Source organism: Microcoleus sp. N3A4 (genome assembly GCF_036701805.1).
Lineage (GTDB): Bacteria > Cyanobacteriota > Cyanobacteriia > Cyanobacteriales > Microcoleaceae > Microcoleus.
This window is the reverse complement of the sequence record NZ_JAUBRJ010000010.1, coordinates 71,085-128,755: the sequence shown is the minus strand read 5'-3', so window position 1 is coordinate 128,755 and position 57,671 is coordinate 71,085. Positions and strand designations below refer to the sequence as shown.

General features: G+C 46.9%; 50 protein-coding genes and 1 tRNA gene (1 of these 51 only partly in view). 28 read left to right on the top strand and 23 right to left on the bottom strand.

Going from position 1 to position 57,671, the window contains the following annotated elements; all coding sequences use genetic code 11:
* The 3 genes from QUA56_RS08670 to QUA56_RS08660 form a co-directional block, all read right to left on the bottom strand.
* Positions 1 to 1,389, bottom strand: partial view of an ABC-F family ATP-binding cassette domain-containing protein gene (locus QUA56_RS08670; protein ID WP_333355873.1) — the 5' portion only. The gene continues 534 nt to the left of window position 1, outside the view; only the first 1,389 of its 1,923 coding nucleotides appear in the window; its start codon is at positions 1,387 to 1,389; its stop codon lies beyond the left edge, outside the window.
* Between the two features lie 246 nt (positions 1,390 to 1,635).
* A complete protein-coding gene (locus QUA56_RS08665; RefSeq protein WP_333355871.1) occupies positions 1,636 to 2,745 on the bottom strand; it encodes a reverse transcriptase domain-containing protein in 1,110 nt (369 codons plus the stop codon).
* 238 nt (positions 2,746 to 2,983) lie between these two features.
* Complete coding sequence (locus tag QUA56_RS08660) at positions 2,984 to 4,060, bottom strand: RNA-binding domain-containing protein (RefSeq protein WP_333355868.1); 1,077 nt, start codon at positions 4,058 to 4,060, stop codon at positions 2,984 to 2,986.
* A gap of 55 nt (positions 4,061 to 4,115) precedes the next feature.
* On the opposite strand from QUA56_RS08660, the gene QUA56_RS08655 reads away from it, so the two are divergent.
* From QUA56_RS08655 to QUA56_RS08630, 6 genes are all read left to right on the top strand, one after another.
* Positions 4,116 to 4,499, top strand: coding sequence for a hypothetical protein (locus QUA56_RS08655; RefSeq protein WP_333355865.1), 384 nt, complete (start codon positions 4,116 to 4,118; stop codon positions 4,497 to 4,499).
* Entirely contained in the window at positions 4,477 to 4,836 is a 360-nt protein-coding gene (locus tag QUA56_RS08650; protein ID WP_333355862.1) for a DUF5615 family PIN-like protein, read from the top strand. Before QUA56_RS08655 ends, QUA56_RS08650 begins: the two co-directional genes overlap by 23 nt.
* 158 nt (positions 4,837 to 4,994) lie before the next feature.
* Positions 4,995 to 5,114 carry a nucleotidyltransferase domain-containing protein gene (locus QUA56_RS08645; protein ID WP_333355897.1) on the top strand — a complete coding sequence of 40 codons (120 nt, stop codon included), beginning with the start codon at positions 4,995 to 4,997 and terminating at the stop codon, positions 5,112 to 5,114.
* Positions 5,115 to 5,246 (top strand): hypothetical protein, encoded by a 132-nt coding sequence (locus QUA56_RS08640; protein WP_333355859.1) that lies wholly within the window; start codon positions 5,115 to 5,117, stop codon positions 5,244 to 5,246. It begins immediately after the preceding gene.
* Between the two features lie 192 nt (positions 5,247 to 5,438).
* A complete protein-coding gene (locus QUA56_RS08635; RefSeq protein ID WP_333355857.1) occupies positions 5,439 to 6,128 on the top strand; it encodes a TMEM175 family protein in 690 nt (229 codons plus the stop codon).
* 73 nt (positions 6,129 to 6,201) lie between these two features.
* The gene (locus tag QUA56_RS08630; protein WP_333355854.1) at positions 6,202 to 6,690 is read left to right on the top strand and encodes a cupin domain-containing protein; all 489 of its coding nucleotides are present in this window, start codon (positions 6,202 to 6,204) and stop codon (positions 6,688 to 6,690) included.
* A gap of 337 nt (positions 6,691 to 7,027) precedes the next feature.
* Here the strand turns inward: QUA56_RS08630 and QUA56_RS08625 are convergent, their stop codons facing one another.
* Positions 7,028 to 7,798, bottom strand: a complete 771-nt coding sequence (locus QUA56_RS08625; RefSeq protein WP_333355851.1) for a TerC family protein — start codon at positions 7,796 to 7,798, stop codon at positions 7,028 to 7,030.
* 353 nt (positions 7,799 to 8,151) lie between these two features.
* Between QUA56_RS08625 and psaM the strand changes: the two genes are divergently transcribed.
* On the top strand, positions 8,152 to 8,247 hold the full coding sequence (gene psaM / locus QUA56_RS08620) for a photosystem I reaction center subunit XII (RefSeq protein WP_015174804.1): 96 nt from the start codon (positions 8,152 to 8,154) through the stop codon (positions 8,245 to 8,247).
* Positions 8,248 to 8,526: 279 nt separating this feature from the next.
* Positions 8,527 to 8,940, top strand: a complete 414-nt coding sequence (locus QUA56_RS08615; protein ID WP_333355848.1) for a slr1601 family putative cell division protein — start codon at positions 8,527 to 8,529, stop codon at positions 8,938 to 8,940.
* Between the two features lie 66 nt (positions 8,941 to 9,006).
* Here QUA56_RS08615 and ctpA read toward each other — a convergent pair whose 3' ends face one another.
* Positions 9,007 to 10,257 (bottom strand): carboxyl-terminal processing protease CtpA, encoded by a 1,251-nt coding sequence (gene ctpA / locus QUA56_RS08610; RefSeq protein WP_333355845.1) that lies wholly within the window; start codon positions 10,255 to 10,257, stop codon positions 9,007 to 9,009.
* Between the two features lie 588 nt (positions 10,258 to 10,845).
* Here ctpA and petB point away from each other — a divergent pair.
* Together petB and petD are read left to right on the top strand one after the other, a co-directional pair.
* A complete protein-coding gene (gene petB, locus QUA56_RS08605) occupies positions 10,846 to 11,514 on the top strand; it encodes a cytochrome b6 (protein ID WP_015174799.1) in 669 nt (222 codons plus the stop codon).
* 571 nt (positions 11,515 to 12,085) lie between these two features.
* Positions 12,086 to 12,568 (top strand): cytochrome b6-f complex subunit IV, encoded by a 483-nt coding sequence (gene petD / locus QUA56_RS08600; protein WP_333355843.1) that lies wholly within the window; start codon positions 12,086 to 12,088, stop codon positions 12,566 to 12,568.
* A 203-nt stretch (positions 12,569 to 12,771) separates the two neighbouring features.
* Here petD and QUA56_RS08595 read toward each other — a convergent pair whose 3' ends face one another.
* Positions 12,772 to 13,137, bottom strand: coding sequence for a nuclear transport factor 2 family protein (locus QUA56_RS08595; RefSeq protein WP_333355840.1), 366 nt, complete (start codon positions 13,135 to 13,137; stop codon positions 12,772 to 12,774).
* Between the two features lie 14 nt (positions 13,138 to 13,151).
* Here QUA56_RS08595 and QUA56_RS08590 point away from each other — a divergent pair, with 14 nt between their 5' ends.
* Entirely contained in the window at positions 13,152 to 13,313 is a 162-nt protein-coding gene (locus tag QUA56_RS08590) for a hypothetical protein (protein WP_333355837.1), read from the top strand.
* A 41-nt stretch (positions 13,314 to 13,354) separates the two neighbouring features.
* Positions 13,355 to 14,716: a cytochrome 450 gene (locus tag QUA56_RS08585; protein WP_333355834.1), complete on the top strand. Its 1,362-nt coding sequence runs from the start codon at positions 13,355 to 13,357 to the stop codon at positions 14,714 to 14,716.
* Between the two features lie 434 nt (positions 14,717 to 15,150).
* Here the strand turns inward: QUA56_RS08585 and QUA56_RS08580 are convergent, their stop codons facing one another.
* Positions 15,151 to 16,362 (bottom strand): glycosyltransferase family 2 protein, encoded by a 1,212-nt coding sequence (locus QUA56_RS08580; RefSeq protein WP_333355832.1) that lies wholly within the window; start codon positions 16,360 to 16,362, stop codon positions 15,151 to 15,153.
* A 122-nt stretch (positions 16,363 to 16,484) separates the two neighbouring features.
* On the opposite strand from QUA56_RS08580, the gene QUA56_RS08575 reads away from it, so the two are divergent.
* Positions 16,485 to 16,877, top strand: coding sequence for a transporter (locus tag QUA56_RS08575; RefSeq protein WP_333355829.1), 393 nt, complete (start codon positions 16,485 to 16,487; stop codon positions 16,875 to 16,877).
* Positions 16,878 to 17,298: 421 nt separating this feature from the next.
* Complete coding sequence (cobT, locus tag QUA56_RS08570) at positions 17,299 to 18,408, top strand: nicotinate mononucleotide-dependent phosphoribosyltransferase CobT (protein ID WP_333355826.1); 1,110 nt, start codon at positions 17,299 to 17,301, stop codon at positions 18,406 to 18,408.
* A gap of 389 nt (positions 18,409 to 18,797) precedes the next feature.
* On the opposite strand, the gene QUA56_RS08565 is transcribed toward cobT, so the two are convergent.
* On the bottom strand, positions 18,798 to 19,196 hold the full coding sequence (locus QUA56_RS08565; protein ID WP_333355824.1) for a hypothetical protein: 399 nt from the start codon (positions 19,194 to 19,196) through the stop codon (positions 18,798 to 18,800).
* A gap of 657 nt (positions 19,197 to 19,853) precedes the next feature.
* Between QUA56_RS08565 and QUA56_RS08560 the strand changes: the two genes are divergently transcribed.
* Together QUA56_RS08560 and QUA56_RS08555 are read left to right on the top strand one after the other, a co-directional pair.
* Positions 19,854 to 19,973 (top strand): hypothetical protein, encoded by a 120-nt coding sequence (locus QUA56_RS08560; protein WP_333355821.1) that lies wholly within the window; start codon positions 19,854 to 19,856, stop codon positions 19,971 to 19,973.
* Entirely contained in the window at positions 19,970 to 21,079 is a 1,110-nt protein-coding gene (locus QUA56_RS08555) for an extracellular solute-binding protein (protein WP_333355818.1), read from the top strand. Before QUA56_RS08560 ends, QUA56_RS08555 begins: the two co-directional genes overlap by 4 nt.
* Before the next feature lie 494 nt (positions 21,080 to 21,573).
* On the opposite strand, the gene QUA56_RS08550 is transcribed toward QUA56_RS08555, so the two are convergent.
* The 5 genes from QUA56_RS08550 to QUA56_RS08530 form a co-directional block, all read right to left on the bottom strand.
* Entirely contained in the window at positions 21,574 to 22,506 is a 933-nt protein-coding gene (locus QUA56_RS08550) for a YwqG family protein (protein ID WP_333355816.1), read from the bottom strand.
* Between the two features lie 102 nt (positions 22,507 to 22,608).
* The gene (locus QUA56_RS08545) at positions 22,609 to 23,139 is read right to left on the bottom strand and encodes a hypothetical protein (protein ID WP_333355813.1); all 531 of its coding nucleotides are present in this window, start codon (positions 23,137 to 23,139) and stop codon (positions 22,609 to 22,611) included.
* 303 nt (positions 23,140 to 23,442) lie between these two features.
* Positions 23,443 to 26,658 (bottom strand): PAS domain-containing protein, encoded by a 3,216-nt coding sequence (locus QUA56_RS08540; RefSeq protein WP_333355809.1) that lies wholly within the window; start codon positions 26,656 to 26,658, stop codon positions 23,443 to 23,445.
* A 970-nt stretch (positions 26,659 to 27,628) separates the two neighbouring features.
* Positions 27,629 to 28,759, bottom strand: coding sequence for an aldo/keto reductase (locus QUA56_RS08535; protein WP_333355806.1), 1,131 nt, complete (start codon positions 28,757 to 28,759; stop codon positions 27,629 to 27,631).
* Positions 28,760 to 28,764: 5 nt separating this feature from the next.
* Positions 28,765 to 29,271: a bifunctional nuclease family protein gene (locus QUA56_RS08530; protein WP_333355803.1), complete on the bottom strand. Its 507-nt coding sequence runs from the start codon at positions 29,269 to 29,271 to the stop codon at positions 28,765 to 28,767.
* Positions 29,272 to 29,519: 248 nt separating this feature from the next.
* On the opposite strand from QUA56_RS08530, the gene ribE reads away from it, so the two are divergent.
* Positions 29,520 to 30,233, top strand: coding sequence for a riboflavin synthase (ribE, locus tag QUA56_RS08525; RefSeq protein ID WP_333355801.1), 714 nt, complete (start codon positions 29,520 to 29,522; stop codon positions 30,231 to 30,233).
* 191 nt (positions 30,234 to 30,424) lie between these two features.
* Here ribE and QUA56_RS08520 read toward each other — a convergent pair whose 3' ends face one another.
* From QUA56_RS08520 to QUA56_RS08505, 4 genes are all read right to left on the bottom strand, one after another.
* Positions 30,425 to 31,309 (bottom strand): glycosyltransferase, encoded by an 885-nt coding sequence (locus QUA56_RS08520; protein ID WP_333355798.1) that lies wholly within the window; start codon positions 31,307 to 31,309, stop codon positions 30,425 to 30,427.
* Positions 31,310 to 31,324: 15 nt separating this feature from the next.
* Complete coding sequence (locus QUA56_RS08515; RefSeq protein ID WP_333355795.1) at positions 31,325 to 33,604, bottom strand: hypothetical protein; 2,280 nt, start codon at positions 33,602 to 33,604, stop codon at positions 31,325 to 31,327.
* Between the two features lie 206 nt (positions 33,605 to 33,810).
* Positions 33,811 to 35,598, bottom strand: a complete 1,788-nt coding sequence (locus QUA56_RS08510) for a peptidoglycan DD-metalloendopeptidase family protein (protein WP_333355792.1) — start codon at positions 35,596 to 35,598, stop codon at positions 33,811 to 33,813.
* A 339-nt stretch (positions 35,599 to 35,937) separates the two neighbouring features.
* On the bottom strand, positions 35,938 to 36,099 hold the full coding sequence (locus QUA56_RS08505; RefSeq protein WP_333355789.1) for a hypothetical protein: 162 nt from the start codon (positions 36,097 to 36,099) through the stop codon (positions 35,938 to 35,940).
* Between the two features lie 57 nt (positions 36,100 to 36,156).
* Here QUA56_RS08505 and pgeF point away from each other — a divergent pair, with 57 nt between their 5' ends.
* On the top strand, positions 36,157 to 37,035 hold the full coding sequence (pgeF, locus tag QUA56_RS08500) for a peptidoglycan editing factor PgeF (protein WP_333355786.1): 879 nt from the start codon (positions 36,157 to 36,159) through the stop codon (positions 37,033 to 37,035).
* Positions 37,036 to 37,278: 243 nt separating this feature from the next.
* Positions 37,279 to 37,890 carry a CPP1-like family protein gene (locus tag QUA56_RS08495; RefSeq protein WP_333334335.1) on the top strand — a complete coding sequence of 204 codons (612 nt, stop codon included), beginning with the start codon at positions 37,279 to 37,281 and terminating at the stop codon, positions 37,888 to 37,890.
* Positions 37,891 to 38,116: 226 nt separating this feature from the next.
* Here the strand turns inward: QUA56_RS08495 and QUA56_RS08490 are convergent, their stop codons facing one another.
* A complete protein-coding gene (locus tag QUA56_RS08490) occupies positions 38,117 to 38,815 on the bottom strand; it encodes an HAD family hydrolase (protein ID WP_333355782.1) in 699 nt (232 codons plus the stop codon).
* 573 nt (positions 38,816 to 39,388) lie between these two features.
* On the opposite strand from QUA56_RS08490, the gene QUA56_RS08485 reads away from it, so the two are divergent.
* Complete coding sequence (locus tag QUA56_RS08485; RefSeq protein WP_333355780.1) at positions 39,389 to 39,616, top strand: hypothetical protein; 228 nt, start codon at positions 39,389 to 39,391, stop codon at positions 39,614 to 39,616.
* 538 nt (positions 39,617 to 40,154) lie between these two features.
* Here QUA56_RS08485 and prfC read toward each other — a convergent pair.
* Complete coding sequence (gene prfC, locus QUA56_RS08480) at positions 40,155 to 41,783, bottom strand: peptide chain release factor 3 (RefSeq protein WP_333355777.1); 1,629 nt, start codon at positions 41,781 to 41,783, stop codon at positions 40,155 to 40,157.
* A 103-nt stretch (positions 41,784 to 41,886) separates the two neighbouring features.
* On the opposite strand from prfC, the gene QUA56_RS08475 reads away from it, so the two are divergent.
* Positions 41,887 to 42,231 carry a DUF4870 domain-containing protein gene (locus QUA56_RS08475; protein ID WP_333355776.1) on the top strand — a complete coding sequence of 115 codons (345 nt, stop codon included), beginning with the start codon at positions 41,887 to 41,889 and terminating at the stop codon, positions 42,229 to 42,231.
* A gap of 208 nt (positions 42,232 to 42,439) precedes the next feature.
* Here QUA56_RS08475 and QUA56_RS08470 read toward each other — a convergent pair whose 3' ends face one another.
* From QUA56_RS08470 to infC, 3 genes are all read right to left on the bottom strand, one after another.
* On the bottom strand, positions 42,440 to 42,916 hold the full coding sequence (locus tag QUA56_RS08470; protein ID WP_333355773.1) for a Crp/Fnr family transcriptional regulator: 477 nt from the start codon (positions 42,914 to 42,916) through the stop codon (positions 42,440 to 42,442).
* A gap of 153 nt (positions 42,917 to 43,069) precedes the next feature.
* Entirely contained in the window at positions 43,070 to 46,111 is a 3,042-nt protein-coding gene (locus tag QUA56_RS08465) for a HEAT repeat domain-containing protein (protein ID WP_333355894.1), read from the bottom strand.
* Positions 46,112 to 46,382: 271 nt separating this feature from the next.
* The gene (infC, locus tag QUA56_RS08460) at positions 46,383 to 46,919 is read right to left on the bottom strand and encodes a translation initiation factor IF-3 (protein WP_236508115.1); all 537 of its coding nucleotides are present in this window, start codon (positions 46,917 to 46,919) and stop codon (positions 46,383 to 46,385) included.
* A 419-nt stretch (positions 46,920 to 47,338) separates the two neighbouring features.
* Between infC and QUA56_RS08455 the strand changes: the two genes are divergently transcribed.
* The 7 genes from QUA56_RS08455 to QUA56_RS08425 all read left to right on the top strand — a co-directional run bounded on the left by QUA56_RS08455 (position 47,339) and on the right by QUA56_RS08425 (position 55,616).
* On the top strand, positions 47,339 to 48,187 hold the full coding sequence (locus tag QUA56_RS08455; protein ID WP_333355767.1) for an alpha/beta fold hydrolase: 849 nt from the start codon (positions 47,339 to 47,341) through the stop codon (positions 48,185 to 48,187).
* A gap of 526 nt (positions 48,188 to 48,713) precedes the next feature.
* On the top strand, positions 48,714 to 50,318 hold the full coding sequence (locus QUA56_RS08450) for a reverse transcriptase domain-containing protein (protein WP_333355764.1): 1,605 nt from the start codon (positions 48,714 to 48,716) through the stop codon (positions 50,316 to 50,318).
* A complete protein-coding gene (locus tag QUA56_RS08445) occupies positions 50,315 to 50,509 on the top strand; it encodes a hypothetical protein (protein WP_333355761.1) in 195 nt (64 codons plus the stop codon). Before QUA56_RS08450 ends, QUA56_RS08445 begins: the two co-directional genes overlap by 4 nt.
* A gap of 1,274 nt (positions 50,510 to 51,783) precedes the next feature.
* Positions 51,784 to 53,577, top strand: coding sequence for an N-acetylmuramoyl-L-alanine amidase (locus QUA56_RS08440; RefSeq protein ID WP_333355760.1), 1,794 nt, complete (start codon positions 51,784 to 51,786; stop codon positions 53,575 to 53,577).
* A gap of 156 nt (positions 53,578 to 53,733) precedes the next feature.
* Positions 53,734 to 54,573 (top strand): glutamate racemase, encoded by an 840-nt coding sequence (murI, locus tag QUA56_RS08435; protein WP_333355757.1) that lies wholly within the window; start codon positions 53,734 to 53,736, stop codon positions 54,571 to 54,573.
* 309 nt (positions 54,574 to 54,882) lie between these two features.
* Positions 54,883 to 55,437, top strand: a complete 555-nt coding sequence (locus QUA56_RS08430) for an NYN domain-containing protein (RefSeq protein WP_333355754.1) — start codon at positions 54,883 to 54,885, stop codon at positions 55,435 to 55,437.
* Positions 55,438 to 55,544: 107 nt separating this feature from the next.
* A tRNA-Asn gene (locus QUA56_RS08425) sits at positions 55,545 to 55,616 on the top strand.
* A gap of 182 nt (positions 55,617 to 55,798) precedes the next feature.
* On the opposite strand, the gene QUA56_RS08420 is transcribed toward QUA56_RS08425, so the two are convergent.
* Positions 55,799 to 57,511 carry an NAD(P)/FAD-dependent oxidoreductase gene (locus QUA56_RS08420; RefSeq protein WP_333355751.1) on the bottom strand — a complete coding sequence of 571 codons (1,713 nt, stop codon included), beginning with the start codon at positions 57,509 to 57,511 and terminating at the stop codon, positions 55,799 to 55,801.
* Between the last annotated feature and the right edge of the window lie 160 nt (positions 57,512 to 57,671).

The following is a 57,671-nucleotide window of genomic DNA, read 5'->3' as shown; positions in this document are numbered from 1 at the left end:
GTTTGGCGCACTCATCAGCACTTTCAACAGAAATAACCGGCGCTTTTCCCCGCCAGAAAGTTTGTTAATCGGTGCATACTGTTGGTTCGGTGGAAACAGAAACTTTTCCAACATTTGAGAAGCGGTAATGATTTCCCCATCCGCCGTTTGCACCAATTCCGCGACACTTTTCAAGTATTCAATAACTCGCTGGTCTTCGTTCGGCGTCAAATCCTCTGAATGCTGGTCAAAATAACCGATATGAATGGTTGTCCCAATTTCAACAGTACCCGAATCCGGTTGAATTCGTCCGGTGATGATATCCATCAGCGTCGATTTTCCGGCACCGTTGCTACCAATAATTCCAATCCGGTCTTCGGGAGTGAAATTGTAGGTAAAATCTTTAATTAAAGTGCGATCGCCGTAAGCTTTATTAATATGCAGTAACTCAATTACCTTCTTACCAATCCGGCGGCCCGCTGTGGCAATTTCGACTTTGCCGTTGGCTGTTTTGAATTCCTCTGCTCGCATATCTTTAATGCGATCGATCCGGGCTTTTTGCTTCGTACTGCGCGCCTTCGGCCCCTTCTTCAGCCATTCCAACTCGCGCCGCAATACTCCCGAGAATTTGCGCTGAGTGCTGGCGGCGGATTCTTCAGCTAGGGCTTTTTTCTCCAAGTAATAAGCGTAATTGCCAGCATAATTGTAAAGGTCGCCGCGATCGATTTCCAGGATGCGATTGGTAACGCGATCGAGAAAATAGCGATCGTGCGTAATCAGCAGCAAAGCACCGCGATAGCCGTTCAAATAGTTCTGCAACCACTCCACAGACAGCGCATCCAAATGGTTTGTCGGTTCATCCATCAACAACACGTCAGGTTCCGATAAAAGCGCCGTTGCTAACGCAATTCGCTTGCGGTAGCCGCCGGACAAATCGGCAATTTTCGCATCAAAATCCTCAATCCCCAACTTGGTCAAAATCAATTTCGCCTTGGTTTCCAAATCCCACGCATCCACCTCATCAATGCGTTCAGACACCGCAGATAGCCGCGCCATCAACTTGTCTGTATCGCCTTTGCCGTGGGACAATTGATCGGAAATTTCCTCGTATTCGCGCACCAAAGCCATTTGTTCGCCGCTGTCAGCAAATACTTGCTCTAAGACAGTGTGATTTTCGTCTAAATCCGGCTGTTGGGGCAGATAAACAATTGTAGCGCCTGGATTGACCCAGCGATCGCCAGAGTCGATCGACTCCATACCGGCAATCATTTTCAGCAGGGTGGATTTCCCGGAACCGTTGGTGCCGATGAGTCCGACTTTATCGCCTTCATCGAGGCTGAAACTGGCATCTGTCAAGAGTTCCTTGATGCCGAAGTCTTTTTTGATCGATCGCAGAGTAAAAATAGTCATGAGTATAGAAAGTCATTTACCTAACTTAGTTTAGCGCTGACCTTCCCACTCCGGCACAAACCCGATTATTTAGATCCGGCACAAACCTGATTATTTAGAAAATCTCTAAACAAACTTTATTCTGTTACAGCATAGCAATTGCCGATCAATTTGTGTAGATCGCGATCGGCATGAGGATACTTGTCATCCAGCGTCAAGGGCAGATACACCACACGCAATTTCAATTGTTGGGTCGTATTTAAGAAGTTATGGTGGATCTTCAGTCTCTGTAAGTTTTTGATTATCTGCTTCTTTTTTTATGATATCGTTGAACTTACTCAGAAGCTTCTGATACAGGTTGTCATCTCTGCCTCTAACACTACCTACAAACTCTATTTTCCCACGTACAGAGTCTAAGAAACGCGCTAGCTCCTTTTCGGGCAAAGTCACTTTCTTGGCATATTTTGATTCATATGTTTCTGTAGCTGCCTGTAGTCCATACTTTTCCCAGGCATGAAGAGCACCGTCAATATTACGGACGTATTTACGACTTACATTAACATTTTGATTGACAATTAGACCTGTAACTTCCTGCCTTTGTGTTTTGTTGTAAGATAGCCTCACTTTTGCCTCGTTAATTCTAAACCCATTTCTCTCTATTATCGATCGCAATTCATCTCCTAAAACAACCTTAGAATAACCTTTTTCATAAGAGGAAACTAATGAAACTGGTAGTTCCTTCCTATTGCTAGATAAAGTAATGTCATCTGCATATCGTGTATGAAATAACCCATGCTCTCTGGAAAATCTTTGTAATTCGCTATCCATTTTTGCACAAATAAGATTTGAGACTATTGGTGAAGTTGGTGCTCCTTGTGGTAGTCGATCCTCGAAACAGCATATCTGAGCTAATATAGTCGCGACTTTCTCGTCTAGTTCATAGGGTTTTCCCATGAACAATCCCCTAACTCGACCAAAGTTAATAGATCCAAAGAAATCCTTAATATCCAGGTTGAGAATGAACTTTTTTCCGACGTGAGCTTTAGCGTTAGTAATAATGCTACGCGAAGTCGCAAATCCGTGAACAGAAGGTCTTGGTCGATAGACAGCATATAAAACTTGGCTCAGCTTTCTTTGAACTATTCCTAACGAACCATTAGGGGAATGAATAGTTCTATAACCTCTAGATTTCTTGGGAACCTGAAATTTTGTGTACCGAGAATCGTGAGGAGTTCGGTAAATATAGTATATAAGATATTCATAGGGAACTCTCAATAGTTGAGCAACATCATAAGGTGATTTAAGCTCTTTGAACTTTTGGGAAAGTTCTTCGCAACTCTCGTATAAAAATGGAGGAACATAAGTCTTATTTTTCATAACTATCTGCTCAGACTCTTAAAATGAAGTACCTACTCTCTGAGCATTCACGCTTTTTGCATACGCAGCGCACACTGACACTGTTCAGTACCAGGAGCGTAAAGCTAAGTTGAGAGTCCTCCGTCGCAGTATCGCTCACGGAAATAAATACCCATTAAGTAGGTACTAAAGTAATTATACCACGATTTTATAAATTTCTCAATCTTATTAAAAGTCTTATGGTACTTTATAGATATTATTAATTCGTATTACCTCTTTTAAAAGCCTGATATGTTTTTTTCTTTTCATATTTTGCCAGTCTATAATTTGGGTTTTTTGAGAGTGCATAATTAAGAAATTTAATAGATTCACTATATTGGCATTTATGCCTTAAGATAACGCCAATTTGAGTAATTATAGTATAATCATCCGGCTTCATTTTAAGCAAATTTTGATAAAATAAAAGAGCTTCATCCCATCTGTCTAGCTCCTGAAGCATCAATCCTTTGTTGTTTAAAATAGAAAAGTCGTTGATATTGGATTTAAGTGCCTCATTGAGGATAGATAACGCGCCTTCTAGATCACCTATACTCTGATAAGCCGTGGCACATTCTATCCTTCTTTTTGGGCTTTTAGGATCTAGTTCAAGCAATTTCCGGAAAAATCGAGCCATATTATCAACATCACCCATATCTGTTGCAACTTCAGCTCTCTTGCTTAAAAGGTCACGATTATTAGGTTCTTTTTCTAGTCTTCTATCAAGTGCGTCAGCTTTTTTCCGCAAATTTATCTGTATGCGTCTCTCCATTTCTTTGGCAATTTCTTGGCTGTTCAGTTTCATACAGGTCGATCCTTTCTTCAGGTACACACTTCCCCCTGAAGTTCTATAGAGACCGAGAGCTTTTTTATCTTCCGTCTTGACAACGTGTATTTGCACAATACACAAGTCTTCTATACGCTTCCGCTCCGAATTGAAAACATCATGAACATTCACATCATAATAGTGATGAGGAATAGCCGGATCAGTCCTTCTTAACTTATCAGGAATACTTCTACTAATCTCGTCTCTCTCATTTCGATTAAGAGTGACCCCCTGAATGATCCCGGAGTCATCTATGCCCAAATAGAGATATCCCTCTATTTGGGCATTCAGGAATCCAAGCACATACTCTTCAGCATGGTTGAGAATCGTATTGACTGGTCGCTTTGAAGTTATCTCCTTAAACTCAAAAGAATCTCCTTCTTCTTGATGAAAAGTTTCTCCTTGCACAAAGTTAATCGGCTGTGTCATATGTATTGGCATAAACTCTAGTTTCAATATTACAGCAATTTGCAATTTTGTTCGCAATCTACTATAATTCAAATACCAACCTTTGTTGGAGTATTTTTTTATGTCCTTGCAAGAGCTTAAAGAAAAAGCCAGCCAACTATCAGTCAGCGATCGCCTTGCCCTGCTAAGTGCGATCGTTCAATCCCTGCAAAGTACACCACAAATCGAGAATTGGCAATATTTAATTGCACGTCCTCATCCTTGGCGCAAACAACTTTACATTAAGGGACGTAAATTACTGGCATCGACTATTTGGCGAGACATGACTGCTAATGAGATGTCACCCGAACAAGCTGCCGAAAATTGGGATTTACCCCTGTCTGCTATCTATGAGGCGATTCATTACTGTCAGAAACATCAAGAAATTTTAAAATTAGAAGCAGACGAGGAACGCTATCGATTGGAAGTAAAAGGAGTCCAAGTTGAGCCTGCGAATGCTGCTTGACGAAGATTCTCAAGCAAAGTATTTAGTCAATCTTCTTCAGGCAGCCGGTCACGATGTAGCCACAGTCAATACATTGGATTTAATGAATCATCCAGATTCAGTCGTGCTAGACGCTGCCAGAGAAAATGAGAGAGTGCTGCTTACACGCAATTGTGATGACTTTCAGCAATTGCATCAAGCGAACCCAGAACATTCAGGAATTTTGGCAGTTTATCAAGATTCTGAGGCTTCTAAAAATATGAGTTATCAGGCGATTGTGAAGGCAATTGATAATTTAGAGGCGGCAGAATATGACCTCAATAATCAGTTTTTGGTTCTCAATCAATGGAATTATTAACGAGAAATTTATGTAAAGATGCAAAATATAAGTCTCATTGTTAGCTGCTATTATACACTTTTGTCGAAATCTAGTTTCTGCTAGACAAAGGAGGCTGAATAAAAACCGCGATCGCCCTGCCAATTGAACAAATCACCAAATTCTGCCAACAGTGGCAAATAATCGAACTCTCCCTCTTTGGTTCTGTCCTTCACGACAACTTTCATGCAGACAGCGACATCGATATCCTAGTTGCTTTTGCCCCCACGGCCGACTGGAGTTTACTCGATCGCGCCTAAATGCAGGAAGAACTCGAAGCACTGCTAAGTAGACGAGTCGATCTAATCAGTAAACGGGCGATCGATCGCAGTTCCAACTGGATTCGCCGTCAAGAAATTGTCTCTACGGCTCAAACTATTTATCTCAAATAACCGCGATCGCGCTTCCTTAATCGATCGCTCTTTTTATTTCAACAACTGCTTCTCCCGTTTTACCCGTTGCGCGATCGGGTATTGATAAGAAGTCGTGCCGATCGACTGCTTAAACAGATCGGCGAAAAGTCCGTTAAGGTTATCTGTTTTCAGCCGAGATTAAGCAAGCAAAATGGTTGGCTTTGTGGCTAAGTGCAAGCGATCGCCGATCGGCGGATCGCACATCACTGCAACCGACCTTATGCTAAATTATTGTTGGAATTACAAGCGATCGCCAGCGCAAGCAGAAAAGGAGGATATACAAAAATGGGTAAAGGCAGGTTAGAAGCGTTCAGCGACGGTGTAATCGCCATCCTCATCACCATTATGGTGCTGGAATTGAAAGTGCCCCATGAAGCTGATTTAGCTGCGCTGCGTCCGCTAGTTCCAGTATTTCTGAGCTATGTACTCAGTTTTATTTATCTTGGTATCTACTGGAACAACCACCATCACTTGTTACAAGCGGCTCGGCACGTCAATGGTAATGTTTTGTGGGCTAATCTGCATCTGCTGTTCTGGTTGTCACTGATTCCCTTTGTCACTGCCTGGACAGGCGAGAACCACTTCGCCGCGTGGCCAGTTGCGCTTTATGGCACTGTGCTGTTGTTGGCTGCGATCGCTTACTTCATTCTTACTCGTGTCCTTATTTCTCACCACGGTAAAGATTCCACTCTGGCAATCGCACTTGGGCGAGACTTTAAGGGTAAAGTATCAGTAGTGATTTATGCCGCAGCAATCCTGCTTTCCTTTGTGAACTCGTGGTTTGCCTTCATGCTATATGTTTTAGTTGCAATAATGTGGCTTATCCCCGATCGGCGTATTGAGAAGATACTGACTTCGTGAAGAATGTTCCAGGAAAAGCCATCGCCAGCCAGCTAACACTTTGCTTTACCAATTACCAATTAACAATTAACAAATGACTATTCATCAAAACGGACTTTTTGTTGAACCCGGTCAAGGTCGTTCTTACTACCTTGGTCAAGACCTCTATACCTTCAAAGCAATTGGTGAAGAGACAGGTCAAGCCTATGCGCTTTGTGAAGTAATTGTTGCACCTCAAGGCGGTTCCCCGACCCATCGGCACCACCTAGAAGATGAATCATTTTATGTTCAAGACGGAGAGATTGAATTTCAGCTTGACGATCGTACTTTCGTGGCGACGGCTGGAACATTCCTTCATTCACCGAAAGGGCAGCTTCACCGATTTACAAATACTACCGCTACACCGGCTAAGATGATGGTTTGGGTCACTCCTGCTGGCTTTGAGAAATTTATTGCGGAAGTTGGAAAGGCAGTAAATGGTCAGATTACCCTTGGAGCATCCTTGACTCCTGAAGACCTGAACAAAATTCTTACCGCTGCTCCCAAGTACGGTATCGAGATCGTACCTCCACCATCCGAGTAACGATCGTCCGATCTCTTACCGTAAAAAAAACCACAGAAGTAAATAGATAGCTCATAAGAAGTCATTTGAGCTAACTGTTTTGGCAGCTTACGGGCATGACCCGGAGAGCCGGATCGAGCGAATTGAGCGAGTTTGGCTTTACAAGTTTAAAGCTTTACATGGATTTCTGGTAAATTAATAACTCCATTGATTGAGAACAACAAACTGATTCTTGAGGTCATATTCTGTTGTCTGTGGCTGCTGCACCCACTTTAATACGGCAATATGCATAATCGATCAACCTTTAGTAAAAGATCGATCGACTTTCCACAAAAACAAAAGTCTATAATAAAATATGTTAAATTTCGGACTTCTGTCCTTCCGCCTCCTGCGTTACAGGTTCTGAATCTGGCTGCTTGAGAGCAACTTCCGAAGATTGTGGATCGTCGGGCAATTCAGGATTGCGTTGAGAAAATCCCCAGACAAATATCACGGCGATACTCGCAACCACCAGCCATTGCGGCGGAACCAAACTGTCATTAATTACTTTCACCAGCAGTCGCAAGCCCACCAAGCCCACTGTGACATAGCCAGCATCTTCAAGGTGTACGAACTCGTCGAGCCAGCGGATGAACAATCCCGCCATAAATCGCAGGGTAATAATCCCAATTGTCGCGCCGGTCAGTACCAGCCAAGTTTCGTCAGAAATCGCGATCGCCGTAGTAACGCTATCCAAAGAAAACGCTAAATCCGTCAGAGCAATCACCGGAATGGCTTGCCACAGAGACACAAATCTGGGCCCGTGATGTTCTCCTTCCGAGTCAGCATCTGAGGAAAAATGCTGGAAAACTAGCCACAGCAGGTAGAGAGCACCTAGCAGTTCAAACTGCCAGTATTGGATCACCCAAGTAGCCGTTAAAATTAGTGAAATTCGCAGTACAAAAGCAATTATCAAACCGAAGTTGAGAGCCTGTCGCTGTAGCTTGGAATCTTCCAAACCTTTAGAAATAGACGCTAGGGCGATCGCGTTGTCAGCCGAAAGTACAGCCTCCAAAGCCACCAAAACCAACAATAAGAAAAAGGCGTCTACTCCAAAACTGGGCGAAGCATCGAGAAATTGATCTAGCATTAACTATTTTGTGCACCTAAGATTTATAAATGAAGAACGCAGCGCAAATCGCTGGCTCTGTCGAACATTAGTGTCACCTTCACTTATCTTAACCTAACCTGGTCATTCTGTCATAAGGAATAGGCAAGGAGTCAGCATTTAGTCACGAGTCAGCATTTAGTCACGAGTCAGCAGTCAGCAGTTAGTCAGGAGTCAGAAGGAAGATTCTTCCCCTCTCCATCTCTCTTCCTCTCTCTTCCTCTCTCCCACTCCCGCGCCCCGAAGTGTTGCAAGTTGTAACAAATGATTCCCAAAAGCGCCAATTTGTCTCAAATTGGTGAAAGCTCGTGCCCGCGAAAAGGAGTTTTCCCAATATGTCTTTAACAGATACCCAAGTCTACGTAGCGCTCGTAATTGCTTTGATTCCCGGAATCTTGGCTTTCCGGCTGTCCACTGAACTGTACAAGTAGTTTCCAGACACCTGTCGCGAACCGCAAAAAGCCTGCCTGAGCATTTAAATCTCTCGCATTACAGACAATTGCTGCCGCAGTGGAGTAGATTGTTTGTGGTCAGCAAGACGAGACTGCAAGGGCAGGCTTTTTTATTGGGAAATTCCGTCTTCAGGCGTCACCTTGGTCTCCACAATTTTGGCTGTCAGCACCCTGACAAACCGGGGCGGGTGTGCGTTAAGCTCAGAATTTGCTCTTTTGAGCTCTAAAACGTTAGTCTCAGGTATTTGAAAAAAAATTATGCAAGCGATTCAACCCACCGTTACCCCCCTGCGTCCTGTAAAAAACTCCCCTCGGGTTACTCCTCGCAGCAGCCGCCGCCAGCGTTCCTACCCTCACCAAACGCTCGCCGCCGAAACAGGAGTTAAGTTAGCAGTCAACATGGTACTTTCAGTCTGTGCGACTTCTGCTTTGATTCAGCTTTGGCCTCACTACCGGGCCGTGCAAGAAAAATTGCACGAAATCCAAGCTGAAGTCAATCTTACGCAAGGGCGAGTAAATCAGTCGCGATCGGACTTTAACCGCTACTTTGACCCCAGTCTTGCTAAAACTGTGATGCAAGAGCAAAGCAATCGAGTTGACCCCCAACAGCGTCAGATAATTTTGCAGGAACCCGAAGCACCCGATGCCGAGGAATTAACCCCGCAACCTTAAAGTAGGGGAGTTGACTGTTGACTGTTGACTGTTGACTGCGCGAAGCTGAGCGGGCAATGCTGTTGACTACTGACTGCTGACTACTGACTTTGCCATCACAGTTTTTTCTTTCAGCAGTTGCAGTGCAGCTTGATATTGCAAGTCTGCTTCGGTGCCGATTCGATCGCGCGCAATGGGTTCCAAAGGCACTACGCGATCGGGCGAAATCCCCAGTTTGTTAATATCTGTGTGGTTCGGCGTCTCGTACTTAGCAACTGTCACCGCTAACCCGGAACCGTCAGATAAATCAAACAGCGACTGAATCAGCCCTTTGCCAAAAGTCTTTTCTCCCACCAGTTGAGCTCTGCCGTTATCTTGCAGCGCACCAGCCAAAATTTCGCTAGCACTGGCAGTTCCCTTGTTCACCAAAACAATCAGCGGATCGTCAGTTAGCGCTTGTCCAGAGGCTTCAAAACTGCCGAGAATGCCTTGTCGGTTCACAGTGTAGACGATCGTCCCGGAATCGAGCCACAGGCGGGCAATTTCAATCCCGGCTTGCAACAGTCCGCCCGGGTTGTTCCGCAGGTCGAGAATGTAGGCGGCGGCTCCTTGTTTTTCCAAGCGGTCGATCGCGCGAGCGACTTCCTCAGTGGCGTTAGCGCTGAATTGACTCAGGCGAATGTAGCCCAGCGGTAAATTCTCGGCCCCCGACTGCAATTCGGCGTAAACCGGATTCAGAGCAATGCGATCGCGCACGAGCTCAATTTCCTCAGCAGCGTCCCTTCCCTCGCGCCCCAAGGTCAAAGTAACAGGAGTGCCGATGCGGCCGCGCATTCGAGTTGCCGCTTCGTCTAGGCTCAATTCTGAGGTGAGAGTGCCGTCAATTTTCAGAATGCGATCGAGGGGTTGGATGCCAGCTTTATCCGCCGGTGAGCCGACCAAAGGAGCCACCACTGTCAGGGTATTTGTCTGGGGGTCGATCGCAATTTGCAGCCCCACACCCGTCAATTCTCCCGAAGTGTTGACCTGCAAACTGCGGTACTGTTCGGGTTTCAGCAGTCGAGTAAAGGGGTCGTCCAGATTCGCCAGCATCCCCTGAATCGCCGTGTAAGTCTGCTGTCTGTCGTTGAGCGGTTCCTTGACAGCTTTTTGGCGAATCGACCACCAGTTTTTAGAGTTGAATTTGTCGTCCACATAAGAGCGGTTGACAATTCGCCAAGCTTCGCTCAAAAGCTGCTGTTCTGGAGTTAGGGCCGCCGCAGGCTGCGCCCACCCACCTAGAACCAGGGCGAATTGAAGGAAAAGTACAATAGCAATCTGGAAAACTCGTCTGTGCATGATTTTTCTGTAAAAGATAGGCAAGTATTGCATCTCGTGTATTTTAAGTTTGTAGGCTTTTAAGCTTTTGCGGATTTAACTCTCCCCAAGGCATTCGGCATTAGTCAAACATCCGCCGCCAACAAAAAATTAGTTAAATGTAACATTTAATCGCAAAATGAGTGAAGTTTTATCATTAATATTAAAATTTATGCCTTAGCGACCCGCGGGCCGGCTCGGACTTTGGTCTGTAGCTCTGCTCTTGGCTGTATGCCAGCTTGGGGCGGATGTTTAGCTTGCAGAAAATGGTATTTGAGACTCGGCGAAAGCATCGCTAGCGTGAAATTTGCACACCAATTATGTTACATTTTTTATCACAGTCTGGAATTCGATCGGGCAACGCCAGCGAGTAGGGACAAGCCACCGCTTAGTTTCCCAGGGCTTGCAGGCGATCGCACAATAGAGTTCCTTTCGTCAGCTCCAAATTTAAAAAATAGCCTCAGGCATTTGCTAGTAAAAGCAAGCTGCTCGGCGCGGGGCGACAAAAAACCTTGTGGCTGCTGCCCTGAACCTCAACCACAGCAATATTCTTTTAGGAATTCTGGCTCCATGTTTTCTAAACAAATCACCGACTCAAAAACCTACCAGTGGTTTGAGGAACGCCTGGAAATTCAGGCGCTCGCCGATGACATCACTACGAAGTACGTACCCCCCCACGTCAATATTTTCTACTGCTTGGGCGGAATTACTTTAGTTTGCTTTCTCATCCAGTTTGCCACCGGATTCGCCATGACCTTCTATTACCGTCCCACGGTAGCAGAAGCTTTTTCTTCAGTGCAATACCTGATGACTGAAGTCAACTTCGGCTGGCTGATCCGCTCCATCCACCGCTGGTCTGCCAGCATGATGGTGCTGATGATGATTTTGCACATCTTCCGGGTTTATCTGACCGGCGGCTTCAAAAAGCCCCGCGAGTTAACCTGGGTGACAGGAGTAATCTTGGCAGTCATCACTGTTTCTTTCGGCGTGACCGGCTATTCGCTGCCTTGGGATCAAATCGGTTACTGGGCGGTTAAAATCGTTTCCGGCGTCCCCGAAGCTATCCCGTTTGTCGGTTCTTTAATGGTTGAACTGCTGCGCGGCGGTGTCAGCGTCGGTCAAGGCACTTTGACTCGCTACTACAGCTTGCACACTTTTGTGTTGCCTTGGCTGATTGTAGTCTTCATGCTGGCTCACTTCTTGATGATTCGCAAGCAAGGTATCTCTGGCCCGTTGTAAATTTTGAGTTGTGGGGGCGGTATTTTTTTTGCCCCCCCGCTGAATTGTGAGTTGAAAATTCAGAATTCATCACTCATCAAAAAATTGGGCGGAGCGTAGCGGAGGGTTGAAACCCCGTCCTTCTAGGACGGCTTTGTATTAGCATCTAGATGGTCACTGACCCACTGTCCGTCGATGGATTCAGACAGCTCGGGCGGGCGAAGTCCAGTTTCACTGGCGGCGCAGACAAATCGGTAGACCGGGAAAAGAGGATAGGGCAATGGCAAACATCCCTAGAATCAAAACAATACATAAGAATTCCTTTTGGGGTTTTCGACACATAAGAACCGCAGGGCTTGCGGGGATAGTCTGTGGAGCGAACGTAAGACCAATACTCCTTGAGGGTGGAGGCAGTTGCAAAGAAGCAGAAACCTAAATTGTGAGGTTTAGGAATCACCGCACCTGATAGTCGGTGAGGATGTCAAGATATTTATTTACGGCCCATACTTCCTGCGATCGCGCCGCTGATTCGGAGTAACGAATACAGCGCAATGGCAGGCCCGGGTAAAACTAAAAGGAGAACACTGTTACTATGTCTATTCTCAAAAAACCTGATTTGAGCGATCCAGCGCTCCGCGCTAAGCTCGCTAAGGGAATGGGTCACAACTATTACGGCGAACCAGCTTGGCCTAATGACTTGCTCTACGTTTTCCCTATAGTCATAATGGGAACGATTTCTCTGTGCGTGGGTTTGGCCGTACTAGACCCGGCTTTGGTTGGCGAACCTGCTAATCCTTTTGCTACTCCGCTGGAAATTCTGCCGGAATGGTATTTGTGGCCTGTGTTCCAAATCCTGCGCGTTTTGCCTAACAAATTGTTGGGTATTGCTTGCATGGCCGGTGTTCCCCTTGGCTTGATTTTGATTCCGTTCATCGAGAATGTTAACAAGTTTCAAAATCCGTTCCGCCGCCCTGTTGCTACTACTGTTTTCCTGTTGGGAACTGCGTTCACTCTGTGGTTGGGTATTGGTGCTATTTTCCCGATCGACAAATCTTTCACGCTGGGTCTTTTCTAAGATTTAAGTTTGCTTGATTTTGACGCCCGCGAGTTTCCTTTAAAGTGCTGCTGTACAGAGAGGAAATTTTTGCGGGCGTCATTTTATTTGGGATTAATTGAACATACAGTCCTGGACGCAACTGGCACGAGGTTCCGAGAGGGATTGCTATAATAAAGGTTGGCAACGGTGAGTCTACCTTAGAACTTCGAGTGTGCTCTAAGTCAAGCGATGAGCGATCGCTCCTGAATATCCATTCGTCGGATCAAATCATCCTCAATGGTGTAAATATGCTGAACCATTTGATCTACTATCAAATTTGCGTCTAAATCACGCACCACTTGATGAACAGCAACCACCATTCGTCCGCTCTCATCGAGCCCAAATCCCTTTGGTTCGACATGAGGATCAATTAATTTCCACTGGCGCGTCCAATAGTCGCGCACCGCCTCATGCCCGTGAACGTGTCCGCCTTCCATGCCATTCGCCCATGCCACTTCAGGATGCATCACCGCAAGAACGGCATCGATATCGCGAGCGTTAAAAGCAGCATACGCTTTTGCCAGTAAATCCAGGTTCGTTTGTATCATGGTTGGCTACTCAAATGCTATTGAACTCAAATGCTATTGTACCGATCGCACATTCATTGCAAGAATATTTAGAGAAATCTTCTGGTTTGAGCCAAGGGCAAACGGCAGAGAGCAGAAATTTATGGTCAATAACGATCGATAAATGTCGATCGCACAAACCAACCAAAGACAATTAATTTTAACTTGTTAGTAACTTTTAGCAAAAAGTATCTGAATTATGACGAACCTAAATTTAGATAGTGTCTTTTCATCGTTTATGAACCCAGCCCTGCATGAGTTTCAGACTTGGACTTTGCAAAACCCGGAAGAAAGTCTCAGCAAAACGTTCCTGCCGATCGTCAGTCTTATTGAGGGTTTGATTGCCAACGAACCCACCTATTTGCAAGTAAAAAGACTGGCTTTCGGAGCCAATTTTTGCTGCGCGGGGCAAGTCGTGATGGGAGAGTTTGCAACGCTGGAAAAAGCACTCACATCGCCCCAGGCGCGCGGATGGCGGCTCGGTACTTCTGTACTCGATCCCGATCGCGCGCCCAACCAAGATGTCGGCGGTAGGAACCTTTTCCTGCTGTCTTTGTCCGATCGCGAACCTGACGGTAGCAGCAACCACGCAGCATTCCGAAGCTGTATGCAGAAATATCTGTTCAACAGTGCGACAACGGATCGCCAGGGAGACGAAATCTGCAGACGGTTGCTCGATCGGCTAGCCGCAGATTATGCCGAGATGTCGCACGGTGCGGGGGGAGCGTTTTTTACCGATGTCAAGCGGGGTTGGATGGGATTTTTAGTCAGATACCTGCACTACGTCATCTTTGGGATTAATCCAGACGATTCAGAGTCGATCGAACTTCTCACCGAATTGCATTACACCCGCCAAAGCCCGCTGCACTACTTCGCCGTCATCGGCAACCTGTTGCAAAGCCTGAACCTCTTTGGACACGGTAATTTGTCCGCTCTAATCGAGCGTGCAGCGACTATCTATGAAAATTCTCCAGCTTTAGCCGACTTCGAGGAGAGCTCGGAAAACAACGGCATGACTAAACGGGAATTGGCGAAGCTGATGACATCGATTATGGGGATAGCGGGAATGCAAGGCCCCCTGCAGCTAGGCTGCACGGCAATGGGATACCGCCCTCTCCCCGCCTATAAAGGACAGCAGACGGCCGAAATTAACCCGACTGATTTTTGGGATGAGCTCGATTTGGACGATCGCGAGTCGATCGAGCTGTTCCTCCTGGAATGCGCCCGCCTCTGGGCCCCCGTCAGCGCCACCCACCGAGTCGCGACAGAGCCTTTCACCGCAACGGTAGCGGGCAAAGAGCGCACTTTCCCCGCCGGAACCAAGGTACTGATACCGCTCAGTTTGGGGCTGCTAGACGAGAGTTTCTGGGGCTCTACGGTATACGAATTCAACGCTAAGCGGGAGAACCTGTGCCCTTTTCATATGGGCTTTCATTCAGTGGGCGATCGGAGTGCGGGACGGATTTGCCCTGGTAAAGACATCGCACTCAAGATGCTGGTGGATGTCGTGAGTACGGTAGGCAAAGTGCGCCGAGCCTCTGAACCTAATTTGCAGGGGTAATTAATCCAAAAGCTCGATCGTAGATATCCGCTAGGGACTTAGGCACTCGCGGTGTCTAAAGCTGTATTTCATCCGATTGAAAACTGCTATCAGACTCGGCGGTTGAAACAGATCCTATCCAAACTATCGATCGAACGACTAAGAAATAAAGGGGGTATCTATAGCCTTTCTCTGATAGATGAGGTACAGGTTTAGATTTTAGATTTTAGATTTTAGATTTTAGATTTTAGATTTTGGAATTGTTCATTGATTTGTGAATACCTCACTCACTTGAGAACCACTATAATAGGAAACAAAAACACAACTATTTTGAGGATAAATAAGCTGTCGCGCATTTAAATTGCACGCGATCTGCGGGCGGGACGCCCAACTCCTACTCCCCACTCATTGTTTGATTGTTTTTTGACAGACAATTTAAATACCGCAACAGCTTATCACTTACGCTTCAACCCCAGCACGCTGAGAAAAAAGCTCGACAAAACCATCTGCAAACCGACAGTCAGGCAAGTGAGCGAGGGAATAACCAAACGCAGAGTTTTAGAAGGGTCGAGAGAACCGAAAGCTGTTTCTCTCCAGATAGTTAATGACAAGAACGAGCCAACTATTCCGATAAAAATCAGCGTGACTCCGACAATTAATCCTGTCTCTAAGGTGACATAGCGAAATATTTTGTTGAGTTTAGGGTCTTCGGGCAGCAGTTTTTCACTGATGGCGAAAACTTTGGTGAAGAAAGCGAAAGTTACTGCTTGAAAACCGATGATAATTGCGATCGCAGCATACAGCAGCGTGTGTACATCAAAGCTAATACTACCAATCTTTTGAGTACCAGGTAATAGCCAAATGCCGACAATTAAACCCCAAATTATCAGCGCTACACCCGGATACAAAAACAGCCACCGGGGACTGTAAAGCAGCAGAAATCGTAGGTGTCGCCAGCCATCTCGCCAAGTTCGCAAGTGCGGCGGCCGGCTGCGGCCGTCGGGAGAGAGTACGGTGGGAACTTCAGTTATCCGCAATGTGTACAGAGATGCTTTGACGACCATTTCGCTAGCAAATTCCATCCCCGTTGTTTGCAAGTCGAGTTTCAAAATTGAGTCTCTTCTAAAACCCCGCAATCCGCAGTGAAAATCGCCGACTGGACTCGCGAATAATAATTGCCCAACCCATGTCAGCACCGGATTTCCTAAATATTTGTGCAGCGGCGGCATTGCACCCGGTTTGATGCCCCCTTGAAAGCGGTTTCCCATTACTAAGTCGAAACCTTCTCGCAATTTGTTGACAAAAGCGCCGAGGTTGGAAAAATTGTAGCTGTCGTCAGCATCGCCCATGATAATATAAACTCCGCGCGCTGCGATGATGCCTCCCATGAGGGCGCTGCCGTAGCCTTTGGCTGCTACGGGTACGACTCTCGCTCCCATTCTGGTAGCGATATCTTGAGAACCGTCAGTGCTGCCGTTGTCTGCTATGATGACCTCGCCGACAATATCAAGTTCGCGCAGGAACTTCTGCGCCTTCTCGATGCAGATTTCTAAAGTTTCTGCTTCGTTCAGGCAAGGCATGAGTATCGATAGTTCTAGAGTGTATTCTCCGCTTTGGTTGGTCTGTTCTGCCATAGATTTGTTCAACTCTCGATCGCGATCGACCATACTTGATTTTCCCGTATCTCTGCTTAAAATATTAGTGGTGAATAAAACCTAAAAAACTTAATTAAAGTTTTTTAGGTTTTTGGGAACGGCAATTTTTGATTGTACTATAGGTTAGTAAACTTATGAATAGAAGCGTTTTTATGTTATTGCTTGCTGCAATATTGTGCGGCGTGGCAGGTCAATTCAGTCTCAAGGCAGGAGCTAAAATATTAGGGCCCATTGGCACTGCTAATTTAATGGAAAAAATTATAGCAATGGCTACCCAGCCGTTGATAGTAGGTGGTCTTTCTTTGTATGCAATTTCTTCGATCGGCTTTATTGTAGTTTTGTCGCGGGCAAACCTTAGCATAGTCTCGCCCTTACTATCAATTAGTTACCTGTTTACTGTTGTAGGCGGCAAACTTATATTTCACGAGCCTTTGCCGCCACTGCGGTTGGTAGGGGTGGCGCTAATTATGACGGGAGTAATTTTTGTACTCAGAGGTCAAGCTGGGGGAGTGACTGGGGGAAACTAGCGATCGCTTTTGACATTGACCCTTAAGTGCGGAATTGATAACTTAATTTAAAGGGTATTTCTAAGTGTTCTGTTATTAGATATATCCAACAACCTATAGCAATCCTCGCATCAGCCGCCTCTCTCGAGCGAGACCAGAATCCTTGCAGTGCGAGCCAGAAAGCTCGGGTATAATGCCAGCAAATCATTTAGGATTGCTATATATGTAAATATGTCATTTAACCATGTTGATTATTGCGAATATTTACGCTCGCCGTCAACCCAAGTACAGATTAACTCATTTAGATCGATATTAGATGAAGTTGCAGAGAATAAAGATACTTTTTAGAGGACATCAAACCAATAACCAATAACCAATAACCAATAACCAATAACCAATAACCAATAATCAATGACTAATGACTAATGACTACTGACTAATTATGATTCATATTTATACAGAAATCGAACAGGGTCAGCGGTGGCTCGATCGCTATCGGGGACGAAAACCGATATTTGCCTGCGTGTTAGGATTTACCGCGACAGGCTTAATTCCGGGGATTTCAGCAGCAGGAGCAACGCCGCACGATCGACAATTTACTTGTTTGGCCGATGCAGAATTTTTGTATAACGGCCCCCAACCGTCCCCTCAATATCCTTTGCCGCCCCTAGAAGCGGGTGCCTCGCCGGTACTGATATCTCGCGCTGTAGTCGAAGCTTTGGAACTTCCCCTTTACCTATTAAATGCTGGTTTGCCCCTCCCGCCTCCCGTACCTGCAATTGATTTGGGCGGCACTCCGGCAAAGTGTCTGATTTCTGGGAATGCTTTAGAACTCGAAACCGTCAAACATTTGCTGGAACAAGGATTAATTTGGGGAGCTAAATTGGCCGCTCAAACTAATGGCAGCTATTTAATTTTAGGGGAGTGCGTAGTTGGGGGAACAACTACTGCTTTGGGCGTGTTAATGGGTTTGGGTATTGCAGCGGCGGGCAAGGTTAACAGTTCTCATCCTCGCTGCAATCACGCTCAAAAATTGGCTGCGGTGACAGCGGGACTCAATCATGCTGAGTGGGAAATTGGCGGACAAAACAGCACTCCCCTGGAATTGGTGGCGGCGGTGGGCGATCCGATGCAAATAGCGGTGGCGGGAATGGCGATCGCCGCGAGTCGGACTTGCGGGGTACTCCTGGCCGGGGGCACGCAAATGCTGGCAGTGTACGCTTTGATCCAAGCCTTAGCCCGTGAATATGCTCTGCTATGGTGTCCCGAACAAGTTGCGGTGGGGACTACGCGCTGGGTGGCAGAAGACCCTACAGGAGACACTGTAGGACTCGCTAATGATATCGGCGGTGTGCCTCTGTTGGCCGCGCAGCTAAGTTTTGCTGGATCTCGCTACGGGCAACTGCAAGCTTACGATCGCGGCTGTGTTAAGGAAGGTGTCGGTGCCGGAGCGTGTGCGATCGCCAGTGGCTTGGCTGTAAATTGGACTCCTACTCAACTCCTCCAAGCTGTTGAAGCTTTAGCACGGCGCAGGTGTGAAATTAAACCTTAGAAAGTCCTCGATGCCAAAAACCCGTTTTTTACTTAAAATATCGGGGTTTTGCAGCGACGAATAGACTCGCAAACCCGGTTTTTAGTTTTCTGTGCGTCCGGGACTTTGAGGAATTAAACCTTAAAAATTCAGATGTGCCGATCGAGCTGCGAAGCTAGTTGTGCTGCTCAACCAGCTTCGTTTTGGCTGAATAATTATATCACTTTCTGTAACATTTTTGCTCTCACAGTTACAGAAATTTCTACACAATATCTTGCTTTGATGCAGTATTCCGCCTGCTAATTGCGCGACAGAAAAAACTCTATGCAATGACTCTATAAGTAGACGAGCATAAATCAACGCAACTTGTATCTCTTCTAGGATTAATGCCCGATCCCGGCTAGCAATATTTAATTAGACCCGCCTACCTGTTGCGAGTGCATTCTTTTGGAGAGCAACTGTTCTTCCAAGGCGGCAATTCGATTGTAAGCTGCTGTTAGCTGAGCGGTCAGGCGCTGGATTTGAATCTCTGCGCTCAGCTCTTTTTCCACGCTTTGAGAATTCTTGTCGAAGTAGCTGTCATCTAACAGTATGTCCTTGTGTTCCAGCAGTCCGTCGAGATTGCTGTAGCTTTGACAGGGCGAGGTTTGGTCATTTCCTACCGTTCCAGAGCAGTCCTTTCTATGCTGCTGGGTCAGCTTCGTCTCCTTGGCGGACTCCAATAGCTTTTCATTGAGGTTTTCTATGAGTTTGTAGAGGGCATCGACTTTTTGGGTCAATGCTGTAACTTGCTGGCGGAGCGCTTCCATACAATCATCCTTTGGCTCGTAACTTATATCTTTACATAATAAGGGAAATCTTTACATAACTCGGATTTATCACTAAATTATTTAATTTTTGACGTAATTGTTGTGTTCCCAATCCTGACGGTAGATTTAGGAAGCCAGGCTGAAGATAATCGATCGCCATTCGTGAGTCGATTTGAGATTTGAGATTTGAAGTTTTAGATAGTTTTGGACGCAGAAACCTAGTTTTTTAACCCCCATACTTCGTTCAAACCTTCAATCAGAGTTAAAACATCAGGTTTCTGAGAGTCGGATCGCGGAGCGTCCTATTAGATTGACTTGGCTCTAGCCAGCGCTTTCAGGATTCAGAATAGTGGATTTTTAGTTATTAAGCTGTCGCGGATTTAAACAGGATTTTTCACTTCGCTTGTGTAAAAAGCGTCATCCAGCGGCAGAGGGCAACGCTCTCCTTGTTTCGTTATATTAAAAAATGTAACACAGATGCAATCGATCGCCAACGGGGGCGAGCAAAATTCGCTCAAAAGAACTTTTCGCAGACAAATCAGGCGTTAAGTTGACGGAGTTGTCGGCATCCGAAAGCTCGATCGACAAGGTAGAAGGTAAAATCAGGGCAAGAGCAAAACAGACTCACAGCGCAGCAGAACCGAGTACAATGGCTCTGTGTTTGAGGAAAAAATAAAACAAATCGGCGCCAACTACCGGACTCGACAAACAATTATTTTCCGGGCCGCAGAACACAAAACGATCGGTCAATATTTAGAAAAGCGGGTTCACAGGTGAAACGAAGGTCTTTGCTATTGGGGGCCGCCACCCTAACTTTAAGTCAATTGGCGGCAGGGTGCGACTCGAAGCCCATTCTCAAAATTCGATCGCTCAAAAACGGTATTCCGGCCCAACTGGCAAGCAAATTTAGCCGCGATGTACAACCGTCTCCCCTTTTGCAGGTAACGCAAGAACCACAATTAAAAGAATTATTCGCCCTATTGCAGGAGTGGAAACAGGTTCCCAAATCAAAAAATCAAGCTGACTTGGTGATGTTGGGAGATTACTGGCTGACTTTGGCAATTCGGCAAAAATTGATTAAGCCGATCGATCCTGCTAAGTTTGCTAATTGGTCGAAATTGCCCGAAAGATGGCAAAAACTCGTCAGGCGCAACGATGACGGTCAATTAGATCCTAAAGGTAAAATTTGGGGCGCACCTTACCGCTGGGGAAGTACAGTAATTGCCTATCGAACCGACAAATTTAAGGCTTTGGGGTGGACTCCGACAGATTGGAGTGACTTGTGGCGAGTCGAATTGCGCGATCGAATTTCTCTGCCCGACAGTGCTAGAGAAGTTATCGGTTTAACATTAAAAAAACTCGGAAAATCTTACAATACGCAGCAATTAGATCGAGTCCCTAATCTCAAAAAAGAACTCGCAAATCTGCACCAACAAGTTAAACTTTATAGTTCTGATGCTTACCTGCAACCATTGATTTTAGGCGATACTTGGTTGGCAGTAGGTTCCTCTGGCGACTTGCTGCCGCTGCTGCAAACTCAAAAGGATATTGCTTTAGTAATTCCGGTTTCGGGAACTGCACTTTGGACTGATTTGTGGGTAGAACCAGCATCGGGGAATCCAGTTTCGTTAGTGGAAAAATGGATTGATTTTTGTTTGCAGCCTCGGATTGCTCCTCAATTATCTTTGCTGGCTAAGGCTAGTTCGCCGATAATTGTCGGCATGAAACCCGAGGATTTGCCGGAAGCTGTTCGCACTAATTCTGTGTTGTTGCCGGATGCTAAGATTCTTGCTGCTAGCGACTTTCTGCTGCCGTTTGGGGATGCGGGGATTCAGCAATATCGATCGCTCTGGCAAGAAATTCGGCAAGTAGTGAAAGGCTAAAATTTCACTACGTTTTGAGGTACGTAGTTGCGCTTCAGCGCTCTTTTATCTATGAAAGAGCAAGGAGCAGTTTGAGGTACGTAGTTGCGCTTCAGCGCTCTTTTATCTATGAAAGAGCAAGGAGCAGTTTGAGGTACGTAGTTGCGCTTCAGCGCTCTTTTATCTATGAAAGAGCAAGGAGCAAGGAGCAGTTTGAGGTACGTAGTTGCGCTTCAGCGCTCTTTTATCTATGAAAGAGCAGGAAGCAAGGAGCAGTTTGAGGTACGTAGTTGCGCTTCAGCGCTCTTTTATCTATGAAAGAGCAAGGAGCAAGGAGCAGTTTTGCATTTATAGTGCTGTCCCCGCTCCCGTATTGTACAATAGGCGAGCGGGACATTATTCAAAGAAAAAATACTTTTTACAAAAATGAGATGCTTCCAAAGAGCGCTGAAGCGCAACAACGTACCTTAGAAAAATAAAAAAATAGCATTGGTTGAATAGTTAGTATTTTAATTTTAAGAACAACCGTAATTATAAATCACCTGAGAAAAATCTAAATTTTCTAAGTCCTCAGCACGAATCAAAAAGTTACCTACTCCACAATCACCCCAACAAATCTCATCATCACTAATCATGTGTAATAGTACAACTTTATGGTCTTTGTATTGCGGACTATACTCACGAGGGTCAGTTTGCGGAAAGTAGCCGTATCCCCCTATTTTATGGTGAATTTCGTATAAATTAGCATAATACCAATCAAATATTTTGTAATCATCTGCACTCATTACCTCAAATAATTGTTTAACTTTTTGTGCTTCCAAAATGTTATTAATTTGATAGTCTTCTGGGCAAACCCACTCATTGTCAGGACTAAACTGTAAAGCCAAACATTCTGGCGAATTATTCACATATTCGTGCTTTAAAGGTGAATAATGTTCAAAAATATGCTCATTAAAAAGATTATCAGTTGGAGAATTATTTTTATAAACAAATTGCAACGCACTAAGTTTTTGATTGTTTAAAGTTGAATACCTCTCAGAAAGATCCAACAAAAAAGCAAAATCTGTTTGACAATTATTTGTGTCAATTTCGGAAAAATACAATATTTTAAAATCTTTTTGGTTGTCAAAATTGTCTAAATCCATGCCATACAAATCTGTCTCACCGATATAAAACTGCAAAATTCCTTGTTTGGGAAAAGGGGCTAAATATGGCACTTGGGCAAAGATTTCCTCAAAATTGAGTTGTGCCAAAAGGTGCATATATTTTCCATCACTATCTTTGGGAAAATCGTAACCTTTCGGCAAGTAAGGCACTCCGCCAAATTTGCTTGACCAGAAATCAGTCGCCTTTCGTTCGTAAGTGATTTTGATAACAGGCTTTTCTGAACTTTCAATTTCTTGGCGAAAAGGTTCTAATTCAGCAGGAAGCTCAAGGTTTGTTTTCATTTTTTTATACGAATTATAAACCGCATTTATCAGCTAAAATGTGGGTGCGTCAGCTCTTGATTTATCGATTATCCCAAAAATCTCTCTAGCTGACGCACTCTACTAAAAGCCTTTGAGTTTGCCTCGGAGGCCGGGATTTGAGAGAGATTCTAAATCAATGCGACAGAAGCGCCGATCGCCCTTGCACGAATAAACTGCCAAAGCTGTGCCTTGACGGTTGCAAACTCGCACATTGTAACCGTATTCGCTGGCGACAGTGCCAAAGCGGTTGACAAACTGATAGCGTTCCATATAATCTAGCAAACTCCAAAGTTGGCGGTTAACTATGATAATTACCCAAGTATTGCCGGGATCGACAAACCAGCGATCGAGCAATTTTCCGCCATAGAGTTTTTGAGCTAACCACAGACTCGGCACGCTTTTTTCGGTTTGCGAAAGCGGGGGCGACGGTAAATTAGCAGCGTTGCCAGCCGGACAAGCCGGCTGCTGGGAAAATGCCGCAGATTGTCCCGACAGCAAGGCTCCGAGGCACGCATAACAGGCGATCGGGAACAAAAATAAACTTTTTGTCAAAATGCCGTGTTTGCGACGGGAAACTTGATTTTCGTGGCGTTTTTTGTGGTAATTCATCATAATTATTAGACAAAATTGCATAAATCATTCATTGATACAGAAACCGCAGATGTAAGGCAGATAAACACGGATAAACGCAGATAATTTTAAATTACTCGTTACTAGGCTCCAGCCTAGTAATGCAGATTCCGGAGGCTGTGCCTCCATGTTTCCAAGCGAGGCAGAGCCTCTAGATTTAGGTTCCCAGGCTGGAGCCTGGGAACCAGTTAAATCCAATACGGTTTAGTTCAAGAAAATTGTAGCGAAAATGTTGGGTTTCGTTCCTCAACCCAACCTACGCACTGCGAACCGGCACAATTGTTGTTAAAATTCCGATCGCCTAAACAATGAAGCAGGCAGACAAGCAGTAAAAGTAGAACCGCAATCTAACTCGCTAGTAACTTCAATGTCGCCGCCCATCATCTGACAGAAACGCTGGCTGATAGTCAGTCCCAAACCAGTACCGCCGTACTTGCGAGTAGTTGAATTGTCGGCTTGAGTGAAAGGTTGGAACAGTCGCTCTTGCTGCTCTTGTGTCATGCCGATGCCCGTGTCCGTCACTCGGAAAATTAAAAATTCTGCATCCAAAATTAACATTTGAGCAACTCTCGGTTGATATTTATTTTTTAATTCTTCGCTGGTAATTCTTTCGACAGTAAGTGCGATCGCCCCATTAGCCGAAAATTTAGCAGCATTGCTGAGCAAATTCAGAATTACCTGCCGCACTTTCATCAAATCGCCGTGCATCGCGCCGATATTGTCAGAAGTCAATACTTGCAAAGTATTGCCGTTTTTATCCATTAGCGGTTTGATGGTTGTTACCACCTCCTCGATTAAGCCGCCGACATCGAAGCTTTCGAGGTAAATCTCCATCTTGTCAGCTTCAATTTTGGAAATGTCGAGAATGTCGTCAATTAGCCGCAGCAAGTGTTTGCCAGCAGTGCGAATTTTGTCTAAATCCGAGACTATCTCGAAGTTGCCTAACTCTTCGGCATCTTCCACCAGCATATCGCTGTAGCCGATAATCGCGTTCAGGGGAGTCCGCAACTCGTGGCTCATGTTTGCCAGAAAAGCACTCTTGGCGCGGTTGGCGAGTTCTGCGGCTTCTTTGGCCAACTGCCACGCTTCCTCAGCGTCTTTGCGTTCGGTGATATCCCGCAGCGTCGCCACCACCGCTTCGACGCTGCCGTCAGTCGCACAAAGCGGGCTGAGAATGTACTCGTAGTCGCGGGTTCCCCAGCTTGCCGTGGGGACAATTACTTCGCCTTTCACGGGCTCGGCTGTGGCAAATATGCCGTCGCATTGTTGGTGAACCCGCTGCATAATTGTTGGCGACCAGCCTAATTCCTGCCAGGTTTTGCCAATCATTTCTCTGGGGTTCATGCCGGCAGCTTGAGCGGCGGTGCGACTGACGTAAGTGTATTTTCCCGATCGATCCACTAGAAAAATTAGGTCAAGAGAAGCGCCGAGAATCCCGTCAACTGTTCTGGCGTGTCGCGCTACCTGAGAGGTCATTTGTCTGACGGCGATCGCGCCGCGGACTTTGGCGGCGAGTTCAAACTGCAAGAGTTCGTTGGCTTGTTTGAGGAATATGGTGCGCTGTTCGACTTCTATTTCTAGTTCTGCTTTGGCCTTTTCTAGGGTGAGTTCGGCAAGTTTGCGATCGCTCACGTCTGTAGAAATTGTACCGACTGCATAAGCTGTGCCTTCGGAGTTGCAGAGGGGAAATTTCAGAGAAATATAAGTGTGCGGGCCGTCGTCTTGAGGGATGATTTCTTCGATGGTTAGGGGCGAGGAAGATTCGAGAACTTTCAGGTCGTTTTCTCGCAAGGCTGTTGCTTTGTCTTCGTCGGGAAAAATCTCGCCGTCGGTTTTGCCTGTTATTTGCTCTTTTGCGATGTCGAACAAATTGTCAAAATGGCGGTTGGTGAGGAGGTATTTTCCGTCAACATCTTTGATGTAAATCACTGCTGTTGAGTTGTCTAAAATCGCTTGCAACAGTGCTTCGCTCTTTCGCAGGGCTTTTTGAGTGTTTTGGCGATCGAGTATTTCGGGCTGCAATTCCAAGTTGAGGCGATTTAAGTCTTGCCAAGCTTCCTGGACTTGATTTAAGGCGATCGCGCTTTTTTCTAGTTCTGTATTTGCCGGCCGCGACTGATTTGAGACGGAGTTTTCGGGCAATTCTAGGGGTTGGAAAGCGAGCGGGATGTGGGGATTTGCGATCGGGCGATCGCCCGCAGTTTTTTTATATCGAAAATCGACCGCTAATTTACCGTCTAAACTAGATTTTTTGGGAAATAAATCGGGAAATTCGCCGAAATTTAAATTGTCATAAATTAGATCCAAATTCCGGGATCGCTGCTGCGGTTCGCCGATGGAGTTAAATGCCCAATTCCCATCTGCTGTTGATAAATCTGAGTTAGCGGGTTTGGCAATCCGGCGCGTGATTGCAACGGCCAAGGCGAAGGGGAAAACGGCTGCTGCAGACAGTGCCAGCAGCCAGTTGTTGCCCCACCAAGTTTCGATCGAGGTTTTGGGGATGCCCCGGACTAAAATTACTGCGGGTTTTCCGGCTAAATTATTCAGAGATTTTGCTGCTACTGTATAAGTCTGATTCCCTATTTTTATTTGCTGAGCAACTGGTTTGCCATCGGCGGCGCGTGCAGAGCTCAGTAGCGATCTGTCCATCCACTGTAAGTCTGGCAACAGTTGATTTTTCGTAACATTTTGTCCGCTTACCAAGACATATTTGCCCTCATTAAGTGGTGCATAAATAGCGTAAAATCCGACGAGTGAATTGACGGTTTCGCTACTGGAAACCATCGGGAGTTGGCTCAGATTTGTTCCTAAAAATAAAGCAGCAATAACAGTCTGATTTTTGGGATTTTTTACGGGAATTTCTGCGTAATTCACAAGGACACGTTCGCTCAATTCCGGTTGCAAAGTTGGCAATTGTTTTTGATTTGCCGATTTAGCGAGAATTTTGCTGGCCGTAATTGGCTCTTTTTTTGCTAATACTCGATCGGTTAAGTTGCGAGGATTAAAACTTTGTCCCTCCTGGTTGAGATTAACGCTAACAATTATCTTTCCATCTTTCCCCACTAAAGCTGCACTGTGTATTGCTCCTGTTTTGACTTGATTTTCCAGAATTTGCTTGACAGATTTTCGCAAATATGATATTGTTTTACCGCTGTTGTAAGCTAAAGCTGTTTGGGCGATCGTTTTGCTGTCAGAAGAGTTTTGCAAACGGTCGGCGGCGCGATCGAGTTTGAGATTGTAGTTAATTTCACTAAGGCTCAGTTCTGATTTAGCTTGATTTTGCAGTTCGCTGCTTCCAACTGCCGATGTTAGCCAAAGTGCTGCTCCCGTTAGTCCGACTGGCAAGATTGTTTGTAACGCCAGCAGTCCAATTAACTGTTTTCTGGTGACGGACAAGTTGTAAGTGGACGGCTTGAAAGCTGTTTTAAATCTTTCGGAAGTCGCAACTTCAGTTGGCTGCAGACAATTTGGCTTGCTGTCGTTTAACTGAGTTTGATCCATAGTAGTAGATGCTGAATCGGTTATAGATGACAGGCGATAAATTAATCTGGAAAACAATCAATCAATCAATTTTAGATTTTAGATTTTGGATTTTAGATTTTAGATCGAATTCGGTTAATTACTCATCATAAAATTTTTCGCTCTCGCTTGGTGCAACAAAGCAAGAAAATGACTGGGGTATTTTCAAAAAAATCGGTTTCTCGCTGTTAAATCAGATTTTGTTATTTAGGAATGAGAATTAAATAACTTGCATTTTTTGTAGGTTGGGTTGAGGAACGAACCCTCCGTTTCACTCCGCCCAACCCCACGCTTGATTGTTGGGTTTCGTTCCTCAACCCAACCTACGGAAGTTATTTAATCCACGATCCTTAGTTGTTTTTACATACACTGTCGGCTCCTATTTAAAGTTTGTTGGGAGCAGACAGGGGACATTGGTGTCAACTTAAGACTAAAACCTTTTGTATCTCTCGTTGATAGCCGAATCTCGATCCCCCTAAATCCCCCTAAAGAAGGGGGACTTTGACGCTCTTGTCCCCTGCTTCTTAAGGGGGGTTAGGCAGGGTGGATTAATTGTCATCCTAGAAATAGGTACGTAGTTGGGCTTTAGCCCTCTTTATATATACGTCTAAAGAGGGCTAAAGCCCAACTACGTACCTTTATTAATTAATATAACAGTTGCGTCCCAGACGCGAGCTTTGAGCGGTGCTTTCTGTCGTTTCAGTTTTCTTCTCCTCACAATAAAACCACCCTGCTTCTTAAGGGGGGTTAGGGGGGATCTGGAAGACTATGAACTCAAACAGTTGACCGATACTAGATAAGACGTTAAGTTGACACCAATGCCCGCAGACAGTCGCCAGACTAAGTAATTTTTCGATCGACTGTATCGTAAATTTACTTAAACCAAAGTTTAACGTAATTATTGCAAAACTTAGATCCGCTCGATCGACCTTTTCCCTGCTTCACCTTTTTTTCAATCCCACAACCGCCTGCCTGCTTTGCCGCCCAGTCGCTGGTGAGTATCTTTGAGCAAAGTTGGGATGTCTAACTCTTCGGGACACCGGGGCAAACATTCGCCGCAATCGGTGCAGCGGTTGCCTTTGCTGCCGGGAAACCAGTGTCCGGCATTTTCAAACATGGCGTAGCGGTATTTCCCAAAGTCAGTCATGTCGCACCCGACGGCGAGATTGCGAAGCCGCAATACTTCGGGAATGTTGATGTTTTCCGGGCAAGGCAAACAGGCATAGCACTGGCTGCATTTGTCGGTTTTCAAACTGGCTGCAATAGCCGATTCTAGCCGATCGAACGCAGCGATTTCGGCGTTGGTGAGGGGAAAGTCGCGATCGCAATATTTCAGAGGTTGCTCTAATTCTGTCGCATTTGCAGCCCCCACACTTAGAGTCCCAATCCTAGTATCGCTCAGTAAAAACCGATAGTTCAACTCTAAAGGCGAGAAAGGCGAGCACAATTGTGCGAGAGTTTCCGGGGGCGTGTAGAGTTGCCCTCCTTTGTCTGCCGGGGAAATGATGAAAACGCCCATATCTTTGTCTTTGGCGAGTTCAATTGCCGGGGCGTTGCGCTGAAAAAAATAGTAATAATGCAGATTGACAAATTCAAATAAATCTGTATTGATTGCAGCCAAAATCAGATCCAGAGGCCCGTGAGTCGAAAAGCCGACGTGCCGAATGCGACCATCGGCGAGGGCTTTGCGTACAGATTCCATGCAGCCTGTGGGCGATCGCACAATCGCCAAATGTTCCCAAGCATTCAAACCGTGAATTGCCAGACAGTCGATATAGTCTAAATTCAGGCGTTTGAGGGAGGCGTCGATGCAGCGTTCCATTGCAGCAGCATCCTCGGTTGGGGAAATTTTCGTGGTGACGTGGAGGCGCGATCGATCGACAGACAAACCAGCCGAAAGGGCCGCACCGAGATATTCCTCGCTGCAACCGTAACCCGCCGCCGTTTCCAGGTGATTGATTCCCTGAGACACAGCCTCTTGTACAGTCTGACAGGCAGTTTCCTCAGAAGCCAAATAGCGCATGGTTCCCAAGGAAAATACGGACAGGTGCAAGTTAGTTTTGCCAAACCGTCGATAGCGCATAAATGTTAGGAAGTTTCGCCCGGGCTGAAGCCGCTTCTCTTGATCAAATCCTCTGGACGGAGGTTTGAGATAAATTCCCGGAAGGCCCGGCGTTCCGCTTCATCAGCATCTCGATCGACCGGTATGGAAGCATCCGCGACTACTTCTTCCATCACCCAGATGGGGCAGTTCGTTCGCAGGGCTAGGGCGATCGCGTCGCTGGGTCGGGCATCGATCTCTTTTTTAACTTCTCCCTGACGGACGATCAGCACGGCATAGAACGTGTTATCTTGCAGCGAGTGAATAACTATGCGCTCCAAGGTAAGACTCCAGGCCTCTAAGAAATTGACCATCAGATCGTGAGTTAAAGGTCGAGGAGGCTTGTGGCCTTCGAGAGCGCTAATAATAGCCTTTGCTTGCTCCTGACCGATATAAATAGGCAAAGCGCGTCGCTCCGTAGCGTCTCTCAATAGGACAATAGGACTGCGCGTGGCTGCATCTAAGGCAATTCCAGCGACTTTCATTTCAATCATTCGATCGGCCTCATAGAATTAAGAAACTGTAAGGCAGTGGAGAACTTGGACATAAAAATTACCTAAATCCAGTATGACTCGATCTTCGCCTGAATCTGCAACGAATCGGGGACTGTCGATTTGAGATTTGAGATTTGAGATTGACTCTACACAAGAAGAGGAACAGCGGGAAGACAAAAGCTGGTATTTCTGGTTTGTTTGTGCCTGTGGTTTGATGTAAATAAGCGATCGACTACGGAAAAATACTGATGTTTACAGGACTAATTCAATCTCTCGGAAAGCTGAAGTCGCTAGGCAACGATTATTTTCAAATTTCTTGCACCTCCAGCAACTCCTACCAAATTTTACAAGATTTAGCCGTTGGGGACAGCGTAGCCGTGGATGGAGTCTGTTTGACGGTAGTGGAAGTTCTGCCGCAAGGTTTTGTCGCCGTCGCTTCCCCGGAAACCCTGCGCCGTACTACTTTAGGAGCATTTCCCGATGCTTGGGTCAACTTAGAAACCTCTCTGCGCGCGGGTAGCAAATTGGGGGGACATTTCGTAACGGGACACGTAGATGCGATCGGCTCTTTGGTGACATCAACCCAAAGCGCCAACGCTTGGGAGATGCGGTTCGCAGCCCCACCAGCAGCTAATTTGGGATGGCAGCGCCAAATCGCACCTTACATCGTTTCCAAGGGCAGTATCGCCGTCAACGGCATCAGCTTAACCGTGGCAGATTGCGATGCTGAGGGCAATTGGTTTGAAATTGCCGTAATTCCCCACAGTTTTTCCGAGACCAACCTCAGTTATTTGCAACCAGGAAGTTTAGTTAATTTAGAAGCAGATATTCTGGGCAAATATGTCGCCAAATTTCTCCGCAGCGGCTCAAAATCGCCTCCCGAACCTTGGGAAGAAACCCCTGCAATCAACAGTTTGGGAGGTATTACACCAGAATTCTTAGCAGAACACGGATTTATTTAATAGCAGAACTCGGCGGTTGAAACCGCTACTACAGAAACGAAGTCCGCCTCCGCGGACTAAAGAATAAAGTTGTAGGGTGCGTCACCAGCGAATTATTCTATCAATAATCGACCACTCAAAGCTGACGCACCTACTAAATCTTACTTTTCTCTCTGCGCTCTCTGCGCTCTCTGCGGTTCAACAATCCAAATCTATTCCTCAACAGGATTGTTTTTTTGCCATAACAAACCCGCTACAATTGCCACCTGCGAAACCAAAAACAATCCTGCGATTAATAGCTTTTGAATACCCCCTGTGCGAACTAACGGATAAGTTAGCAAATTGAGATAAAATGACGGATGTTGCAGTTTTCCCTTAGCCACACTTTTAGAAGTAACTTGCTGAAACAAAAAAGCACCTTTACCGTAATTGAATTGCTGTTGCCAAAATTTGTGCAGTGTCAGTTTGTGGGCATGATAGACTATAACTTCGGGAGCGTAAACCGCGCCATAGCCGGAATTGAGCCACCGATGGCAAAATTCTCGATCTTCTCCAGAGAAGGAAAAACTGCCAAAGCCGCCGATTTTTTGAAATAAGTCAGCCGGAAGGGCAAAATTGTTGGAAGTGAAAAATTTTGCGCGATCGGGAATAGCATTATAGTAACTGTAAAGGTAATCGATTAATTGCTGGCTGGCAGTAGAATATATGTTATCAGGAAGTGCGTTAATAATTCGACCTCCGATTAAGCAGTCTGGTGTTTTGGCAAATCGAGTTTCTAGAGTTTGCAGCCAGTCTGTGGCAGCAGTACAGTCATCGTCTGTAAATACTAAAAATTTGCCTGTGGCTGCAAAAGAGCCAGTATTTCTTGCTATGGCTGGCCCTGAATTCTGTTGTGTTAAAAGTAGCAGATTTAACTGGTTTTGAAAGGGAAAAACTGTTGATTCTAGAGATATTTCGGTGCTATCATTGACGACGATAACTTGAAAGCGATCGCGCGGATATTCAAGTTCAACAAAAGACTGAAGACACGCCGCTAATTGCTCGGGGCGATTGTAAGTTGGAACAATAATTGAAAATAGAGTTTTAGCTTGGTTCATGATAACTAATAACTTTTAATTTTTCAAGCGATACAGCACCGACTCAGTATTAAAATCTTTCCCGAAAACTGGTTGCAGCGGGCCCGGGGCACTTGTCAGCCAAGATAGAGCTTTTCTGGTAGCTGCGTCTGTCTCAGTCAGGGGCCCGAATCCTACAGTCCTAATTTTATTTTGGCGGAGTTTGTCAATCCATGCCGAAAGTCGATCGGCTTTAAACGGCACATATAAGACTTGTCTGTCCAAATTTCTCCCGTAAAACAGGTAGCTGCGGGAACTTAAAAAGAAGCCTATTCTTTCACCTGCTACTGTATTTTTATCAATATACTCGTAAATGCCGCGATACAGTTCTGTGCGAGCAACATCTCGGTTTTCCCTCCAATGACCAATTAATATCAATCCTATACACACACCAATTATCACTGTGTAAATTGTTTTTTTGCGGGTATTAAATAAATGATTAAGCCATCCTAAGCCAGGATTTCTTTTCCATAAAATCGCAGCCAGCGTCACTGACACAATATAAAATATCGAATCTCGTAATATATATTGCCAACTGGGTGCTAAAATTTTGCCGATACTATTAATAGCTTCTACTGGCTCAGACTTAAAACTGTCAATCAACAAACTTCCCCAGACAATACTATCTCCCGTAAAAGAAGCATTTTTAATATAATCAAAAAATGTGTTGCTAGTAATTCCGAACAAACCACTAACCAAAACCACGCGCCGAACAACTAGATTTTGAGTTTTCAAGAGAGTTGCTGTAGCTGCTGCTGCGATGGCGAGTACGCTTAAAAAGGGAAAGCCGTATCTGAGATTAAAACCGAGATAAGGGCTGATTTGACCGATCGACTCTCCCGCAGTACCGGAGGTGTAAGGTGTTATTAAATACAGAATTCCTGTGCTGGCGAGAAGTATCATTAAAATGATATTATTTTGATTGATTATTTTGGTTTTACCTTCTATCAAAGCCAGAGGCGCTGCCAATACCTGAAGTGAGATCGCCAAAAAGGGCAGTTGCAATCTAATGATAATTTGTAAGCCTAGAGTTTGCCAGTGGGAAATATTGCTGGGATTAAATTGAGCTGCTAAAGTGCTTTGCCAAATCTTGAAAGACGGCGAAGCTGACGGCTGCTTTACCGGAGGTGCTGGCCCAGGTACGGGAGACGGTAAGGGAACAGGCTGTAAGGGAACTTTAATCTCGCCGGCATCGCCGACAGGATAATTGACGTGCAGCAAGTTTCTCGCATACCAAAAACCTCCTAACAACAAGCAACAAGCTATGCCACACAGCAAGACTGGTTTGATAAAGCGGCGAATTCTAAAATTAGCGGGTGTGGCATTTTGATTAAGGGTGAATCTTTGAATTTCTAATATTGCTAATCCTCCTAAAAGTGAGGCAGCATAGACTATCCCGGTGATTTTGATTCCGGCTAGCATTCCTGCGGCTGCTAAAAAGAGGGAGAGTTCGGATGGCGATCGGCTGCTGTGATAGGATAAACCCAGATATAAACCGACTGTAAATATTGCAGCTAGCGGTAAGTCTGGATGAATGGTATTAACTTGGTTGAGCACCATCGGTACTGTCAAGACTAAAGATGATGCTGCCATAGCGTGAATTCGGGTGGCTCCAAATTTTACGCTCAATAGATAGACGGCAATTCCCTCAAGTACCCAGGCAATTAGCAGCGGAAAAGCTGCGAGAAAATCTTCTTTGAATGGGATTAAGCATAAAACAGATAAAACGTGCCAATTGTACGGATATACTTTAGCTTGCTCTTGTTCAAAAATCCAATTTCCGGCAGCATCTAATAATGTAAATGAATGGGTTTGATACCATCGGGCGATCGCAGGCAGGTGAAACCACAATGAGTCATAATTGGTTGTGGGTTGGGTTGCGAGAGTTTCCAACAGCAAAAATCCTGCAACAGCGGTGGCAACAATAATTAGGAATTCTGATTGGCCCAGAGGTTGCTTGAGTTTGGGAATCTGCCACTGCGAGAAGGTAAAAGTTTTGTGGTTTTTGGCATAGATCGGGATTAAGCCGATCGCACAAATCAGAATTTCTGCTATAATCACCGCAGCAATATTTAGGCGATCGGCACTTCCTAAAATCAAGCCGATACAAACTTGTGCAATGCTCCATCCCGTCAGGAGTACGAGGAGAAAATGGGGAAATGAATAGTTATTATTTTCGTTTTGATTCTCGAAGGCAAGAGACAAGCTTAAGGGAATTGGCCCGACTACAATAATCAGAAATAAAATTAATTCCCACAAATGCTGCGCTATTAGCATAAGCTGCAAGTTACCACTTTTTATCGGTTTTTCCTCGTTACCAGGCTTTTTCTGGTAACGAGAAATCGATCTGATCTGATATCAACACATCTTGCACCATGCTCAGCAACAGGCTAGGAGTGCTCGTTGCACAAAACATCAATTTTCTTGTGGGGTGGGCTTTTCGACCGTTGCACAAGAAAATTAATTCAGCCAAGCCGCCATTTTTACCTGCTAGCTTGCTTCTGAGTTTTGGGTTTGACTGCTTCGGCATCTTTGGGCTTAGAAGTGTCAGCTTTTAACAGTTCGGGGAATGGCGGCTGGAGGTTGTGAACTTCGATGTCCATTCCCAGCGGCAGAGGTGGAAGCTGGGGCAGATCGTTTTCTAAATCCTTGAGTCCGCTAGCCGTTTGTATTTCCACCATTTTCGGCATTTGCGGTACTTTGACGGTTTCCAAAGTGCCGATCATTCTTGCCAGAGCGAATTCTAGCTGAGAGCCAGGGTCGATCGCCACCCAACCTTGGTCAGTCATTTGCCTGACCTCGAAGTGGAGGTGAGGCCCTGTAGACATTCCCGTACTCCCGACGCGGCCGATCGTCTCTCCCTGTTTCACCCATTCTCCCGGTTTCACAAACAGTTCCGAAAGGTGGCCGTAGAGAGTTTCTTGAGACTTTTTGTTGTGGTTGAGAACCACCGTCAAACCGTAGCCGCCCAACCAATCGGCGATCGCCACTTGACCCGCATAGGCCGCCAGTACGGGCGTTCCCATCGGGGCCCCCAAGTCAGTTCCGGTGTGAAACCTGCCGTAGCCCATGACCGGATGAGTCCGCCACCCAAACGGCGAAGTAATTTCAGCAGCAATAGATAGCGGAAACAGCAGGCTGCTGTTGCCATTTCCGGGCAGGCCTGCGGGACGCGGCGTGAGATTGTAGTAAGCAAAACCGGTATTGCTGCCGCTGCTGACACTAACCGCACCGACTTGAACCGGCCCGAGTCCCATGCTGGGCGCTGGAGCGCCGCCGCCGTAAGATCCAGATCCGGCAGAATACCCAGCGTCTGCATAATACCCAGCGTCTGCGGAGTATCCGGGGTTAGCTGAGTATCCGGGGTTAGCTGAGTATCCGGGGTTAGCTGAGTATCCGGGGTTAGCTGAGTATCCAGCGCCTGCGGAGTAGCCCGGGGGTGCGTAAGCAGATTCCGGCGGGTGTGAACCGCCCCAAGGCTTGCTGCCTATTTGTTGAACGGCTTCACCGATTTTACTCAGAGGATTCCCGCTACTATTTCCGGCCGCAGTTTCCCGAACATTGTCTGGAAGGCTTTCTGGCAGATTTCGAGGAGGAGGGGCTGCAATATAGCCGTCGTCTGCGATCGGAGTTTCCTGTCTGTAGTTGGGTTCTCCTGCATCTGCCGTCACTGGCTCGGAAACAGGAGGAGGCGCGCACCCTCCTTGGCAGCCGGTCGATCGTTCTGCAAACTCTATTCTTGTTGGTGCTTCGTAGTCGCTGGTAGCGCCAACGCTGTAGTCTGTTTGGTCGGTTTCAGCATGGGCTGGGTTCACTGGCGCTTCAAAAGGCGGCTCCTGGGCCGTCGCTTCTGGCAGGGGAATCAGCGCGGGCTCCGGCAGATAATATTTGGTCGGAGGTGGTTCGCTGGCGTACTCCGGCTCGGACGGCGGTTTGGCATCGAAAGGCTCGGACGGCGGAACTTCTGCCTGCGGTGCAGGGTCTGGTTCTGGCTCTGCTTGGCTGAATTCGGGTTCCGGGGGCGGGAGAGGAGCTTCAAATAATGGCTGGAGGTCTGCTGCGCCTGAGACGGCTTGTTCTGCTGGCGGAGTTTCGGCTTGGGCCCACACTATGCCTTTGCTGAGCAGTCCCAGACTGGCAAGGCAACCCAGTCCCACCAGCAGTGAGCGCTCGGACAAAAGGCGCGATCGAGTCCGGGCGCCTGTAGGGTTCTTTTTTTGCTGTTTGCTGTTCAAATGGGCTGTTATTTGCTTGTCTGGAACTGGTTTCACTATTTTTTTCCCAACTCAACAGGGGGCGCAAGGATCTCGAAGTCAGGATCGAATGTATGGCAATCCTTGTCTTTGTATACAGGCCTAACTGATTTTACCGGGCTTGAGGCAATTTTTGTTTTGCACATAGAACAAGCTCGAATGCCTTCGCATTCAGTCGCGATCGATATCCGGGTGTTTTCGATCCCGATTGCACTTGCCTAGCATCCTGTGACGGCCACAATGATGATAGCGCTTTGGCGTTCGTCTATGTTAATTTGTTGCCTGTATTTCTCGGGTCATGCAAAATTGCGGCGCAGTCGATCGTCCTCAAACCGCCGAGTCAATCGATTTTAGATTTTAGATTTTAGAGGCGACCCCACGGATAAATGCGGGGGCTTGAGGATTTTCGATTTTGGATTGATTCCACGGATAAATCGCGTGGCGGGTACCACCTTTGAAATTCGTGGTCATCGCGATTTTTTCCTGAAAGCTGCCGCTGCCTTTAAACTTCGCGGACAAAATTGTTGATTGTTTAGAATACAAGCTAAATGATTCGCTTGGGTAAGGATAGGTTTCATGACTGTAGCTGGCGATCGCTTGACAAATTTTCCTGACTCTGAGTGCGCCGGAGGGCCTGACGGTATCAGTTGGGACTGGCAGAGTTCTGAAGGCTTTCCCTATCTGACTTGCAGCTTGCTTTCTCGCTGGTCTCACGGCTTTTTTACTCGCGATTTCTCGCCCCAGGGGCCGATCGAGCTGACGAAAGTTCTCGAACCCGCAGCGAAGGTTTACCGACTCCAGCAGGTACACGGAAATGCGGTACTCAAAACCACTGATTTGCCCCCGGTTGTGGCTCCGGCCCCGGAAAGCGCTGCCCCAAGCTATGCTGAGGCTGATGGCTTGGTTGCCGATCGAGAATTGGAGGCGCTGTGGGTTTGCTCTGCCGACTGCGTGCCTGTGCTGATTGCTGACGATCGCACGGGACTGGTTGCGGCAGTTCACGCGGGTTGGCGCGGGACTGCTGCTAAGATATTACCAGAGGCGATCGCTCAACTTGTGGCACAAGGCAGTCAACTAGAAAATCTGAAAATTGCTATGGGGCCGGCGATCGCTGGAAAGGTTTACCAGGTATCTGTGGAAGTAGCAGCGGAACTGGGAGCCACTATTGCTCCTAAGAGTGCCGTTAGTGCTACAGCCGACGGCATTCTAGAGTTTTTGCACCAACTGCCGGAAACGCCTGTCTCGGCCGATCCAGAGCCGGGAAAGGTACGCTTGGATGTTCGCCTCTGCAATGCTCTGCAATTGCAGCAGTTGGGAATCGATCTTTCTCAAGTGGCGATCGCTCCTTTTTGTACTTATTCTGACTCGGCTCGCTTTTTTTCCTACCGCCGCGATCGACTTAAAAAAGTCCAGTGGTCGGGAATTGTGAGCGCCTGCAGGACAAGTCCCTTCTGAAGGCATTTGGCAGAAGATAAAATTTTAGACGGCCAAGATAAAAATAAAAATCTTTGGATTCATTATTTTTTATTTCCGAATGCCGAATGCCTTGTAGCTTCTACCTTCCTAAGGTTTGCTGGTTCCTGTTTTAAAGCACTAAAAACTAGCACCAAAACTTTTGGGAAAGCGGCAGAGCCCCCGCCCCGCTTTCCTCTCTTGTTAAGATTGCTCTATAACGAGAGTCTTCAGCGGGTTATTACAATGAGTGAGCCAACTCCCTATCAACTGCTTGAAGTCGATGAAGATGCTTCCTTTGATGAAGTGCAAGAGGCCCGCACGCGCCTAGCTGAGCATTACAGCGGTGACAAGAAACGTTTGGAATCGATCGAAGCAGCTTATGACGCGATCCTCATGGATCGCCTCCGGCAGCGACAGGAAGGTAAAATTAAAGTGCCCGAACGCATCCGCTTTCCTGAGCGGCTGACTCCCGCACCCGCAAGCTTTACTCCGTCTCCTCCTAGTGGCAGCCCAGCTTGGTTGCAGCGGCTAATCGATACTCCTAGTCGATCGGACATTTTGTGGCCTGCTGGGGTTTATGCGGGGTTGGGCGGACTGAGTATTTATCCGGCGGCTAATGATTCTTTACTGCAGTTAACTCTGGCTCTTGGGGTCGGCTGTTGTCTTTATTTTGTTAATCGCAAGGAACAAAAATTTGGTCGGGCCGTGCTGCTGACTGTGGCTGGCTTGGTTATAGGCTTGGTGCTGGGAGGCTTGTTGGGTTCTTTGGTCAGTCCGGCATTTATAACAACTGAGAAATTTATCGCTTTGTTTACGTTTTTAATTCTGTGGCTGGTCAGCGGTTTTCTGCGATAGTCAGTTGACAGTTGACAGTTGGCAGTTGTCAGTTGTCAGTTGTCAACAGTCATCAATCATTCGTCAACCATCAACTGTCATTAGTTATTGGTAATTGTTAATTGGTAATTAGTAATTGGTAACAATCAACTAACTACTAACACCTAAAACTTACGAACCAACCAATAACAATAATTAACCACTGCCAACTGCCAACTGCCAACTGCCAACTGTCAACTGTCAACTGTCAACTGACAACTGACAACTGACTATCTAAAATAATCTCAACTGCTTCACTCAAATTGTTGGCAATTAAATCCGGTTGGTGCATTTCTAGTTGGGTGCGATCGCGAATTCCGCACAAAACACCAATTACCTTGACACCGTGCGTTTTTGCTGCTATAATATCTGCCTCCGTATCACCCACCATCCAAATGTCAGAAGCCGACGGCAATTCGGCGAGAGCTTTTGCCATCAGCAGAGGCTTATCTTTGATATCCCCGGTTTTAACGTAATCGTTGGGGAGGCAATAGCGACGGTTTTCAGGGAAAAATTTCCCTAAATTGCAGCGGTTGAAGGCTTCGTCTAGTTCCCTGACGCGGCGCATGGTCATCACCGCTAAGTCTACTCCAGCGCGCTGCACCTTTTCGAGGGTTTCCACGGCGCTGGGAACTGGTCGATCGTAAATCATGTAGGGTAGGGTATGGACGGTTTGACGCCGTTTCTGGGCAAATTCGCGGGCTTGGGCTGCGTCTAATCCTGAGAGGATGCCAATTTCGGTTTCGGGAACCCGCGCGCGCTTCATGTCCCAAAACTCGGCTTTGGGAAGTTCGCGTACTGGTTGGCCCGAACGCTGAGTCTCGGCGAGACACTGCTGGTAAACTCGGTAGTAGCGATCGGACACGTCCATAATCGGGCCGTCAAAGTCGGTAATAAGTCTCAGCATTTAGCAGAGTATTTTTAAGCTTTTATACAAATTGTTCGATATTATATCACTTAAAGGTATATAGCAATCCTAAATGATTTGCTTGCATTAAATGATTTGCTTGCATTATACGCGAGCTTTCTGGCTCGCACTGCAAGGATTCTGGTCTCGCTCGATTTTGCGGCTGATGCGAGGATTGCTATAGCAGCCGCCCTCACGGTTAGGAAGTTCTTAATTTCTGAAACATGAGATACAGCATATTCCAGGTTTGTGAAGTACAGTAGCAGCAACTTGTCAACCAGTTTTTGAAGTGGTGAGGATTGACTAAATCAAGCACAGTAGCAAGTATTACATCCAGGGTAAACGCATCTTAAATGTTATCCAAAACATGGTAAAATGGAATGTTGAGCTAAATCAAGCGCGTAGTTCATAGGTGCGATCGATGGCGAAAGGTTTTACTTCAACTTTAACTTCCCAACGAAAACCAACAGTTTTATCGAAGACGACGAACTTTTTGAACGCCAGTTTTTTAAATCATTTTGAAATCTTGAGAGATCCAAGAATAGAAAGAAGTAAGCTGTTGCGGCATTTAAATTGTCTGTCAAAAAACAATCAAACAATGAGTGGGGAGTAGGTTGGGCGGGACGCCCGCCGAGTATGTGCAATTTAAATGCGCGACAGCTTATTACTCAGGTTTTAGCAAAAATCACCAGCCGCACGCCGGCTCAGATTAAACAATTACTAGATGCGACGATCGAACGGCTAATAGAACCTCAACAAGCTCCCTTTTACCAAACAGCTACCCAACAGAATGGTCAATAACATTTCAGGAATGGGTTGACAGTCATCGTACCCTAAATCTCCCGATTCTTTCAGATGAAGCTATTAGCCGAGAGAGCATTTATGGAGACAGAGGTTAAATGCCATTCCTCGTAGATACAAACATACTTCTGCGTAGTGCATCATTCTTCCTCCTCAATCAAATTGTAGGGTGCGTCAGACGAAGTTATAGGGCGATTATCGAGGGTTTGGGATCTGACACACCTTACTCGATTAAGCACGCGGGATTCAGCACAGGGCAGTGTCGTTTCTCTACAAATCCTACAATAAATATCATTTGTAGGGACACAACACTGTTGTGTCCTTTGGCTGTGGTCATCACGGTTTTTTGTTAATAACAATCCCGATTTTTGGGAGGACACGGCAGTGCCTTTTCCCTACAAATCCTACAATAAATATCATTTGTAGGGACACAACACTGTTGTGTCCTGGCTGTGGCAATCACGGTTATTTGTTAATAACAATCCCGATTTTTGGGAGGACACGGCAGTGCCGTTTCCCTACAAACTAATTATTTTCCTCACTCCTCGCTAACAGCCAAACCCGAAACCACAGGGGCGATCGCATTTAACTTCAAAACAGGGTGCTCCCCTTCCACCTGCTGGCAATTCCACTCATTTCTAAACAGCAAAACAGGTCGGCCCCAACTATCTTTCACCGTCACCGTATTAAACAGCCGTCCAACTTTTGCCAGCGCATCCCAACCGCCGTCAACCCAACGAGCTACACTGTAAGGCAACATATCGATCGTCGTTTCCACATTATATTCCGACTGCATTCTGAACTGCACAACTTCAAATTGCAGTTGCCCGACAGCCGCCAAAATTGGCTCGCGTTTCGACTCATCAACCGAGTACATAATTTGCACTGCGCCTTCTTCCTGCAACTCCGAAACGCCCTTGCGGAACTGCTTAAACTTAGAAGGATTGGGATTTCTCAAAAAAGCAAAAAGTTCAGGAGAAAAACAGGGAATCCCTTCATATTCGAGTTTTTGGCCGGTGTAAATAGTATCGCCGATCGCAAAAACCCCCGGATTGTTCAAACCGATCACGTCGCCCGGGTACGCAACCTCGATCGACTCCCGATCCTGAGCAAATAACTTTTGAGGCCTTGACAAACGCACCGTTTTACCGCTGCGAGCGTGAGTCACGTTCATGTCCTTTTCAAACTTGCCCGTACAAACCCGAATAAACGCCACCCGATCGCGGTGTCTCGGGTCCATATTCGCTTGCAATTTAAACACAAACCCCGTAAAATCTTCATAAGTTGGCGGCAAGTCTCCGGCGCTGCTCTTGCGGGCGATCGGCTTCATAGCGTAATCTAAAAACGCATTTAAAAACAGTTCTACCCCAAAATTGCTCATCGCGCTGCCAAAGAAAACAGGCGTCATTTTGCCAGCCCGAACTAAATCTAAATCGAGTTCAGTTCCCAACTCATCCAGCAGTTCCAATTCTTCTTTGAGCTGATAGTAAAGGTCTTGTTCCAACAAATCTTCAATGCGCGGATCGCCCAATTCGATGACAGTATCAACAGCAGCGCGAGAACCGTGTTTAGTCCGCTCGAATAAGTGAATTTTGCGCCCTCTGCGATCGAAAACACCTTTAAAGCGATCGCCCGTACCTATCGGCCAATTTACCGGATAAGTCTGCAACCCCAATTCCTTCTCAATTTCGTCCAACAAATCCAAAGGTTCTCTGCTAGGGCGATCGAGCTTATTAAAGAAAGTAAAAATAGGCAAACTTCGCAGCTTACAAACTTCAAATAACTTCCGAGTTTGCGGTTCCAAACCCTTAGCAGCATCCTCCAGCATCACCGCATTGTCAGCCGCCGCCAGAGTGCGATAAGTATCTTCGCTAAAATCTTGGTGTCCCGGAGTATCGAGCAGATTAATGTGATAATTTTGATATTCAAACTGCAAAACAGTAGAAGTAATAGAAATTCCCCGCTGCTGTTCCATCGCCATCCAGTCAGATGTAGCGTGTCGCTGAGCTCGCCGCGCTTTCACAGAACCTGCTTCGTGAATTGCACCTCCGTAAAGCAGCAGCTTTTCTGTCAAAGTAGTTTTACCCGCGTCGGGGTGCGAAATAATAGCAAAGTTGCGCCGGCGCTCAACAGCAGTTAGCAGTTCAGTTTCGAGTTCTGTTGTCATCACAAATTAGGTAGGGGAATCATCACCCGATCGCCATTATAGCCTGTGCTACAGTTGGTATTAAAGGTAAAATTATCACTAAAGTCAAGGAAAGAAAACTAATATGTACGACTCCGACAAGCGGAAGCTGCTATCACTGGTGTGCCACGGGGCTATTTTTTTCAGCACGTTAGTGTTCTCGATCGGAGCGCCGATCGCTGTATTGTTAGTATCAGACGACCCAGTGGTCAAAGAAAACGCCACAGAAGCGATCAATTTTCACCTTAATGTATGGCTGTACAGCACCGTGATTGTGGTGTTAACTGTCGTCACTTTCGGTCTTGCCGGCTTTATCCTAGTGCCCCTAGGTTATCTGCTGCATTGGGGACTGACAATAATGGCTATCCTCCACGTTTTGCAAGAACCTAACACACCTTACCGCTACCCTTTTATTTTCCGAATAGTTTAGACAGCAAATCGCGCTTCAGCATCGATTTCAACAACCCGATTTCTGCTTGAAGAAATCGGGTTTTTAATTGTTTTATAACAGAAGGAAGAAGGAAGAAGGAAGAAGGAAGAAGGAAGAAAAATAAACTATCCGCCATGCCCAATGCCCAATTCCCAATGCCCAATTCCCAATGCCCAATGCCCAATTCCCAATTCCCAATTCCGAAATTTCATCTAATTTCAGCAACTCTCACAGTATCTGTAGGCGGCATCATTGCCTCTTTCGCATTCAACTTTTGATTCAACTCGCGAATCCGGCGCGACAGCAAGCGAATAATATTGACAGCAATTCCCGGCGTTTCATCGATCGCATCATATAGCTGCATTTGAGTCAGCATCAAACACTCTGATTGTTCCAGAGTAGAAATAGAAGCCGATCGAGGTTCAGCATCAAACAGCGACATTTCTCCGAAACAAGCCCCCGCTTTCAACTGTGCCAAATCCCGATCGCCTATATGAACCCGCACCGTTCCCGATACCAAAATATAGAGCGATCGACCTTCCTGTCCTTCCGTAAAAATCCTGTGCTTGGAAGGAAACGAAAGTTCATCCATTACCGATGCTAGACGCACGAGAAAATCATCCCGCAGTTCCTTAAAAATCGGAACCTCCCTGACAAACAATAGGCGTTCGACGCTGGTTAACATAATGCGATGCAGTGATTAATTTAAACTTAAACAAAGGAAGAGGCATTGGGCATTGGGCATTGGGCATTGGGCATTGGGCATTGCGGATAGTTTATTTTTGTTCCTTCTTCCTTTTCCCTCTTCCTTCTTCCTTCTTCCTTCTTCCTTCTTTCTTTACCTTTTCCCCCCAGCACCCAACTCTGCCATCATCTCTTCAACTTGAGCTGATACCAAATTATCGGGGTCATTTTGCAGCCTGGGCAACAATTCGACCAAAGCCCGCGGCGATGCTATTTTTAAATAGGCTAACACTGCTTCGCGGACAAAACCCGTCGGGTGCTGCAGACAGACGAGAGTTTGTTGAGCAGTAAGGCTCCAGCGCGCTTCCCTTGCCAAGTGAAAGCAGCAAGCCAAGGCCCAATCTGAAAGGAAGTGGCGCAATTCTAGCAAGCGGCGCAAACGATCGCTAGGGGTTAGAGGTTTGTAAACCATCAATTCGGAGAGATTGCTCAATTTTTCTCTTTCCGAGTGCTGATCCAACAAATTGATCAGCGATCGCTTCCTAGCTATATCCACAGTATTGTCGAGAATTTCCAATCCCCTAGCAACCAAAGAAGGTTGGCCGGAAGCGATGTTGAAAGCAGCGGCTTGTACAGTGTCCAGCGGATAAAGAAACTTCATCAGCAAAAAACACCGCTCCTTAGCATCAGCTTCTAACCCCGCCAGAGCCCGCTGCAACAATTGAGCCGTATCGTTCCCAGGTGCCCCGGTGCTGTTGGCATCCCGATCGGATAAATTGCCGTAGGTTGTAACCCCAGACAAATCTACCAAACCTGCATAAATTTGACCGATAAACATGAGCTCCTGTTCCATGAGAGTTTCCAAGCCGCTGCGGCCGATGCGGTCTAGAACCCCTTCTATCCCCGCTTCCGAAGGCATTTTCAACAGGATGCGGAGGATATTGCGCCTGGTAGTTCCCCAAGCCGTCATCAAATTGCTGACCAAAATGTCGATCGCCTCCACAGTTCCAATTTGACCCAGAGCCGTCCAAGCTTGCAACCTGACCAAATCCGACTTGTGGATGTCCTCAGCCAAATACACGAGCAAAGGAATGGCGTCGTTGTGAAGTTTGACTATAGCCTGCAAAGCCGCTTCCCTAGTCGATTTGTAACCGAGTCCGCGCAGCAGCGAAGGATAATATTCTTCCGAATGAGTAGACGAAATCACGTCTAACAGAGCGCAGCGAACTCGCAGAGATTCATCTTGCAACAGATTGGGGATGTGCAGCCGCAGTCCTTGCAAATAATCAGCTTCTCCCAGAGCCCGCGTCCCCATAACACGTTCCCGCTCTTGCTTGTGCGTCAGCATTTGTCGCAGCGTATTAGTAGCCTCTGCCTTTTGCTGGCGATCGCCCCTTCTCATAATTAAAGCAGCAGCCGTACCCCGCACCACCGGATCGACCGTCGGCTGCAAGTAAGGCCGCAAGCTGTCGATATTCGGTTCAGGTTCCGTCAGCCAGATGTAGCGCAAAGCCAAGGCCAGCACCTCCGGCGGCAAAGATTGCTGCGAGAGTGAGCGAACAGCTTCTAAATATGCGGGGTTCGGGTGTTGCAGCATCGTTTCCAAGCTCTGGCGCTGCAAAACTGGAGACAGCGAATCGAGGAGGGGAGCCAGAACTTCTCCGACATTTTTGGGGTCAATTTGCGTCAGGAGTTCGATGCAAGAGCGCTTTTCATCTTCGCCCCCCGGCTGTTCTAGAGTTTCCACGACTGCGCGCTTGAGAGCTTTGAGGTCAACGTCTGTGACGCCCAAGCGCCCCCGCTCCGCACTTTTGACCAACAAACCCACGTATTGAGAGCGGATCAGCCAGACCACAAACACCCACACCAGCGCCAACACTACGATCGCGCCAATAAATACCAAACTTTGCTGGTCGTGAAATGCCTTTTGGTCTTGGTGGGGGAGTATCTTGTCTGTCACCCACAGCATAATCAGGATGCCGACCCCTGTAGCTCCGCAGGACAAAGGTTCGCCTACACCGTTGACCAGAGTTTGAATGCCCGATCGAATATTGTCTGGAATCGGTTGAAATAAAACCGGGCTAACGGTTTCCAACAGCGTGTAGTGCAGCAGTTCGTCTAAAAATCTCAGCAATATCAGCCCGATGAACACAGATACTAGCTGGCCCAGGGATGCTCCTATGGTCAGCACCCCGAGTATCGCGATACCCGCCGGCAAAATCACCGCCGTCACGAATACACCGATTCTTTCCACCAACCGGCTCGAAGCGAACCACTGAGTCGCCACTTGAAACAGGCCTTGTATGCCTTCGTAAATGCCCAGGAAGCTAGCGATCCAGCTAGCTCCGTCTCCCGGGTTTTGGTATTCTAGCTGGCTGTAGAATTGGAAATCTACCAGGACGTAGAGGACTTCTGCGAGGACGAAGAAACTGACTAGAGGTACGGCGTATTTTTGGAGGGGGCCTGTAACTTTGCGGGCGGTAAATTCTTCTTGGTCGTCTTCGTCGTCATCCGTCCAGTGAGCCGTTTCCGGGAATGCTTGGCGGTATTTTTCCGTTAGGTAGTAGAGTAAAACCGAGCCTGTCGCCACCATTAACCCCGATATGAGGGTAACGTTTTTTAGTCCGACTACGTGCAGCAAAACAGGCAGAGAAAACCCGCTGACTACTCCAGCTACTAGATAGCCGCTGCTGACTAGAGGATAGGTGCGCTTGATTTCTCTAATGTTAAACAGTTGGTTGGATGTGATCGAAGTGTTGAGGTCGTTGAGGACATAGCAAGCTTCCACCCACAGCCACATCAAAAAAATAGTAATAAAAGCGATGCTGATGCCAGCTATCTTAGTATTTTCGTAGCCGATGCCGAATCGAAACAAAAATAGCGGTACCGACATCATTGCCAGAACCACTACGACGGTGCGCCTCAGCGGCAGGATTTTTTGCAGCCACGAGTAGACAAAGCCCAGACCCGAACCGATAAATGCGCTGGCTATATAGATAAAAGGCATTTTGTCGGCACCGTACTCGTCTAAGAACAGACCTACCGTGCTGAGTTCCAGCCAGATCAGCCCGACGGAGGTTAGAGTGTAGACGAGGAACATCAGTACGGTTCGCTCTACTTCTTCCGATCGCAGGTTGAGCGAGCGCAGCACTTTTTGTCCTGCTCCCGCCCAAGCACTGATTTGAAAATTTTCCATGCTTCTCGTGCGTTGATATCCCGATTTGTGGTAGCGTGTCACCGATCTCCGGCATCCGGGCGAGCGATCGCCAGTCAATCGATTTGAGATTTGAGATTTTAGATTTGAGATTTACTCCACAGACGAATCTGGGAGAGCGAACTTGGGTCTAAAATTTTTTGCCCTCCACGACAGGAGTCGGAAACTTGTATCCGTTTTTGGGCGGGGTGATTAGTCCACCGTCACCAGTCTATGACTGATGACTGATGACTGATGACTAATGACTATGTATTTATACTTTCTTGGGCGACAGCAGCATCATCATACTGCGTCCTTCTTTTTTCGGGGCTTGCTGCACTTCTGCTATTTCCTGCAAATCTGTGGCCATGCGCTTGAGCAAGTCCTCTGCTAGGTTGCTGTGTTGGATTTCCCGACCTCTGAACATGATCGTGGCTTTTACTTTGTCCCCAGATTTGATAAAGCGGTCTGCCAGTTTGAGGCGCACTTGGTAGTCGTGTTCTTCAATTTTGTAGCGCATCTTCACTTCCTTCACGTCGGCAGTGTGCTGCTTCCGCTTTGCTTCTCGCGCTTTCTTTTCCTGCTCGAATTTGTACTTCCCGTAGTCCATTACCCGACATACGGGCGGGTCAGCTTTGTCGCTGACAAGTACGAGATCCAGTTCTTTTTCCTCTGCCAGGCGCAGAGCTTCTGAGGGCGTCAATATCCCTAGTTGCGCGCCGTCGGTATCGATCACCCGGATTTTGGGGTATCGAATGTTTTCGTTGATCTGGGGTAGATTGCGATTTTGTCTTCTTTCAATCACAGGCATGAATGGTTTTACAAGCAGTAGTTTAATAGTGAAGCTTCTTGATAGTTACAGGTTCGATCGGCCAATATTTCACTTGTCCGATCGTCGAACTGTTTTGTAAGGTGTTACCCTTACTGGACGTACTACCGCGCCCTCTCTCCCCTCAGCTTCCTCGTTGGGGAATATTTGGACGATCGTAAATTAAGTCTTACAATACTTGCTATTCTACTCAGTTTGGCTGAGTTTCTGCGTAGTTTTATTTTAACTTCACACACGATCGCCCGCCCCGTTGCCCGACCGATGACAAAACGGTCAAAAATTCAGGGTAAAGCGTTAAGGATGAGGTAAAACGGCTTTTTTTACCCCATAGATCCCTGTCTGGCAAGTCCCGCAAGTCGCCTGATTTACCTTGTAGAATAGGTATAAGCAAGTGTAAATTTATGTTGCGAGCTGAGGCAAAATTGACAAATTCTCTGCTGTGGCACCAACGGGTGGGAACTCAACGAGACTGGGTGTGGCGCGGTTGGCAAACTCGCTACAGTTATTTGCGGCCGGATGGGGCACGAAATCAAGGCGCGATCGAATTTCAAGATTCTACGGCCGAGGCAATTGCCCCTGCCGCATCGGGAACGCCGATTATTTTACTGCACGGCTTTGGAGCTTCGATCGGTCACTGGCGGCAAAATCTCGCCCAACTCGCCGAAAACCACACGGTTTACGCCTTGGATTTGTTGGGGTTTGGCGCTTCCCAAAAAGCTCCGGTCAACTACTCTGTGTCTTTGTGGGTCGATCAAGTTTATGATTTTTGGCTGACTTTTATCAGAGAGCCGGTAGTCTTGGCAGGAAACTCGATCGGCTCGCTGATTTGTCTCGCCGCCGCTGCTGCTCACCCGGACATGGTGGCCGGCACGGTGATGATTAGCCTCCCAGATCCCTCTGTGCGAGCCGAGGCGGTGCCCGGATGGCTGCTCCCGGCGATCGAAGCTGTAGAAAGTTTGTTTGTTTCCCCGCTCTTACTCAGGCCTCTGTTTTATTTTGCCCGCAAGCCTTCCTTTGTCCGCCGTTGGGTTGGCTTTGCCTACTCCAACCCCGAAGCTGTTACCGACGAATTAGTTGAAATTCTAGCAGGGCCCGCAGGCGATCGGGGAGCGGCCCGCGCCTTCTGCGCTTTATTTAAGGCTGTAGGCAGTTCACAATTTGGCCCTAGTGTCAAGACTGTGATGCGAAATTTAACAATCCCGATGCTGTTAATTTGGGGCAAACAAGACGTGCGATTCGTTGTAATGTGAATCACGGTTCAAATCCGTACATAACATTACCAACCAACTCCAAAAAAGAAGGTTGAACTCTCGGTCTGATGCGGGTGAAAATCCCGCCCACCAGACTCAGGTGTGACTCCCTATCTGCCTACACTGACCAGACTCGGTTTCTGGAGAGTGAAGCTAGGAACAGGGCGCAATCAGACATCCATTGTGGGGTGACACTGGCGCTAACGGGGAGTTCCTACGGTGAAAACAGAACCTAAGAAAGCAACCTATTGCCAAGCGGGACACAATACCAAAACCCGACTTCATTGGAGTTTATTCCTGCCGAGCTTGTTTTGAGCAACGGTATGAGTCTAAGGAATCCAATGGTTGAAGTGGTTCCACCTAACGGAACAAAACAATCTAACCGAGGGAACGAATAAAAACGGACTGAGGGTCAAGGGGAAGTCGAACCCCAAGTAGGCTAGACGAGCAGCGGAATCCCCTTAGTCCGGGTAGGACAGACCGTAATTGGTCTGAGGTGTTCAGAAAACATAAGTTAGAACAGAGCATGATTAGACACAGCAGCGATGTTAGTGAATCTTGGAAGACGTTACCTTGGAAGAAATTCCGAAGGGACTTATTTCGCCTACAAAAACGAGTGTTTAAAGCGATTCAGGTTGGAGACAAGCCGAAAGCGAAGTCCCTTCAAAAGCTAATTCTGAAATCTCGGGCTGCAAGAATGTTGGCGATACGTCAAGTAACTCAACTAAACGCTGGCAAAAAGACTGCGGGAATCGATAAAAAAGCCTCACTCACATTTGAGGAAAGGTTTGCCCTGAGTGAAGAACTCAGAGCCAAAAGTAACAACTGGAAACATCAGAAGTTACGTTCAATACCAATCCCAAAAAAGGATGGGAGTACCCGCCTCCTTAAGATACCGACTATCGCCGATAGAGCGTGGCAATGCCTCGCAAAATACGCGCTAGAGCCAGCACACGAAGCAACTTTTCACGCTACGAGTTATGGATTTAGAACAGGAAGGTCGGCACACGACGCACAAAAAATTATGTTCAACAATCTACGCTCTTACTGCAACGGAATAGAGAAACGGGTTATCGAACTCGATATCGAAAAATGCTTCGACAGGATAAGCCACAACAGCATCATGGAACGACTGATTGCCCCAAGAGGCATCAAGACCGGAATATTCCGCTGTCTAAAATCAGGAGTCAATCCAGAGTTTCCCGAACAAGGAACCCCGCAAGGGGGCGTGGTAAGTCCATTACTCGCCAATATCGCTCTCAATGGGATTGAGGAAATACATCAATCAGTTCGCTATGCGGACGACATGGTAATAATTCTGAAACCTAAAGATAATGCGGAGGCAATACTTGATAAAGTCAGCGAATTTCTGGCAGAACGAGGTATGAAGGTTAGTGAAAAGAAAACTAAGCTAACAGCTACGACAGATGGGTTTGACTTCCTCGGTTGGCACTTCAAAGTGCAAAACAACGGGAAATTTAGATGCGTTCCATCAGCGGACAATTTTAAAGCGTTCCGCCAGAAGGTAAAACACATCGTTAACAACTCGAATTATGGTTCTACAGTCAAAGCTGAGAAATTAGCCCCTGTAGTTAGAGGTTGGAGAAATTACCATCGCTACTGTAAATTGGATGGGTCACGGTTATCGCTGTGGTTCACCGAAAAAAGAGCCTTCAAGGTATTCAACAAGGAAGCAAAACAGAATCGCTACACTGTCGAGAAATTGATAGAAAAAGCATTCCCGGCGGTTCCTTACTCCGAAAGCAAATTTGTCAATGTCAAAGGGGAGAAATCGCCTTACGACGGAGATATCACCTACTGGAGCGAACGTAACAGCAAACTCTACGACGGTGGAACCTCTAAAGCCTTAAAACGGCAAAACCATAAATGTGGAAAATGTGGCTTAAAAATGCTAGGCGATGAAAAGGTACATCTGCATCACGTAGATGGTTGCCACAGTAATTGGAAAATAAACAACCTTCTAGCGGTTCACGAAAGCTGCCACGACTATATCCACATGAGCAAAGGCGAAAGCCAAGAACATCGGGAGCTGGGTGCGGGGAAACTCGCACGCCCAGACCTAACAGAGAGGGGCGGGGAACAATATCCCCCCTCGACTCAACCCGGATGATTCCCCCTCGGTTCGCCCGACCCCACCAATTTGTCGAATGCAATCCCAATTATGTAGAGCTAGTTGAATTAGACAATGCGGGCCACTGTCCCCAGGATGAATGCCCGGAACAAGTAAATCAAGCAATTTTGAACTGGATGAGCGGAAATTTTGCACCTGCGGGCAATAAGAGCAAATTGCAGTGCTGTTGATTAGACACAGGGCGGTGCGTTGGTAATGGCAAAAAATAACTTGCAGGTATCGATCCCGCTCAAAAATAAAGTTCCTAGAACTCGATCGCACCCGGTGGTATGGTATTACAAAACTTCCCTCACTTGAAAGTCAGTCGATTTGAGTGTTGAGATTTGAGATTGACTTTAGGGCAGATCGGGGGGCTTGAACTAACGCAAACAACTTTTTCGCTCTGGCCGACTGCTGTGGGAAAGCAAGTCTCCATTTTTCGGTGAGGTCATTTATCTAATTCTATGGTAGGTTTTTTCAGAAAGTCAGAGATTGACACAATCGCTAAGATAGTGTATCTTCTCTAACTGGTAGTACACATACAAGTTATGCAGTTAGTCGAAAGGCAGGTCATCAAACCAAATCACAGGTTTTATCCAGAAGCCGATCGATTGCTTCTATTGTTCAAAAGTCTTTACAACTGCAATAACTATATCTACAGTCAAAACTTTTTCCGTCAACCAACCAATGCTCTGGCTGTCGATCGTGCACTCAAAAAGAGTGTTAATGACAAAGCATTGCCCGCCAAAGTAACACAGAACACTCTCCGGTTACTGCTGACAGCATGGACTAGCTATCATCGTGTCACATTGGCGGGCGCGGTCGCGAACCTCCAACTAAGTTTCAAGCCGCACCGACAATTCCTGACTAGAAAATTTCAACAAAAAAAGAAAGAAGGGGCTCTATGTAGTTGTATTTAACTGTCAAGCTCTCAGCAACAAGGCTTGCCCAAAAGCATATGCCAGTCGATCTGGGAGTAACATTTAGCTGCCTTCAAAAGTCACCTCAATCTGGGAACTCCGGATTGTTCCCGAGGTAGGTTGTTAAGTTGTTGGGGTGGTTGATGAAAAGTTAGAACAAAACGCAAATGTAAACCGGATTATCAGCCTTGCCACAACCAGTTTCGCCAATATTAAAGAGCTATGAAACCTCTCCCTTGAAGAGCCGTAAAATTCTACCTTCTAGCTTCAAAAGACACCTTGTTTCTTGTTCCTAAAAATAAATACCTTCCCTTGTACCAGCAATCTTTCAGTCACCTTATAACCGATCGCCCCCAAGTATACGGGCAAGTTCAAAAATGCCAGAATCTGGCATTTTGGAGCCTGTTAACGCATAAAAAAGTCAATTTAGCCAACAACTGACGGCCCCAAGCCCCCGGTCGGCTGGCGGCTAACTGCTGAAAGCCGATCGGGCAAGCAGCGCCCTTCCAGCTTTTGGCAGTAACGCAAACGAGGAAAAAACTGTCGTGAAATTCCACTGGCTACTACCGAGTTTCTTAAGTGTATTTTTGCTCGCCGGAGCCGCCGAAGCAGCTAGACTGCAATCCTGGCGGTTTAATGCTTCAGAGAACCGGCTCTACATTAAAACAGAGGGGGGAGTGCAACCCAAGGCTCAACTAATTTTCAACCCGACGCGGTTGGTAATTGACTTGCCGGGGACGAGTCTGGGCAGTCCCTCGGTCAGCAAACCGCTCTCAGGGGCGATCGAATCGGTACGGGTAGGGCAGTTTGACAACGATACAACCAGAATTGTGGTTGAGATCAGAGACGGGTTTACTCTAGACCCCCAGCAAGTAAAATTCCGGGGGATTTCTCCGAGCGAGTGGACAGTGGATTTGCCGGCGCCAGTGCGGGGCGAAACTCAAAATCCGATTTCAGAACCTGGGGGAGAAAGGTTATCGGTTGAACCTTCAGCACCCCAAACCCAGTCTGCCGAGGCGACTGTAGTTCAGAACGTTCAGGTGACGGCGGACGGTTTTTTAGTCCGCACTGCGGGCGGCAGCCCCCAAATTAATTTTCAACAAAGTCGGGCTGGGGACATCGCCACCCTCGATATTGAAGGAGCTACTTTAGCTCCGGGCCTGAGCAGCCAACAGCCTCAAACGAACGGCAAGCACGGGGTTGACAAGATTGAAGTCCGGCAACTGCCAACAGACCCGCCCGTTACCCGCGTGACTTTGCGGATGAAGAGTTCTAATACTGAGTGGCGGGCGTCTGTGAGCAATTTGGGCGGGGTTGTGCTATTGCCTGGAAGCGTAAGACAGCCCTCGGTTTCCCGCCGCTTGACTGTAGATCCTCCGGCGAGACAAGCTCAAGGAAATTTAGCGAGAGTTCAGTCAATTGATTTAGCTAGTAACGGCACGCAACTGGTGGTGAGAACTGACCGCCAAGTCTCCTATACCAGCGGGTGGGACCAGGCGTCGAGAGCTTACTGGATCAGGATCGCTTCTAGTTCTCTGGCGGGGCAAATTCCTCAGCTCGATGCCAACAGTCCTGTATCGTTTACTGCTAGCCAAGAAGACGCGGAGACTGTGGTGATTTGGGTGCAGCCGCGATCGGGGGTACAGGTAGGCAGGGTGACGAGACCTAGCCCGCAGTTGCTCTCTTTGCAGTTGCGATCGTCGAATGCTAGCGCGCAGCCGCCTGTGACTCGCACTCCCAGCCTGCAACCTTTGCCGAGAAGCAGTGTCGGAACCGGCGATTTGCCCCAAGTTTCTAACCGCCGCGCCGTGGTAGCGATCGATCCGGGTCACGGTGGCCGCGATCCGGGGGCAGTGGGGATTCAAGGCATTCAGGAGAAGGAGATTGTTTTGGATATCTCGTTTCAGGTGGCGAGGCTGCTGGAACAGCAGGGGGTGCAGGCGGTGATGACTCGGACTGACGACAGCGAAATCGACCTGGAACCGAGAGTTTCTTTGGCGGAACGGGTGAATGCTACTTTGTTTGTCAGCATTCACGCTAATTCCATTAATATGAGCCGGCCGGATATTAGCGGGATTGAGACTTATTATTTCGATAACGGGGAAGATTTGGCCCGGGTGATTCACAGCAGTGTTTTGCAGGGGACGGGGGCGACTGACCGCCGGGTGCGGCAGGCGAGATTTTATGTTTTGAGAAAGACTTCTATGCCTTCTGTTTTGGTGGAGGTGGGTTTTGTCACGGGTGCTGAGGATGCTGCTAGGCTTTCTGACCCAGCTTACCGCAGTCAAATGGCGGCTTCGATCGCTCGCGGCATTTTGTATTATCTTCAACAAAGATAATGGGCAGTGGGCAGTTGACGGTTGACTGTTGACGGTTGACTGTTGACTGTTGATTAATGTTATTGGTTATTTGTTATTAGCCACAGCAAACGATTAACCAATGACAACAGACAAATGACAACTGCCAACTGCCAACTGACAACTAATTATTAACAAATGACAACAGACTCTGGACAACAAAGAATCGGTATTTTTGACAGCGGCGTGGGCGGTTTGACTGTTTTGACCCAGTTGTACCGACAATTGCCCAACGAATCGATACTTTATTTTGGAGATACGGCGAGGCTTCCTTACGGCACTCGCGCGGCGTCGGAAATTGTGGAGTTTGTCCGCGAAATTATGGCGTGGTTGGTGGAACAGGATGTGAAAATGGTGATTATGGCCTGCAACACCAGTTCTGCTTTGGCGATGGAGATGGTGCAGGCTGAATTTGATATTCCGGTGCTGGGAGTAATTCTGCCGGGGGCGCAGGCTGCGGTGCAGCAAGGCAAGCGGATCGGAGTCATCGCAACTCCTGCTACGGCTGCTAGCAATGCCTATCGAAATGCGATTTTGGAAATGGACGATTCTTGTCGGGTTTGGCAGGTTAGCTGTCCGGCTTTTGTGCCGCTGGTGGAGCAAAACCGGATTCACGATCCTTATACTTCTGAGGTGGCTCGGGAATATTTGGCTCCTTTGATTCAGCAGCGCATCGATACGCTGATTTACGGCTGCACTCATTATCCGCTGTTGGCTCCTGTGCTGCGCTCGCTTTTGCCTGCTGGGGTGACATCGATCGATCCTGCGGTGCGGGTGGTGGCTGCTGCTGCCAGAGAATTGGAGCTTTTGGGGCTGCGGAATGCTGGTACTGCGCTGCCGACTCGTTTTTGCGTGAGCGGCCCCCCGCAGCAGTTTGCGGAGTTGTCGGTGCAGTGGCTGGGTTGCACTCCTGCTGTTGAGAAAATATCCCTGCCGACAGTTGCACGATCGCCCGTATCGCTGGAATCTGTCGAATAAGCCCGAAAATTTATCGGTTGTTAGATAGATCGTCCGCCGTACAGCATTTACCCCCCAAATCCCTGCTTTGCTACGGGATTTAGGGGGTAAATTTTTTGCTGCAATGCTCCCATCCGATTAACGCAAAGCCTATTTTCGATTAAAAGTACCGATCGATCCAAAATCTAAAATCTAAAATTGTCCGATGTCCCATGCCCGTACTCCACCCTACTTGATACTAGACATCAATTTGTAATAAAATGCAACAAAAGCTTTGATGAACAATGCAAATAATGTCCTATACGTGCTGGATCTCTTCAGCCTTGAACCATGTCACCCTATGTATCGCAAGCAGTTTTACTTGTAGACGGCTATAACATCATTGGACTTTGGCCTCGCCTCCGAGAGAAGCGCGATCGCGACGAACTCGAAACAGCTCGCCGCGAGTTAATAGAGGTTTTAGTTAACTACAGCGCCGTTCAAGATTTTGAGGCCAGACTGGTGTTTGATGCCCACTATCGAGATACTCCCAGCGTTAAAGAAATTATTACTAAAAATTTATCGGTGTACTACACTGACTTCGGTCAGACAGCAGATACTTATATTGAAAAATCTTGTGCTAGTTTGCGCTACGAGTTGCGCTCGGTCAAAGGCAAAGGCCGCATGATTGTCGCCACCTCAGACCGAGCGCAGCAATTGACAGTAGTCGGCTACGGCGCTGAATGGATGTCCGCCGAACAACTAGCTGCTGACGTAGAATCCACAGCCCGCCGCAGCGAGCGCCGGCACAAATCTCGCAAACACAATTCCAGTCGCTTTCTGGCCAGTTCCCTCGATCCAGAATCCCAGCAGCGCCTCGCCAAGTTGAGAATGGGACTGCATTAGCTGCTGAAACCCGCTTGCTGTACGACAAAAAAAAAGTTTATCAAAGGCCTTGCCAAATCCAGTAAGTTCAGCTATTGTTAGTAAATGTGGGTAACACGCACTACCAATCCTCGGTAGCTCAGTGGCAGAGCGGTCGGCTGTTAACCGATTGGTCGTAGGTTCAAATCCTACCCGGGGAGTTAGTAAAAGTCTGAAGCTGGAAGTTTCCAGCTTCAGACTTTTAGCATTTTCACATCGATATCGATATTGTTGATTAATTAATCCGGCGATGGTTACATCCATTGCCAGTGCGATCGATATTTTGTAGTAAGGAAACGGCATTGCCGTCTCCTCACTCAATATTTCTCAATTACTTAGGGCCTTAATTCGCATCGCTGTGAGTGTGAATTAACTCACCTTCCATAGGTATGGAAATATTCAACTTAGACAACTCCGGGTTTAATATCGCCTTGACAATACCAGAACTCACCATCACCTCCAAACAACCAAGGGCTTGATGAAGAGCTACTCGAGCGTGTTGCACAGAAAAACGCTCCCCAAACACCAGTACAAGCTGCCGATAAATTTGTTCAATGTACTGAGTGCGGCTCAAAATGTCAATCAGCAAACCATAAAAACCGGTAACAGGCAACCGCTGACCGTTCTTAACATAACACTTGATCCTGTTAATTTCACCAGCATTATAAACAGCTACAAATTCAACATCAGCCTCCACTAGGTCTAACTGAAACACATTGTACGCCGAAAGTAGCCAAGGAACCTCCTCCTTTGAAAAGCGCTGCATCACCTGTTTCATACAACCCAAATCAAATCCTGCAATCACCGCTTGACCCAAAATATCATTCGTAAATCCACCTTGAGCTAACCACCGGAAAGCTTTTTCCGGGCTTAAATTCAAACCAGCATCCCGCGCAATTTCCCTTGAATGTTCTTGTAAATCAGTGAATTGACCGTTAGCAGCGTACCAATAATCGGCGAAGCGAATATGCTGTTCAACTCGGCTCCGTTGATTGTGGTCGTATTGAGATTTAAGCCAGTTGCCGTCGTATTTCTGCTGCTTTTGCTCTAATTCCAAAATCGTGTAAGCCAATTCACGGGCACCGGTATGAGCTAAAGTCATGCCCGCCGATAAAATCGGGTCAGCAAAACCAGCAGTTTCACCTACCAAAAACCAATTTTCTCCTACTGTTTTATCAGCCAAAAATGACCAATCTTTTGTAGTTTCTATCTTTCCCGTACTGGTAGCATTAGCGATTAACTTGTTGATGCGAGGTTCGCTATTGAGGGCTTCGGTATAGATATCCTCTGGTCGCTTTTTCAGTGACTTATAATGTTCCGCAGGGCAAACGAAGCCGATACTGGTGCGAGTTGGGCCCAAGGGAATGAACCAAAGCCACCCGTGACTCAAACTCATTACCTGTATCCGGGTGCCGCCAACGCCAATTTTATCTGACCATTCAGCGTTTGTCCAATAGTCCCAGATAGCTATATTTTGCAGTCGCGTCGGGCTGTGTGTCTTGACGCCCAAAGCTCGCCGCAGCACGCCAATGTGACCGGATGCGTCGATGTAGTAGCGGGCGGTTATTTGTTCTTGCGATCGCACGTGCAAAGCCGTAATCCGATCGCCCTCTGTATCTACTTTAACAACCGCAGTTTCTTCTCTTACCAAGCATCCCATTTCTTCCGCGTGCCGCAGCAAAATTTCGTCATATTTTGCTCGATCGACCTGGAAAGCAGTTTGCCGTCTCTGTCCCTCAAATTTAGCAGGCCGCTGTTCATCTTTAAACTGTTCAGGCTTGATAAAATTAAAATCCCAAGGCTGCGGATCTGTTCCCCAGCGATAGATTCCACCAATCTTAATCGGGAAGTCGGCTGCTTCTACTTTATCCCAGCATCCCATTTCTTGAAGCACATCGCTAATTTGAGGTAATTGGCTTTCTCCAACGTGATCGCGAGGGAATTTTTCTTTTTCTAGTATGAGCACGCTCAGATTGGGATTGTATTTCTTGAGCAGAGTCCCAGCAGTGGTACCAGCGGGGCCGCCGCCCACAATAACAACGTCGTAATGGCTCATATCAAATAGGGATAGTAGATGGTGAATTTGGGCATTGACGAGACAAGTGTCTAACTATTCAGCCTCGGAATAAGCGAGGCTGAAGTTGTTTTGCAACAGGTTTTATCCGGCTGTCAGTTTCTCATCTTCAGGTATTTGAGAACTGTGGGTAATATCCAAA

Coding starts and splice junctions, on each gene's coding strand:
- QUA56_RS08565 (WP_333355824.1), bottom strand. CDS start 19,196: ATGGAAGCGCTCCGCCAGCAAGTTACAGCATTGACCCAAAAAGTCGAT.
- QUA56_RS08615 (WP_333355848.1), top strand. CDS start 8,527: ATGCAAGCGATTCAACCCACCGTTACCCCCCTGCGTCCTGTAAAAAAC.
- QUA56_RS08590 (WP_333355837.1), top strand. CDS start 13,152: ATGCTATTGAACTCAAATGCTATTGTACCGATCGCACATTCATTGCAA.
- QUA56_RS08430 (WP_333355754.1), top strand. CDS start 54,883: ATGTCACCCTATGTATCGCAAGCAGTTTTACTTGTAGACGGCTATAAC.
- cobT (WP_333355826.1), top strand. CDS start 17,299: ATGATTCATATTTATACAGAAATCGAACAGGGTCAGCGGTGGCTCGAT.
- QUA56_RS08470 (WP_333355773.1), bottom strand. CDS start 42,916: ATGTTAACCAGCGTCGAACGCCTATTGTTTGTCAGGGAGGTTCCGATT.
- QUA56_RS08580 (WP_333355832.1), bottom strand. CDS start 16,362: ATGGTCGATCGCGATCGAGAGTTGAACAAATCTATGGCAGAACAGACC.
- QUA56_RS08595 (WP_333355840.1), bottom strand. CDS start 13,137: ATGATACAAACGAACCTGGATTTACTGGCAAAAGCGTATGCTGCTTTT.
- ctpA (WP_333355845.1), bottom strand. CDS start 10,257: ATGCACAGACGAGTTTTCCAGATTGCTATTGTACTTTTCCTTCAATTC.
- QUA56_RS08495 (WP_333334335.1), top strand. CDS start 37,279: ATGAGTGAGCCAACTCCCTATCAACTGCTTGAAGTCGATGAAGATGCT.
- psaM (WP_015174804.1), top strand. CDS start 8,152: ATGTCTTTAACAGATACCCAAGTCTACGTAGCGCTCGTAATTGCTTTG.
- petD (WP_333355843.1), top strand. CDS start 12,086: ATGTCTATTCTCAAAAAACCTGATTTGAGCGATCCAGCGCTCCGCGCT.
- ribE (WP_333355801.1), top strand. CDS start 29,520: ATGTTTACAGGACTAATTCAATCTCTCGGAAAGCTGAAGTCGCTAGGC.
- QUA56_RS08530 (WP_333355803.1), bottom strand. CDS start 29,271: ATGATTGAAATGAAAGTCGCTGGAATTGCCTTAGATGCAGCCACGCGC.
- QUA56_RS08655 (WP_333355865.1), top strand. CDS start 4,116: ATGTCCTTGCAAGAGCTTAAAGAAAAAGCCAGCCAACTATCAGTCAGC.
- QUA56_RS08450 (WP_333355764.1), top strand. CDS start 48,714: ATGATTAGACACAGCAGCGATGTTAGTGAATCTTGGAAGACGTTACCT.
- prfC (WP_333355777.1), bottom strand. CDS start 41,783: ATGACAACAGAACTCGAAACTGAACTGCTAACTGCTGTTGAGCGCCGG.
- murI (WP_333355757.1), top strand. CDS start 53,734: ATGACAACAGACTCTGGACAACAAAGAATCGGTATTTTTGACAGCGGC.
- QUA56_RS08520 (WP_333355798.1), bottom strand. CDS start 31,309: ATGAACCAAGCTAAAACTCTATTTTCAATTATTGTTCCAACTTACAAT.
- QUA56_RS08575 (WP_333355829.1), top strand. CDS start 16,485: ATGAATAGAAGCGTTTTTATGTTATTGCTTGCTGCAATATTGTGCGGC.
- pgeF (WP_333355786.1), top strand. CDS start 36,157: ATGACTGTAGCTGGCGATCGCTTGACAAATTTTCCTGACTCTGAGTGC.
- QUA56_RS08625 (WP_333355851.1), bottom strand. CDS start 7,798: ATGCTAGATCAATTTCTCGATGCTTCGCCCAGTTTTGGAGTAGACGCC.
- petB (WP_015174799.1), top strand. CDS start 10,846: ATGTTTTCTAAACAAATCACCGACTCAAAAACCTACCAGTGGTTTGAG.
- QUA56_RS08665 (WP_333355871.1), bottom strand. CDS start 2,745: ATGAAAAATAAGACTTATGTTCCTCCATTTTTATACGAGAGTTGCGAA.
- QUA56_RS08445 (WP_333355761.1), top strand. CDS start 50,315: ATGATTCCCCCTCGGTTCGCCCGACCCCACCAATTTGTCGAATGCAAT.
- QUA56_RS08490 (WP_333355782.1), bottom strand. CDS start 38,815: ATGCTGAGACTTATTACCGACTTTGACGGCCCGATTATGGACGTGTCC.
- QUA56_RS08550 (WP_333355816.1), bottom strand. CDS start 22,506: ATGAAAACAAACCTTGAGCTTCCTGCTGAATTAGAACCTTTTCGCCAA.
- infC (WP_236508115.1), bottom strand. CDS start 46,919: ATGCCTGTGATTGAAAGAAGACAAAATCGCAATCTACCCCAGATCAAC.
- QUA56_RS08640 (WP_333355859.1), top strand. CDS start 5,115: ATGCAGGAAGAACTCGAAGCACTGCTAAGTAGACGAGTCGATCTAATC.
- QUA56_RS08545 (WP_333355813.1), bottom strand. CDS start 23,139: ATGATGAATTACCACAAAAAACGCCACGAAAATCAAGTTTCCCGTCGC.
- QUA56_RS08535 (WP_333355806.1), bottom strand. CDS start 28,759: ATGCGCTATCGACGGTTTGGCAAAACTAACTTGCACCTGTCCGTATTT.
- QUA56_RS08585 (WP_333355834.1), top strand. CDS start 13,355: ATGACGAACCTAAATTTAGATAGTGTCTTTTCATCGTTTATGAACCCA.
- QUA56_RS08420 (WP_333355751.1), bottom strand. CDS start 57,511: ATGAGCCATTACGACGTTGTTATTGTGGGCGGCGGCCCCGCTGGTACC.
- QUA56_RS08475 (WP_333355776.1), top strand. CDS start 41,887: ATGTACGACTCCGACAAGCGGAAGCTGCTATCACTGGTGTGCCACGGG.
- QUA56_RS08540 (WP_333355809.1), bottom strand. CDS start 26,658: ATGGATCAAACTCAGTTAAACGACAGCAAGCCAAATTGTCTGCAGCCA.
- QUA56_RS08630 (WP_333355854.1), top strand. CDS start 6,202: ATGACTATTCATCAAAACGGACTTTTTGTTGAACCCGGTCAAGGTCGT.
- QUA56_RS08515 (WP_333355795.1), bottom strand. CDS start 33,604: ATGCTAATAGCGCAGCATTTGTGGGAATTAATTTTATTTCTGATTATT.
- QUA56_RS08455 (WP_333355767.1), top strand. CDS start 47,339: ATGTTGCGAGCTGAGGCAAAATTGACAAATTCTCTGCTGTGGCACCAA.
- QUA56_RS08465 (WP_333355894.1), bottom strand. CDS start 46,111: ATGGAAAATTTTCAAATCAGTGCTTGGGCGGGAGCAGGACAAAAAGTG.